The organism is Mucilaginibacter sp. P25 (assembly GCF_050859465.1).
Taxonomy (GTDB): domain Bacteria; phylum Bacteroidota; class Bacteroidia; order Sphingobacteriales; family Sphingobacteriaceae; genus Mucilaginibacter; species Mucilaginibacter gossypii.
Genome location: NZ_CP193937.1, coordinates 574,362 through 629,838, shown reverse-complemented (window position 1 = coordinate 629,838; position 55,477 = coordinate 574,362). Strand labels below are relative to the sequence as shown.

62 protein-coding genes and 1 tRNA gene (1 of these 63 running past the window's edge) are annotated in these 55,477 nt (G+C 42.4%); 38 read left to right on the top strand and 25 right to left on the bottom strand.

All coding sequences use genetic code 11. The features are described from left to right. From rplO to rplQ, 10 genes are all read left to right on the top strand, one after another. Positions 1 to 283, top strand: the 3' portion of a protein-coding gene (gene rplO, locus ACRQ5D_RS03265; protein ID WP_090529235.1) for a 50S ribosomal protein L15. 164 nt of this gene lie to the left of the window's left edge; only the last 283 of its 447 coding nucleotides appear in the window; its start codon lies off the left edge, out of view; the stop codon is at positions 281 to 283. A gap of 5 nt (positions 284 to 288) precedes the next feature. After that, positions 289 to 1,632: a preprotein translocase subunit SecY gene (secY, locus tag ACRQ5D_RS03260; protein ID WP_090529231.1), complete on the top strand. Its 1,344-nt coding sequence runs from the start codon at positions 289 to 291 to the stop codon at positions 1,630 to 1,632. Positions 1,633 to 1,638: 6 nt separating this feature from the next. After that, the gene (map, locus tag ACRQ5D_RS03255) at positions 1,639 to 2,430 is read left to right on the top strand and encodes a type I methionyl aminopeptidase (protein WP_091165403.1); all 792 of its coding nucleotides are present in this window, start codon (positions 1,639 to 1,641) and stop codon (positions 2,428 to 2,430) included. Positions 2,431 to 2,494: 64 nt separating this feature from the next. Then, on the top strand, positions 2,495 to 2,713 hold the full coding sequence (gene infA / locus ACRQ5D_RS03250) for a translation initiation factor IF-1 (protein WP_022833270.1): 219 nt from the start codon (positions 2,495 to 2,497) through the stop codon (positions 2,711 to 2,713). 4 nt (positions 2,714 to 2,717) lie between these two features. Continuing rightward, positions 2,718 to 2,834 carry a type B 50S ribosomal protein L36 gene (gene ykgO / locus ACRQ5D_RS03245; protein ID WP_022833269.1) on the top strand — a complete coding sequence of 39 codons (117 nt, stop codon included), beginning with the start codon at positions 2,718 to 2,720 and terminating at the stop codon, positions 2,832 to 2,834. A gap of 90 nt (positions 2,835 to 2,924) precedes the next feature. Continuing rightward, entirely contained in the window at positions 2,925 to 3,302 is a 378-nt protein-coding gene (gene rpsM, locus ACRQ5D_RS03240) for a 30S ribosomal protein S13 (RefSeq protein ID WP_090529226.1), read from the top strand. Between the two features lie 142 nt (positions 3,303 to 3,444). Further along, positions 3,445 to 3,837 (top strand): 30S ribosomal protein S11, encoded by a 393-nt coding sequence (gene rpsK, locus ACRQ5D_RS03235; RefSeq protein ID WP_432328446.1) that lies wholly within the window; start codon positions 3,445 to 3,447, stop codon positions 3,835 to 3,837. A gap of 63 nt (positions 3,838 to 3,900) precedes the next feature. Next, positions 3,901 to 4,509, top strand: a complete 609-nt coding sequence (rpsD, locus tag ACRQ5D_RS03230; RefSeq protein WP_090529221.1) for a 30S ribosomal protein S4 — start codon at positions 3,901 to 3,903, stop codon at positions 4,507 to 4,509. A gap of 178 nt (positions 4,510 to 4,687) precedes the next feature. Beyond that, positions 4,688 to 5,680 carry a DNA-directed RNA polymerase subunit alpha gene (locus ACRQ5D_RS03225; protein WP_090529218.1) on the top strand — a complete coding sequence of 331 codons (993 nt, stop codon included), beginning with the start codon at positions 4,688 to 4,690 and terminating at the stop codon, positions 5,678 to 5,680. A 156-nt stretch (positions 5,681 to 5,836) separates the two neighbouring features. Next, the gene (gene rplQ / locus ACRQ5D_RS03220) at positions 5,837 to 6,388 is read left to right on the top strand and encodes a 50S ribosomal protein L17 (RefSeq protein ID WP_091165413.1); all 552 of its coding nucleotides are present in this window, start codon (positions 5,837 to 5,839) and stop codon (positions 6,386 to 6,388) included. A gap of 111 nt (positions 6,389 to 6,499) precedes the next feature. Here the strand turns inward: rplQ and ACRQ5D_RS03215 are convergent, their stop codons facing one another. The 5 genes from ACRQ5D_RS03215 to ACRQ5D_RS03195 all read right to left on the bottom strand — a co-directional run bounded on the left by ACRQ5D_RS03215 (position 6,500) and on the right by ACRQ5D_RS03195 (position 8,173). Beyond that, positions 6,500 to 6,994: a GNAT family N-acetyltransferase gene (locus tag ACRQ5D_RS03215; RefSeq protein WP_176844425.1), complete on the bottom strand. Its 495-nt coding sequence runs from the start codon at positions 6,992 to 6,994 to the stop codon at positions 6,500 to 6,502. Positions 6,995 to 7,212: 218 nt separating this feature from the next. Beyond that, a complete protein-coding gene (locus tag ACRQ5D_RS03210) occupies positions 7,213 to 7,362 on the bottom strand; it encodes a hypothetical protein (RefSeq protein WP_176844426.1) in 150 nt (49 codons plus the stop codon). Positions 7,363 to 7,383: 21 nt separating this feature from the next. Then, positions 7,384 to 7,551 (bottom strand): Txe/YoeB family addiction module toxin, encoded by a 168-nt coding sequence (locus tag ACRQ5D_RS03205; RefSeq protein WP_091166931.1) that lies wholly within the window; start codon positions 7,549 to 7,551, stop codon positions 7,384 to 7,386. A gap of 28 nt (positions 7,552 to 7,579) precedes the next feature. Beyond that, positions 7,580 to 7,786, bottom strand: a complete 207-nt coding sequence (locus tag ACRQ5D_RS03200) for a DUF2683 family protein (RefSeq protein ID WP_091165417.1) — start codon at positions 7,784 to 7,786, stop codon at positions 7,580 to 7,582. 96 nt (positions 7,787 to 7,882) lie between these two features. Beyond that, positions 7,883 to 8,173, bottom strand: coding sequence for a hypothetical protein (locus ACRQ5D_RS03195; protein ID WP_091165420.1), 291 nt, complete (start codon positions 8,171 to 8,173; stop codon positions 7,883 to 7,885). Between the two features lie 261 nt (positions 8,174 to 8,434). Here ACRQ5D_RS03195 and dnaK point away from each other — a divergent pair, with 261 nt between their 5' ends. The 5 genes from dnaK (at position 8,435) to ACRQ5D_RS03170 (ending at position 15,347) form a co-directional block, all read left to right on the top strand. Continuing rightward, the gene (dnaK, locus tag ACRQ5D_RS03190) at positions 8,435 to 10,336 is read left to right on the top strand and encodes a molecular chaperone DnaK (protein ID WP_091165423.1); all 1,902 of its coding nucleotides are present in this window, start codon (positions 8,435 to 8,437) and stop codon (positions 10,334 to 10,336) included. 432 nt (positions 10,337 to 10,768) lie between these two features. Beyond that, a complete protein-coding gene (leuS, locus tag ACRQ5D_RS03185; protein ID WP_091165427.1) occupies positions 10,769 to 13,573 on the top strand; it encodes a leucine--tRNA ligase in 2,805 nt (934 codons plus the stop codon). A 319-nt stretch (positions 13,574 to 13,892) separates the two neighbouring features. Then, the gene (locus ACRQ5D_RS03180) at positions 13,893 to 14,216 is read left to right on the top strand and encodes a hypothetical protein (protein ID WP_432328445.1); all 324 of its coding nucleotides are present in this window, start codon (positions 13,893 to 13,895) and stop codon (positions 14,214 to 14,216) included. Beyond that, positions 14,171 to 14,383, top strand: coding sequence for a hypothetical protein (locus tag ACRQ5D_RS03175; protein ID WP_432328444.1), 213 nt, complete (start codon positions 14,171 to 14,173; stop codon positions 14,381 to 14,383). Before ACRQ5D_RS03180 ends, ACRQ5D_RS03175 begins: the two co-directional genes overlap by 46 nt. A gap of 31 nt (positions 14,384 to 14,414) precedes the next feature. After that, a complete protein-coding gene (locus ACRQ5D_RS03170; protein WP_091165434.1) occupies positions 14,415 to 15,347 on the top strand; it encodes a bestrophin family protein in 933 nt (310 codons plus the stop codon). 42 nt (positions 15,348 to 15,389) lie between these two features. Here the strand turns inward: ACRQ5D_RS03170 and ACRQ5D_RS03165 are convergent, their stop codons facing one another. Then, positions 15,390 to 15,593 (bottom strand): DNA-directed RNA polymerase subunit alpha C-terminal domain-containing protein, encoded by a 204-nt coding sequence (locus ACRQ5D_RS03165; RefSeq protein WP_091165437.1) that lies wholly within the window; start codon positions 15,591 to 15,593, stop codon positions 15,390 to 15,392. Between the two features lie 269 nt (positions 15,594 to 15,862). On the opposite strand from ACRQ5D_RS03165, the gene ACRQ5D_RS03160 reads away from it, so the two are divergent. Then, positions 15,863 to 16,435 carry an REP-associated tyrosine transposase gene (locus ACRQ5D_RS03160; RefSeq protein ID WP_091165443.1) on the top strand — a complete coding sequence of 191 codons (573 nt, stop codon included), beginning with the start codon at positions 15,863 to 15,865 and terminating at the stop codon, positions 16,433 to 16,435. A 186-nt stretch (positions 16,436 to 16,621) separates the two neighbouring features. Here the strand turns inward: ACRQ5D_RS03160 and ACRQ5D_RS03155 are convergent, their stop codons facing one another. The 3 genes from ACRQ5D_RS03155 to ACRQ5D_RS03145 form a co-directional block, all read right to left on the bottom strand. Further along, positions 16,622 to 17,575: an acetyl-CoA carboxylase carboxyltransferase subunit alpha gene (locus ACRQ5D_RS03155; RefSeq protein ID WP_090529188.1), complete on the bottom strand. Its 954-nt coding sequence runs from the start codon at positions 17,573 to 17,575 to the stop codon at positions 16,622 to 16,624. A gap of 47 nt (positions 17,576 to 17,622) precedes the next feature. Next, the gene (locus ACRQ5D_RS03150; RefSeq protein WP_091165448.1) at positions 17,623 to 18,126 is read right to left on the bottom strand and encodes a hypothetical protein; all 504 of its coding nucleotides are present in this window, start codon (positions 18,124 to 18,126) and stop codon (positions 17,623 to 17,625) included. Positions 18,127 to 18,445: 319 nt separating this feature from the next. Next, positions 18,446 to 20,029: a discoidin domain-containing protein gene (locus tag ACRQ5D_RS03145; protein WP_432328443.1), complete on the bottom strand. Its 1,584-nt coding sequence runs from the start codon at positions 20,027 to 20,029 to the stop codon at positions 18,446 to 18,448. 356 nt (positions 20,030 to 20,385) lie between these two features. On the opposite strand from ACRQ5D_RS03145, the gene ACRQ5D_RS03140 reads away from it, so the two are divergent. Further along, the gene (locus ACRQ5D_RS03140; protein ID WP_432328441.1) at positions 20,386 to 22,272 is read left to right on the top strand and encodes a beta-galactosidase; all 1,887 of its coding nucleotides are present in this window, start codon (positions 20,386 to 20,388) and stop codon (positions 22,270 to 22,272) included. Between the two features lie 193 nt (positions 22,273 to 22,465). Here ACRQ5D_RS03140 and ACRQ5D_RS03135 read toward each other — a convergent pair whose 3' ends face one another. From ACRQ5D_RS03135 to ACRQ5D_RS03115, 5 genes are all read right to left on the bottom strand, one after another. Further along, complete coding sequence (locus ACRQ5D_RS03135) at positions 22,466 to 22,837, bottom strand: hypothetical protein (RefSeq protein ID WP_091165454.1); 372 nt, start codon at positions 22,835 to 22,837, stop codon at positions 22,466 to 22,468. 204 nt (positions 22,838 to 23,041) lie between these two features. Next, on the bottom strand, positions 23,042 to 23,551 hold the full coding sequence (locus ACRQ5D_RS03130) for a sensor histidine kinase (protein WP_431199077.1): 510 nt from the start codon (positions 23,549 to 23,551) through the stop codon (positions 23,042 to 23,044). 38 nt (positions 23,552 to 23,589) lie between these two features. After that, positions 23,590 to 24,408, bottom strand: a complete 819-nt coding sequence (locus tag ACRQ5D_RS03125; protein WP_431199076.1) for a HAMP domain-containing protein — start codon at positions 24,406 to 24,408, stop codon at positions 23,590 to 23,592. Then, positions 24,409 to 24,606, bottom strand: coding sequence for a helix-turn-helix domain-containing protein (locus ACRQ5D_RS03120; RefSeq protein ID WP_432329697.1), 198 nt, complete (start codon positions 24,604 to 24,606; stop codon positions 24,409 to 24,411). 55 nt (positions 24,607 to 24,661) lie between these two features. Next, the gene (locus ACRQ5D_RS03115; protein ID WP_432328440.1) at positions 24,662 to 25,093 is read right to left on the bottom strand and encodes a response regulator transcription factor; all 432 of its coding nucleotides are present in this window, start codon (positions 25,091 to 25,093) and stop codon (positions 24,662 to 24,664) included. 376 nt (positions 25,094 to 25,469) lie between these two features. Here ACRQ5D_RS03115 and ACRQ5D_RS03110 point away from each other — a divergent pair, with 376 nt between their 5' ends. From ACRQ5D_RS03110 to ACRQ5D_RS03100, 3 genes are all read left to right on the top strand, one after another. Beyond that, entirely contained in the window at positions 25,470 to 26,321 is an 852-nt protein-coding gene (locus ACRQ5D_RS03110) for a hypothetical protein (RefSeq protein WP_432328439.1), read from the top strand. 304 nt (positions 26,322 to 26,625) lie between these two features. Then, positions 26,626 to 27,147 (top strand): hypothetical protein, encoded by a 522-nt coding sequence (locus ACRQ5D_RS03105; RefSeq protein WP_432328438.1) that lies wholly within the window; start codon positions 26,626 to 26,628, stop codon positions 27,145 to 27,147. Continuing rightward, positions 27,105 to 27,557: a hypothetical protein gene (locus tag ACRQ5D_RS03100; protein WP_432328437.1), complete on the top strand. Its 453-nt coding sequence runs from the start codon at positions 27,105 to 27,107 to the stop codon at positions 27,555 to 27,557. The genes ACRQ5D_RS03105 and ACRQ5D_RS03100 overlap by 43 nt, the downstream gene beginning before the upstream one ends. Before the next feature lie 100 nt (positions 27,558 to 27,657). On the opposite strand, the gene ACRQ5D_RS03095 is transcribed toward ACRQ5D_RS03100, so the two are convergent. After that, entirely contained in the window at positions 27,658 to 30,795 is a 3,138-nt protein-coding gene (locus ACRQ5D_RS03095) for a glycosyltransferase family 117 protein (RefSeq protein ID WP_091165476.1), read from the bottom strand. 213 nt (positions 30,796 to 31,008) lie between these two features. Here ACRQ5D_RS03095 and ACRQ5D_RS03090 point away from each other — a divergent pair. From ACRQ5D_RS03090 to ACRQ5D_RS03035, 12 genes are all read left to right on the top strand, one after another. Further along, positions 31,009 to 31,079 (top strand) — tRNA-Gln (locus tag ACRQ5D_RS03090). A gap of 153 nt (positions 31,080 to 31,232) precedes the next feature. Then, positions 31,233 to 32,177: a ribose-phosphate pyrophosphokinase gene (locus ACRQ5D_RS03085; protein WP_091166935.1), complete on the top strand. Its 945-nt coding sequence runs from the start codon at positions 31,233 to 31,235 to the stop codon at positions 32,175 to 32,177. A gap of 122 nt (positions 32,178 to 32,299) precedes the next feature. Beyond that, entirely contained in the window at positions 32,300 to 32,884 is a 585-nt protein-coding gene (locus ACRQ5D_RS03080; RefSeq protein WP_091165479.1) for a 50S ribosomal protein L25/general stress protein Ctc, read from the top strand. A gap of 149 nt (positions 32,885 to 33,033) precedes the next feature. After that, positions 33,034 to 33,594, top strand: a complete 561-nt coding sequence (gene pth / locus ACRQ5D_RS03075; RefSeq protein ID WP_091165482.1) for an aminoacyl-tRNA hydrolase — start codon at positions 33,034 to 33,036, stop codon at positions 33,592 to 33,594. Between the two features lie 104 nt (positions 33,595 to 33,698). Then, a complete protein-coding gene (locus tag ACRQ5D_RS03070) occupies positions 33,699 to 34,433 on the top strand; it encodes a carboxypeptidase-like regulatory domain-containing protein (RefSeq protein ID WP_431199073.1) in 735 nt (244 codons plus the stop codon). A gap of 110 nt (positions 34,434 to 34,543) precedes the next feature. After that, positions 34,544 to 36,136, top strand: coding sequence for an outer membrane beta-barrel family protein (locus ACRQ5D_RS03065; protein WP_431199072.1), 1,593 nt, complete (start codon positions 34,544 to 34,546; stop codon positions 36,134 to 36,136). 115 nt (positions 36,137 to 36,251) lie between these two features. Beyond that, positions 36,252 to 37,634 (top strand): carboxypeptidase-like regulatory domain-containing protein, encoded by a 1,383-nt coding sequence (locus ACRQ5D_RS03060; RefSeq protein WP_431199071.1) that lies wholly within the window; start codon positions 36,252 to 36,254, stop codon positions 37,632 to 37,634. Next, positions 37,631 to 38,737, top strand: coding sequence for an outer membrane beta-barrel family protein (locus ACRQ5D_RS03055; RefSeq protein WP_431199070.1), 1,107 nt, complete (start codon positions 37,631 to 37,633; stop codon positions 38,735 to 38,737). Before ACRQ5D_RS03060 ends, ACRQ5D_RS03055 begins: the two co-directional genes overlap by 4 nt. Before the next feature lie 132 nt (positions 38,738 to 38,869). Continuing rightward, on the top strand, positions 38,870 to 39,220 hold the full coding sequence (locus ACRQ5D_RS03050) for a Spx/MgsR family RNA polymerase-binding regulatory protein (protein ID WP_091165489.1): 351 nt from the start codon (positions 38,870 to 38,872) through the stop codon (positions 39,218 to 39,220). A gap of 225 nt (positions 39,221 to 39,445) precedes the next feature. Beyond that, positions 39,446 to 39,973, top strand: coding sequence for a transposase (locus ACRQ5D_RS03045; protein ID WP_091165493.1), 528 nt, complete (start codon positions 39,446 to 39,448; stop codon positions 39,971 to 39,973). Between the two features lie 213 nt (positions 39,974 to 40,186). Next, a complete protein-coding gene (locus ACRQ5D_RS03040) occupies positions 40,187 to 41,134 on the top strand; it encodes a hypothetical protein (RefSeq protein WP_431199068.1) in 948 nt (315 codons plus the stop codon). 77 nt (positions 41,135 to 41,211) lie between these two features. Then, positions 41,212 to 42,189 (top strand): M1 family aminopeptidase, encoded by a 978-nt coding sequence (locus tag ACRQ5D_RS03035; RefSeq protein ID WP_431199067.1) that lies wholly within the window; start codon positions 41,212 to 41,214, stop codon positions 42,187 to 42,189. Between the two features lie 141 nt (positions 42,190 to 42,330). On the opposite strand, the gene ACRQ5D_RS03030 is transcribed toward ACRQ5D_RS03035, so the two are convergent. After that, on the bottom strand, positions 42,331 to 43,464 hold the full coding sequence (locus ACRQ5D_RS03030) for an IPT/TIG domain-containing protein (RefSeq protein ID WP_431200938.1): 1,134 nt from the start codon (positions 43,462 to 43,464) through the stop codon (positions 42,331 to 42,333). A gap of 250 nt (positions 43,465 to 43,714) precedes the next feature. Here ACRQ5D_RS03030 and ACRQ5D_RS03025 point away from each other — a divergent pair, with 250 nt between their 5' ends. The 3 genes from ACRQ5D_RS03025 (at position 43,715) to ACRQ5D_RS03015 (ending at position 46,476) form a co-directional block, all read left to right on the top strand. Continuing rightward, positions 43,715 to 44,557: an oxidoreductase gene (locus tag ACRQ5D_RS03025; protein WP_091165501.1), complete on the top strand. Its 843-nt coding sequence runs from the start codon at positions 43,715 to 43,717 to the stop codon at positions 44,555 to 44,557. 179 nt (positions 44,558 to 44,736) lie between these two features. Then, on the top strand, positions 44,737 to 45,054 hold the full coding sequence (locus ACRQ5D_RS03020; RefSeq protein ID WP_091165504.1) for a hypothetical protein: 318 nt from the start codon (positions 44,737 to 44,739) through the stop codon (positions 45,052 to 45,054). A 12-nt stretch (positions 45,055 to 45,066) separates the two neighbouring features. Continuing rightward, entirely contained in the window at positions 45,067 to 46,476 is a 1,410-nt protein-coding gene (locus ACRQ5D_RS03015; protein WP_091165506.1) for an ATP-dependent DNA helicase, read from the top strand. Positions 46,477 to 46,604: 128 nt separating this feature from the next. Here the strand turns inward: ACRQ5D_RS03015 and ACRQ5D_RS03010 are convergent, their stop codons facing one another. From ACRQ5D_RS03010 to ACRQ5D_RS03000, 3 genes are read right to left on the bottom strand one after another with little or no spacing between them, the layout of a single operon-like run. Beyond that, entirely contained in the window at positions 46,605 to 47,405 is an 801-nt protein-coding gene (locus tag ACRQ5D_RS03010; RefSeq protein ID WP_432328436.1) for a LytR/AlgR family response regulator transcription factor, read from the bottom strand. Beyond that, positions 47,402 to 48,190, bottom strand: coding sequence for a sensor histidine kinase (locus tag ACRQ5D_RS03005; protein ID WP_432329696.1), 789 nt, complete (start codon positions 48,188 to 48,190; stop codon positions 47,402 to 47,404). The genes ACRQ5D_RS03010 and ACRQ5D_RS03005 overlap by 4 nt, the downstream gene beginning before the upstream one ends. An 8-nt stretch (positions 48,191 to 48,198) precedes the next feature. Then, a complete protein-coding gene (locus tag ACRQ5D_RS03000) occupies positions 48,199 to 48,516 on the bottom strand; it encodes a hypothetical protein (protein ID WP_432328435.1) in 318 nt (105 codons plus the stop codon). 237 nt (positions 48,517 to 48,753) lie between these two features. On the opposite strand from ACRQ5D_RS03000, the gene ACRQ5D_RS02995 reads away from it, so the two are divergent. Further along, complete coding sequence (locus ACRQ5D_RS02995; RefSeq protein ID WP_139159988.1) at positions 48,754 to 49,065, top strand: hypothetical protein; 312 nt, start codon at positions 48,754 to 48,756, stop codon at positions 49,063 to 49,065. A 418-nt stretch (positions 49,066 to 49,483) separates the two neighbouring features. Here ACRQ5D_RS02995 and ACRQ5D_RS02990 read toward each other — a convergent pair whose 3' ends face one another. The 4 genes from ACRQ5D_RS02990 to ACRQ5D_RS02975 all read right to left on the bottom strand — a co-directional run bounded on the left by ACRQ5D_RS02990 (position 49,484) and on the right by ACRQ5D_RS02975 (position 52,905). Further along, a complete protein-coding gene (locus tag ACRQ5D_RS02990; protein ID WP_431200937.1) occupies positions 49,484 to 50,365 on the bottom strand; it encodes an ABC transporter ATP-binding protein in 882 nt (293 codons plus the stop codon). A gap of 329 nt (positions 50,366 to 50,694) precedes the next feature. Further along, positions 50,695 to 51,525: an outer membrane beta-barrel protein gene (locus tag ACRQ5D_RS02985; protein WP_091165522.1), complete on the bottom strand. Its 831-nt coding sequence runs from the start codon at positions 51,523 to 51,525 to the stop codon at positions 50,695 to 50,697. A 32-nt stretch (positions 51,526 to 51,557) separates the two neighbouring features. Continuing rightward, positions 51,558 to 52,352, bottom strand: coding sequence for a hypothetical protein (locus tag ACRQ5D_RS02980; RefSeq protein ID WP_091165525.1), 795 nt, complete (start codon positions 52,350 to 52,352; stop codon positions 51,558 to 51,560). Next, positions 52,336 to 52,905, bottom strand: coding sequence for an RNA polymerase sigma factor (locus ACRQ5D_RS02975; protein ID WP_091166936.1), 570 nt, complete (start codon positions 52,903 to 52,905; stop codon positions 52,336 to 52,338). Before ACRQ5D_RS02975 ends, ACRQ5D_RS02980 begins: the two co-directional genes overlap by 17 nt. Before the next feature lie 80 nt (positions 52,906 to 52,985). Between ACRQ5D_RS02975 and ACRQ5D_RS02970 the strand changes: the two genes are divergently transcribed. Both ACRQ5D_RS02970 and vapC read left to right on the top strand, forming a co-directional pair. After that, positions 52,986 to 53,240 carry a type II toxin-antitoxin system VapB family antitoxin gene (locus ACRQ5D_RS02970; protein ID WP_208102359.1) on the top strand — a complete coding sequence of 85 codons (255 nt, stop codon included), beginning with the start codon at positions 52,986 to 52,988 and terminating at the stop codon, positions 53,238 to 53,240. Further along, positions 53,240 to 53,644: a type II toxin-antitoxin system VapC family toxin gene (gene vapC / locus ACRQ5D_RS02965; RefSeq protein ID WP_091165528.1), complete on the top strand. Its 405-nt coding sequence runs from the start codon at positions 53,240 to 53,242 to the stop codon at positions 53,642 to 53,644. Before ACRQ5D_RS02970 ends, vapC begins: the two co-directional genes overlap by 1 nt. Before the next feature lie 3 nt (positions 53,645 to 53,647). Here the strand turns inward: vapC and hemJ are convergent, their stop codons facing one another. Together hemJ and hemE are read right to left on the bottom strand one after the other, a co-directional pair. Further along, complete coding sequence (gene hemJ / locus ACRQ5D_RS02960) at positions 53,648 to 54,181, bottom strand: protoporphyrinogen oxidase HemJ (protein WP_091165531.1); 534 nt, start codon at positions 54,179 to 54,181, stop codon at positions 53,648 to 53,650. A 112-nt stretch (positions 54,182 to 54,293) separates the two neighbouring features. Further along, positions 54,294 to 55,319, bottom strand: a complete 1,026-nt coding sequence (gene hemE, locus ACRQ5D_RS02955; protein WP_091165534.1) for a uroporphyrinogen decarboxylase — start codon at positions 55,317 to 55,319, stop codon at positions 54,294 to 54,296. Positions 55,320 to 55,477: the final 158 nt, after the last annotated feature.

Below are 55,477 nucleotides of genomic sequence, written 5' to 3'. Positions count from 1 at the left end.
GCCTTTACAGCGCCGTGTGCCTAAAGTGGGCTTTAAAAACCCTAACCGTGTTGAGTACACAGGTGTAAACCTTGACGTACTTCAGGAATTAGTAACAAAGTTTTCGCTTACTGCTGTTGATTTTGATACTTTGAAAGAGCACGGTTTGGTATCACGTAACGACCTGGTTAAGATCCTGGGCCGTGGTGAGCTTACTGCCAAATTAGAAGTTAAAGCACATGCATTTACTGCTACAGCTCAAAAAGCTATTGAAGCTGCAGGTGGTACCATAGTTAAGTTATAATTTCGATGAAGAAATTTTTCACCACATTATCCAATATCTGGAAAATCGAAGATCTGAGAGTGCGTATTACTAACACACTCTTATTTCTTTTAATATATCGTGTAGGCTCATTCGTGGTTTTGCCGGGCGTTAACGCCGCGGTAGCATCAACCCAAAAAGCAGAAGGATTAGTAGGATTGCTGAATATGTTTGCAGGAGGATCGTTTTCACGTTCCTCTATTTTTGCGTTAGGTGTTATGCCTTACATTTCGGCTTCAATTGTGGTGCAACTGCTGGGTATTGCCGTTCCGTATTTTACCAAATTGCAAAAAGAAGGTGAAAGCGGTCGCAACAAGCTTAACCAATGGACCCGCTACCTGACAATAGGTATTACCTTTTTACAGGCTATAGGTTACCTTAAATCGCAGGTTGCTGCTGATGCAAGGACTATTGCCGATCCTTTTACCTTTATCTTCATTAACACTTTTGTGTTAACGGCAGGTACATTATTTGTAATGTGGTTAGGCGAAAAGATCACCGATAAAGGTATCGGTAACGGTATTTCACTTATTATCATGGTGGGTATCATTGCTCAGTTACCAATGGCGTTTACTACCGAGTTCGTTTCGCGTAATGGCGGTGCCGGTGGTTTAATTGCTTTCATTGTGGAGATCGTAGGTCTTATTGGTGTGGTAATGTTTACTATACTGATAGTACAGGGAACGCGTAAAATTTCGGTACAATACGCTAAACGTATTGTGGGTAACAAACAATATGGCGGTGTACGCCAGTACATACCTTTAAAGGTAAATGCTGCAGGTGTAATGCCAATCATATTTGCTCAGGCATTGATGTTTATCCCACAAACTGTATCGCAGTTTTTCCCTAACGTATCATCAAACGGTATATTGATAGCTTTAGCTAACTATAACTCATGGGAGCATAACCTGTTGTTTGGGATACTGATCATCCTGTTCACTTACTTCTATACTGCTATTACGGTTAACCCTAACCAAATGGCCGATGATATGAAGAAGAATGGTGGCTTTATCCCGGGCATTAAACCAGGCCGTACTACTGCTGAGTTTATTGATGGCGTAATTTCAAAGATCACTTTACCAGGATCAGTATTCCTGGCTATTATAGCAATCATCCCGGCATTGGCCAGTTTGGTTGGTGTATCTCCGGTATTCGCAAGGTTCTTCGGCGGTACATCGCTGATCATCCTGGTGGGTGTTGTTTTGGATACATTACAGCAAATAGAAAGTCACTTGTTGATGCGCCATTATGATGGTTTAATGAAAACCGGACGGATTAAGGGACGTACAGCTATGCCTGCCGCTGCCGGTACCAGTCCGACAGCGATTTAATTAGCAATGTCAAAAATCAATTATAAGTCTGTCGAAGAGATAGAACTCATAAGAGAAAGTTCTTTACTTGTTTCAAAAACACTCGGAGAGATAGCTAAGGTTATCGCTCCGGGTGTTAAAACAATTGAACTGGATAAGCTTGCCGAAACCTTTATACGGGACAACGGCGGTGTTCCTGCCTTTTTAAACTATCACGGATTTCCTTATTCACTGTGTATCTCCCTGAATGACCAGGTTGTACACGGCTTCCCCGGATCGCATGTTTTAACTGAGGGCGACCTGGTATCAGTTGATTGCGGCGTTGTTTTAAATAAATACTACGGCGACTCCGCTTATACCTTTGCCATTGGCGAGGTTAGCGATCAGGTTAAAAAGCTGATGCGTGTAACGCAGGAATGCTTAAAGCTGGGTGTTGAAAAAGCGGTTGTAGGGATGCGGGTAGGTGATATCGGATACGCGGTACAGGAGCATGCCGAAAAGAACGGCTTTGGTGTAGTAAAGGAACTTGTTGGCCATGGTGTAGGATTAAAGCTGCACGAAAAGCCCGAAGTACCTAACTATGGCAAACGCGGTGCTGGTATCAAACTGGAAGAAGGCATGGTGATAGCCATTGAGCCCATGATCAATGCCGGCCGTGCCGGTGTTAAGTTTTGGGATGATGGCTGGACAGTTTCAACATCTGACAAGAAACCTTCGGCACATTATGAGCATACAGTAGCGGTACGAAAAGGTACTCCGGACATTTTATCGACGTTTGATTACGTAGAAAATGTTTTAAAAGAAAAAAATAATAATTAAATAATTTTTTATTAATTTTGCATCCCGGTTTTAGGGCGGATAATTAAGTAATAATCAACAAAATATGGCTAAACAATCTTCGATTGAGCAAGACGGTACAATTAGAGAGGCATTGTCAAATGCAATGTTCAGAGTTGAACTTGAAAATGGTCATGAGATTATAGCGCACATATCGGGCAAAATGCGTATGCACTACATTAAAATTCTTCCTGGCGACAGGGTGAAGCTTGAAATGAGTCCATACGATTTAACAAAGGGTAGAATAACCTATAGATATAAATAAAAAGATGAAAGTTAGAGCATCCATCAAAAAGCGCAGCGCTGATTGCAAGATCATCCGCCGTAACGGGAAACTTTACGTTATTAACAAGAAGAACCCGAAGTTTAAACAACGCCAGGGCTAAGAACAATTACTGAATTGGAGAATGATTGAATTACTGATGATAGCGATTCGATAATTCAATAATTCGATAACTCAATAAATTACAAGAAATATGGCAAGGATATCAGGTATTGATTTACCAAAGAATAAAAGAGGAGAAATCGGACTTACTTACATTTTCGGTATTGGCCGCTCAACAGCTCAAAGAATTTTGACTGAGGCTGGTATTGATTTTAATATCAAAGTACAAGACTGGACCGATGAGCAATTATCTTCTATACGCGGAATTATTAACGACCAAATTAAGGTTGAAGGTGCATTACGTTCAGAAGTGCAGCTTAACATTAAGCGTTTGATGGATATTGGTTGTTACCGCGGTACACGTCACCGTAAAGGTTTACCATTACGTGGTCAGCGCACTAAAAACAACTCACGTACCCGTAAAGGTAAACGTAAAACAGTTGCTAACAAGAAAAAAGCTACTAAATAGTGATTGGTGCTTAGAGGTTAGAGATTGGTTAATTGCCGCTTGATAACCTTTAAATCATCAGGAATACCTCATTTTGACAGTATAATTAATGGGTCCGGATTATTCGTTAATTCAGTAATTCATTAATTCAAAAATTAAAAAAATGGCTAAAGCTAAAAAAGTAACCAAGAAACGCATTGTGATTGTTGAGCCGGTTGGCGAAGCACACATCAATGCTACTTTCAACAACATCATCATCACCCTTACCAACAAAACCGGCCAGGCAGTTTCATGGTCATCAGCTGGTAAAATGGGTTTCAAAGGTTCAAAAAAGAATACTCCTTACGCTGCCTCACAAGCTGCTGCCGATTGCGGTAAAGTTGCTTATGACTTAGGTTTACGTAAAGTTGAAGTATTTGTAAAAGGCCCAGGTGCCGGTCGTGAGTCAGCTATCCGTACTTTGCAAACTGCAGGTATCGAAGTAACTACGATTAAAGATATTACACCGCTTCCACACAACGGTTGCCGTCCTTCAAAAGAAGAAGAGTTTAATTAATATATTTTTTAAAGCTAAGATTCGGCAGCTGCAGGCTGCATGATACTTTAAGAACACACAAAAATGGCCAGATATACAGGACCAAAATCCAAAATTGCCCGTCGTTTCCGTGAGCCGATCTTCGGTCCGGACAAAGCGTTAGAACGTAAAAACTATCCTCCGGGCATGCACGGTGCTTCAAAACGTCGTGGAAAGCAATCAGAGTACTCTACTCAGTTGCAAGAGAAACAAAAAGTTAAATACACTTATGGTGTATTAGAGCGTCAGTTCGAAAACTTATTTCACCGTGCTTCTGCTAAAGAAGGTATCACAGGCGAAAACCTGTTGAAATTCCTGGAAGCTCGTTTAGATAACGCTGTTTTCCGTTTAGGTATTGCTCCTACACGTTCGGCAGCACGTCAATTGGTTAACCACAAACACATCACTGTTAACGGTGCTGTTGTGAACATCGCTTCATATGCATTGAAAGCTGGTGATGTGGTTGCAGTGCGTGAAAAATCTAAATCATTAGAGGCTATCACTACTTCAGTGGCCGGTAGAAGAATCAACAAATACAGCTGGTTAGAGTGGGATGCGAACAACCTTACAGGTAAATTCCTTAACTATCCTAACCGCGATGAGATCCCTGAAAACATCAAGGAAAACCTGATCGTCGAGTTGTACTCTAAATAAGATATGAGATATCAGATGTGAGATTTGAGAGTTTTTTCAAATCTCATTTCTGGTTTTCGTATATATGCAAATCACAAACAAAAGATTTGAATAAGCGTTTGAACAGCAGAGTAAATCTCACATCTCAAATCCCATATCTCAAATCAATTATCAAGTAAACAATAAATAAAGGATATAAATGGCAATTTTAGCATTTCAAAAACCAGACAAGGTTATCATGCAAAAAGCAAATGATTTTGATGGTACGTTTGAATTTCGTCCGTTAGAACCAGGTTTTGGTGTAACCATTGGTAATGCTCTGCGTCGTATCTTACTTTCATCACTTGAAGGTTATGCAATTACTTCTGTTCGTTTTTCGGGAGTAACTCATGAATTTTCAACCATCAAAGGTGTTGTTGAAGACGTAACCGAGATCATCCTGAACCTTAAACAAGTTCGTTTTAAGAAAACAGGTGAATCTGGCGACAGCGAGAAAATATTTGTTATTGTAAATGGCCAGGATGCATTTAAAGCAGGAGATATCACCAAATTCTCTAACAACTTTACTGTATTAAATCCTGATTTGGTACTTTGCAATATGGATCCGGCTGTAACGCTTGAAGTTGAGCTTACTGTAGGCAAGGGCCGTGGTTACGTACCAAGCGAGGAAAATAAAAATCCTGACGCTAACGTAGGTGTGATCGCTATCGACTCGATCTATACGCCGATCAAAAACGTAAAATATACCATCGAAAACTATCGTGTTGAGCAAAAAACCGACTATGAGAAATTAGTATTGGATATTGCTACCGATGGTTCGATCCACCCTGAAGATGCTTTGAAAGAAGCAGCGAAAATCCTGATCCAGCATTTTATGCTGTTCAGCGATGAAAACATGATGCTTGAAGCACAAGCTAAAGAAGAAACCAAAGAAGTGGATGAAGAGATACTGCATATGCGCAAGATCCTTAAAACCGAACTGGTTGATCTTGACCTTTCTGTACGTGCCCTTAACTGCCTTAAAGCTGCTGATATCCGCAGCCTTGCTGACCTGGTATCGTACGATGTTGCTGACATGTTAAAATTCAGGAACTTTGGTAAGAAATCGTTAACTGAAATCCAGGACCTGGTTAAATCAAAAGGTTTATCTTTTGGCATGAACCTGTCTAAATTTAAGTTAGACGAAGAATAAGAAAGAAGCAAGACGGTGAGAAGCAAGAATCAGGAATTTTATATCTTGACTCTTGATTTCTTGGCTCTTGATTCTTGTTGCAAACATTAAGCGAAAGCATAATTCCGAGGGCTTGAGCCTATCGCCCAACGGTATGCACGTGAAATATATAAAACAATGAGACACGGAAACAAAAACAATCACTTAGGCCGTACTACCAGCCACCGCAAAGCGATGCTGGCTAACATGGCATCTTCGCTTATTTTACACAAGCGTATCACTACAACATTAGCAAAAGCAAAAGTTTTACGCGGTTATGTTGAGCCACTTTTAACAAAATCAAAAAACGATACTACGCACTCACGTCGTACAGTATTCAGCTACCTGCAGGATAAAGACGCTACATCAATCGTTTTTCGCGAAATCGCTGAAAAAATTGCTAACCGTCCGGGTGGTTACACCCGTATCATCAAGTTAGAAAACCGTTTAGGCGATAACGCTGAAATGGCAATCATCGAGCTTGTTGATTACAACACTGTTTACGGTGCTGACGCTGCTGTTCCTGCTAAGAAATCAACCCGTCGTCGTGGTGGTTCTGGTGCAAAAGCTAAAACTGCTGCTCCTGTAGCTGCAGAAGAAGCTGTAGTAGTTGAAGACGTTAAAGAAGAGCCGGCTGCTGAGGCACCTGCACCTTCTGAAAACGAAGAGAACGCTGAAAAAGGCGAATAATTAATTATTCGGTTTAACAGATACTAAAACGGCACTGATCTATGATCGGTGCCGTTTTTTTATGTAATTGACTGCCGTTTTAGGTAAAATCATGGTGATTCCCTGATCTGTTTACTCGCGGTTCAGGCTATAAGTCAATAAGCATTCAACTTCATTCATTAAAGTGAAACCGCACTTTTCCAATATCCTTCGTGATGGCAGGTTATCTGCATAGGTGCGCACTATGATAGCTTTTACAAATTCATGTGTAAATGCCCATTGCGAAAGTAATTGTAAAGCTTCTGTAGCATAACCTTTGTTATGCTGGTTGGCGTCGATCATATAACCAATCTCCGCTTCGCCGGCATCATTAGGATAACCGGCAAAGCCAATGCCGCCAATGACGGTATTGGTGCTTTTAAGAACAATCTCCCAGCCGGTATACCATTGGTATTTATCAGGAAAGGCGAGCGTATTAGGTAGCCAGAAACTATCGAAGGCATCATCAATTTCTTTGATATATAACGGATCGATCAGCATAGCTGAAGGTGTTAAGCCTAATGATAGCTCCAGCAGCTTACGGTTTTGTTTAAGCAATAATAATTGCGCGTGTGTTAACGGTATCATCTTTAACCGTTGTGATTGGATAAAATACATTTAATGTTGGAATTAAATAACAATAAAAAACCAGTTCGCTTTTTTAAAGTGAAGGTACAGCCGGTATGCTATGGCTGTTTGTTAAGCAATTCCAGGCATTAGGATAAGCCTGTTTGGTTTGTTAGGTAACAGAGGCGTTTGTTTGATTAGGGTAAATGTAAGGGATTTAGTTGAAAATCCACGGCATTTTATAAAACCGAAAAGTGCGTTAGGGATAGTAGCGGATACCGGCCATAAGCGTAAGGCCTGCAGGCGTATGAGCGGATAGCCCGGCCGCAGGCAACGCCCATATCAGTTGGCAGTTTTGAGTAGGCAGTTTGCAGTTGATGATCACACATTATAGCAGCGTAATTAAATGATTAGGCGTAATGCCCTTTTAAGGAATAAATAATAATACTATTGTCTATCACTTCGTAGATGATGCGATGCTGGTTATCAATTCGCCTTGACCATTTACCCGAATATTCATGTTTTAATGGCTCCGGTTTGCCAATACCAATAAATGGTGATTCTTTTTTAAGAAAAATCTAATATCTTCTTTAGCAGTGTCGGTTATTACAAGTTCCATATATCGGCAGGTGTTATTTGTGTAGTTCTACCGGCCTTTAAATCATCTTCACTTTGCTTCATTTTATTTACAAAATCCTTATTATAGGCTTTTTCGCCTTTTTCGGTTTTGTAATCAACTTTAAGAGCTTTCATAATTGCTTTTAATGCAGCTAACTGCTCTTTATCCTTCGGCAGTACAATCAATGTCTCCATATACAAATTTACACTTTATTAAATACAAATTTTGAAAGTGATTGTTGAATAAAAAGTTAATTGATAAAATAAAACTTTGCTATGTAAACGCTATCCTCACTCATCAATATAAAACTTGATATCATTAAAGCGGCTGCGCCCTTCGCGTACAAAGTTGCCATCGATATTGTAGAGTACATCGCCAAAGAGACTACGGCCTTTCCTGATCAGGTTATCGTCAAGGTTACAAACCACATCGCCAAACATTCCCTGACCCTTTTTTACTATTTTGCCATCTATGGTATATAATATGTCGCCAAACCGGCCCTGACCTTTTCGCACATAGCTGCCATCGATGGTGTATAGTACGGTACCGAATTTATTATTACCCTCCCTGATGTATTTCATGATTGATACCTGTGAATTAAAGTTTCAAGTTAGTCGATATACTGCCAATTAGCAAACCACGCAATAACCTTTTGTCTTTTAACTTTCGCCTTTAACCTAAAACGGTCCTGCCAACCTGTCATCACAAAGTAAGCTATTCTGCCGCCTTGTTCATGAACTGACAATTACAGGCAATTTTTACTGCCATTGGCATATTGGCACAGGCATTGATAAACAGCAATGGTAAGTAAACAATAAATCAAAAAGAAAAAACAATCATATATGTCTAAAATAATTGGAATCGACTTAGGAACAACAAACTCCTGCGTTGCTGTAATGGAAGGTAACGAGCCTGTTGTTATAGCTAACAGCGAGGGTAAACGTACTACGCCGTCTGTAGTAGCTTTTATTGATAATGGCGAACGTAAAGTTGGTGATCCTGCAAAACGTCAGGCTATTACAAACCCTACAAAAACCATTTCGTCAATTAAACGCTTTATGGGTAACCAGTTTAACGAAGTTACAAGTGAAGCGGCACGTGTACCTTATAAAGTAGTTAAAGGCGACAATAACACTCCTCGTGTTGAAATTGGCGACCGTAAATATACCCCGCAAGAAATTTCTGCAATGATCCTTCAGAAAATGAAGAAAACTGCCGAAGATTTCTTAGGTACCGAAGTAACCGAAGCGGTTATTACCGTTCCTGCTTACTTTAACGACGCTCAGCGCCAGGCAACTAAAGAAGCCGGTGAAATTGCTGGTTTAAAAGTACGCCGTATCATTAACGAACCTACTGCTGCTGCATTAGCTTACGGTTTTGATAAAGCTCATAAAGATATGAAGATTGTTGTGTTTGACTGCGGTGGCGGTACTCATGACGTATCTGTATTGGAATTGGGCGACGGTGTATTTGAAGTGAAAGCTACCGATGGTGATACTCACTTAGGTGGTGACGACTTTGATCAGGTAATTATTGACTGGTTAGCCGACGAGTTTAAAAACGACGAAGGTTTAGACCTGCGTAAAGACCCAATGGCTTTACAACGTTTAAAAGAATCGGCTGAGAAAGCTAAAATTGAGTTATCAAGCTCTGCTCAAACTGAAGTTAACCTGCCATACATTACTGCAGTTGACGGTATGCCTAAGCACTTAGTTAAAACATTAACTCGTGCTAAATTTGAGCAATTAGCTGATAGCCTGATCAAACGTACTATTGAGCCTTGTAAATCAGCTTTGAAAAATGCCGGTTTAAGCACTTCTGATATCGACGAAGTGATTTTGGTAGGTGGTTCAACCCGTATCCCTGCTATCCAGGAAGCTGTACAAAAATTCTTTGGCAAAGCTCCTTCAAAAGGTGTTAACCCTGATGAAGTTGTTGCTATCGGTGCTGCTATCCAGGGTGGTGTATTAACCGGTGAGGTTAAGGATGTGTTATTGCTTGACGTTACCCCGCTTTCATTAGGTATCGAAACAATGGGTGGTGTAATGACTAAATTAATTGAGTCAAACACTACTATCCCTACTAAAAAATCTGAAACGTTCTCAACCGCCAGCGACAGCCAGCCTTCAGTTGAGATCCACATATTACAAGGTGAGCGCCCAATGGCTGCGGGTAACCGTACTATAGGTCGTTTCCACCTGGATGGCATTCCGCCAGCACCTCGTGGCGTACCACAAATCGAAGTTACTTTCGATATTGATGCTAATGGTATCCTGCACGTATCTGCAAAAGATAAAGCTACAGGTAAAGAGCAAAAAATCCGTATCGAAGCTTCTTCAGGTTTAACTGATGCCGAGATCAAAAAGATGAAGGACGAAGCTGAGGCTAATGCTGATGCTGACAAAAAGGCAAAAGAAGAAGTTGAAAAACTGAATGCTGCCGATGCCCTGATCTTCTCGACTGAAAAACAACTGAAAGAGTACGGCGATAAGATCCCTGCTGATAAAAAAGCTCCTATCGAAGCTGGCTTAGCTAAATTGAAAGAAGCTTATTCAGCTAAAAACTTTGACGCTATCGAAGCTGCACAAACCGAGCTTAACACTGCCTGGACTGCTGCATCTGAAGATATGTACAAAGCTTCTGCCGAAGGTGCTCAAGGTCAGCCAGGTGCCGGTGATAACGGTGCAGGCGCGCAAGACAACTCTGACACCGTTACAGATGTTGATTTTGAAGAAGTGAAATAATTAATTTTGTTTCGATAATAATTAAGTCCGGTTTGGTTAATTCCAGACCGGGCTTTTTTTGTGGGGAGATATTGCCTGGTTGCAGAGTAGGAGGGACCTGCGGGGCCATAACTGATCATAATGTAAAGCAACGTAAGGCCCAGCTGCGCTACGTATTTATAGCCCCGTAAATACCTAAGAGCACTACACTAAAATCTGTAAACTTTTTTAGGACGAGACATAAAGAGCGGTTTTAACTCCGGAGATTCATCCTGTTGAAATTTTAGATTGATTAATTTGTGCCTTAACCTAAATATGCAAAAGCTCCTGATGGGACGAACACCAAAGCAAATTGTTTAAAAAGACGCCATTAACCCTCAACTAATCCATTAATAACTACTAAACTAATAGGGAAATGCTTAATTTCGCAACCTCATAAGCGTAAAACATAAAATGGACTACCAATTTAAAGAGATAGAGCAAAAGTGGCAGCAGTTTTGGGCACAAAACCAAACCTTCAAAGCCGAAGACAAAAGCAGTAAGCCCAAATATTATGTGCTGGATATGTTCCCTTATCCGTCTGGGGCCGGCCTGCACGTTGGGCACCCGCTGGGCTATATCGCTTCTGATATTTTTGCACGCTACAAACGCTTAAAAGGCTTTAACGTATTGCACCCTATGGGCTATGATAGCTTTGGTCTGCCGGCCGAGCAATACGCCATACAAACCGGGCAGCACCCTGCTATAACTACCGAAGATAATATTGCTACATATCGCCGCCAGTTGGACCAGATCGGCTTTTCGTTCGACTGGAGCCGCGAGGTGCGTACCAGCTCTCCCGATTATTATAAATGGACCCAATGGATCTTCATGCAGTTGTTTAACAGCTGGTATAATAAAGATGCCGACAAAGCCCAGTCAATTGATCAGCTGGTTGCACATTTTGAAACAAAAGGTTCTGCCGGTATTAATGCCGTTTGTGATGATGAAATTTTAAGTTTTACTGCCGATGAGTGGAAAGCGTTCAGCAACCAGCAACAGCAGGACGAACTGTTAAAATACCGCCTTACCTACCTGCGCGAAAGTACCGTAAACTGGTGCCCTGCCCTTGGTACTGTATTGGCCAATGATGAGGTAAAAGACGGCTTTAGCGAGCGTGGCGGCTACCCCGTTGAACAAAAGAAAATGACCCAATGGAGCATGCGCATTACCGCATACGCCGAAAGGTTATTGCAAGGCCTTGATACTATCGACTGGCCAGAGCCTTTGAAAGAAATGCAAAGGAACTGGATTGGTAAAAGTACTGGTGCTTCAGTTAAATTCCCGATAGATAAATCAGGTCATAACGCTGCTCTGGGTACCGATTTTATCGAAGTGTTTACCACAAGGGTTGATACTATTTTCGGTGTCACCTTCTTGGTAATTGCTCCTGAGCATGAATTAGTTTCTGCATTAACTACACCTGAGCAAAAGGCAGAAATTGAAGCTTACATTACTCAAACCAAAAAGAAATCGGAGCTTGACAGGATGGCTGATGCCAAGACTGTATCAGGCGCATTTACCGGTAGCTATGTGCTTAACCCGCTGAACGGGCAGCAAATTCCAATCTGGATTGCTGATTATGTTTTGGCCGGATACGGAACAGGCGCGGTTATGGCCGTACCATCAGGCGATCAGCGCGATTACCTTTTCGCAAAGCATTTTAATTTGCCTGTAGTGCAGATTCTCGATATTCAAAACATTGAAACAGAAGCCGATCCAACCAAGGAAGGGACTTATATTAACTCTGATTTTATTAATGGCCTGGCTTACAAAGAAGCAACTGCCGCGGTGGTTGCCAAACTGGAAGAGATCAATGCCGGTAAAGCCAAAGTTAACTTCAGGATGCGCGATGCTATTTTCGGCCGCCAACGTTACTGGGGCGAGCCGGTGCCGGTTTACTTTAAAGAGGGTTTACCTCATTTAATTAATGAAAGCCACTTGCCATTACTATTGCCCGAAATTGATAAATATCTCCCTACCGAAACCGGCGAACCGCCGTTAGGACGTGCAGAGGATTGGAAATATGAAGGTGGTTTGCCTTACGAGCTAAGCACCATGCCGGGTTGGGCTGGCTCAAGCTGGTACTGGTACCGTTATATGGATGCCAAAAACGATAAGGAGTTCGCATCGCGCGAAGCTATTGAATACTGGAAAGACGTTGATTTGTACATCGGCGGCAGTGAACATGCAACCGGTCACCTGTTGTACAGCCGTTTCTGGAACAAGTTTTTGAAAGACCTTGACCTTGTTGTTGAGGAAGAACCCTTCAAAAAATTGATCAACCAGGGCATGATCCAGGGCCGCAGTAATTTTGTTTACAGGCTGATTGACGAGGAAGGCCGCGGAACAAATACTTTGGTATCGCACGGTTTAATTAAACAATACAAAACCTCGCCATTACATGTGGATGTAAACATTGTTGAGAACGAGATCCTGAACATCGAGAAATTCAAACAATGGCGACCAGAGTTTACTGACGCAGAATTTGTATTGGAAGGCGGCAAATACATCTGCGGTGTTGAAGTTGAAAAGATGTCGAAATCCAAGTTCAATGTGGTGAACCCGGATGATATCATCAGCCGTTTCGGTGCCGATACCTTACGGATGTATGAGATGTTCTTAGGCCCGCTGGAGCAGAGCAAACCGTGGAATACCAATGGTATTGAGGGTGTTTTCAAATTCCTGCGTAAATTCTGGAGGTTATTCCATAATGATGCCTGGGAGTTTGGCGTAAACAATGCCGCTCCGTCAAAAGCTGAGTTGAAATCATTGCATAAGATCATAAAAAAGGTTGAAGAAGATATCGAGCGTTTCTCGTTCAATACTTCGGTATCCAGCTTCATGATCGCTGTTAATGAATTAACCGATTTGAAATGCAACAACCGTGCGATATTGCAGGATATGGTGATCATCCTGTCGCCTTATGCGCCGCACATTTGCGAGGAGCTTTGGTCGTTATTGGGTAATGCTGATGGTACTTTATCATATGCACCATTCCCTAAATTTAATGCCGAGTATTTGGTTGAAGATGAGTTTGCTTACCCAATCTCAATCAACGGTAAAATGAAAATGAACCTAAGCATCTCGTTAAGCCTTGATGTTAAAGAAATAGAAGCCTTTGTTTTGGCTAATGCCGATGTACAAAAATACCTGGATGGTAAAACCCCTAAAAAACTGATTGTAGTAAAAGGCAGGATTGTGAATATGGTGGTTTAAACCCTCTCCACCCCTTAAGGGGGTACTTTTAGAAATCCCAACCCTGGTTTTGGAACGCAAGGCCAGGGCTTTTTTATTGCCTGAAATAAAGATGTCAAATCCGAAACACTTCGAAAGGCGGAAACGGGCGATGAAGGGGTAAGAAATGTTATCCGCCTTGTATAGCCTCTCTATCGCCCCAACGTACAAACATCCCGTGCTCCATCGATGACATCCTGAAAATTCTAATCACATTCTAATTTCTTTCTTAAACCGTTTTAATGCCTGGTACCGACTATTGTATCAACAAACAGTAGTAAACACAAAAAAAGGTATCATCATGAAAACATTAAACATTATCATCCCGTCTGATTTCACCTTATCATCATTAAACATTATACCTGTTTTAGCAGAGCGCTATCCGGATCAAAAGCTCAACATATCGTTCGTTCATTTCCTGCAATTGTCCGACTCTATATCCGATCTGTTATTATTATCCCGCAGGAGCAGGGAATACCAGCTCATCAGCGATGAATTTTACGCCGGTTGCACTATGCTGAAGAATGACTATGCAGACCAGATAGAAAACATCATCCCCGACTTTTTTATGGCAACACAGTGGCTGTATTTAAAAACTATCTGGAAGAAAAAGAGGCAGGCCTGATTGCCATGCCCGAAAGTCACAACTATGCAAGGTTAACACCAAACAGTTTTGACCCTACCATACTGATGCAACGGAGCGGGTATAAAATAATTACCCTTAAAGCTAAAGTTAAACAGCCTTTAACCATCGTCAATGCCGAAGCAGAGCATGAGCTGCTGGAGGTTTAATATTTACTAAAATCATTTAAAACAACTATCTATGTTACTAAAAGAAAATATCCCGGTAAAATATGTGGTGGGCAAAATAAAGCATGAATTGTTACTGGTTGCCGTGTATGCTGTAGCTATAGCTTTATTCCATCGCTTTTTGCCTGAGTACCGCATTTCAATCCCAATTGCTGTGCCAGCCATATTGGCTACAATCATATCCTTGTTGCTGGCATTTCGCTCAAACCAGGCCTACGATCGATGGTGGGAAGCCCGGAGCATTTGGGGAGCTATAGTGAACGATTCAAGATCGCTGGTTCGCGAGTTGATCACGTTTTTAGATGGCGATAACGCCGTATGTGAAGAAATAGAAGGTTTCAAAAAACGATTTGTTTACAGGCAGATAGCATGGTGCCATGGCTTAAGCCAATCATTACGTAAGCAAGATCCCTATGCTAAAAACGCCCACCTGCTGGTTGACGAAGAGGTGAAATTCACTCATCGTTTTACAAACATGCCCAACAGCTTGTTAAAACTGCACGGGCTTGACCTAAAACTGGCTTATAAAAATGGGTGGCTTAATGATTACCAGCAAGTGCAGATAGATGGCACGCTTAACCGCCTGTGCGATGCTATGGGCAAATGCGAGCGGATCAAGAACACGGTATTCCCGGTTACATACAGCTTATACATCCATTTTTGCCTGTACCTGTTTATCATATTGCTGCCATTTGGCCTCATCGAATTCTTCGGCATGTTTGAAGTACCGCTGATCATAGCTATAGCAGCAGCATTTTTACTGGTAGAGAAAATGGCCATCCACCTGCAGGACCCATTTGAGAACAAACCAACAGACACCCCAACAACTGCCATATCGCAAACTATTGAACGCGACTTAAAGCAGATGCTTAACGATAAACATGAGAGTGAAAAGGCGCCGGTGCAAACTGCCGCCGCTAAAGCAAACGTATATTATATACTGTAAGCTTTATACCCCTGTGCGGGAAGGCACAGGGGTTCACTTATTTTATTCCCTAAAGCCTAAACCTTTTTCTTTCATCTTCTCCTTCACTATCGGCACCGAACTTTTGCCTACACCGTGAAAATGCAAAAACTCTTTCTCGGTAAGTTTTGATAATTCAAGCAATGACGTGATACCGGCATTAGCCAGCGCTCGCCGTGCAGGATTACCCAGTTTACCAAAAGGACTATTTGATTCTTCAGTCTTCATAATGAATGCTTTAATTGATGATCAAATTTAACATCAAACTACCTTTTGCGTGCGGGGCATTTGCGACTATTGAGGGGGTGGGATTCTTGAGCTTATTCCTTGCGCTCGTTTGCAACTTTATAAAACAGAGAAAACATGTCATTGCGAGCGCAGCGCGGCAATCGCAGGGAAGCATAGCCGCACTCCTTGCGCTCGTTTGTAACGAGCGCTTAATATGGTTTTGCGATTGTATCGCACGATCACTAATTTAGTCTAAACCATTATTCACAATGTCAGATCAATACAGAGTAAGAAACCCAGAAGAAATACATTTCGTTACTTTTACTATTGTGGACTGGATTGATGTTTTTATCAGGCCATCCTACAAGCAATTTATTATCGATTCTCTTATTTACTGTCAAAAAAATAAAAGTTTAGAGATATACGCTTTCTGCCTGATGACAAACCACCTCCATCTATTGGTGTCGGCAAAGCATCCTGTAAGATTACCCGATATTATTCGGGATTTTAAAAAACATACCAACAAACAAATCATTAAACTAATAAAAGAAGAGAATGAAAGCCGGAGGGATTGGATGTTATATCGCTTTCAATATAATGCAAGGTTTGATGATCGAATACAAAATTATAAAGTTTGGCAGGATGGCTATCATTCAATTGAGTGCGACCGGGAAGACATACTTTTTCAGAAGTTGGATTATATTCACGACAATCCTGTACGGGCAGAAATAGTAAGCTATCCTGAACATTACATATATAGTTCGGCAGTGAACTATGCAGGAGAGCAGGGTTTGTTAGAAGTAACATTGTTGGAGAGAGGCTTTATGTCTATAAAATTTTAGTTTGCTTACGTTATAAACGTAAGCCCATATTAAGCGCTCGTTGCAAACGAGCGCAAGAAGTAGCACAAGATGGTGTAGTAACAAAACAAAAAGAGCCACCTCTACGGTAGCTCTTTTATTTCTTGTTTCTTGCGCTCGTTTATAACGAGCGCTTAATATGGTTTAGCGATTGCATCGCGATACTTTCTATTCATTAACCACACCCATTGAGCAGAATTTATCAATACGCTCGGCCACAAGCTCATCAATATTGCGCTCTTTAAGGGTTTTCAAGTCTTTTAATAATTGTTTTTTCAGAATACCGGCCATAGCAACCGGGTCTTGATGGGCACCGCCAAGGGGTTCTTTGATCACCCCGTCAATCAGCTTGTTCTTAAACATTTCTGTCGAGGTTAGTTTAAGTACTTCGGCAGCACGCTCTTTATTTTCCCAGGTTTTCCAGAGAATGGTTGAGCAGTTTTCGGGAGAGATCACTGAATACCATGAGTTGTCCAGCATCAGTACCCTATCGCCAATACCAATACCCAATGCGCCGCCCGATGCACCTTCGCCAATAATAACACAGATCACCGGCACTTTCAGCACTGCCATTTCGAGCAGGTTACGGGCAATGGCTTCACCTTGTCCGCGCTCTTCGGCCTCTAAACCCGGATAAGCTCCCGGAGTATCAATTAAAGTAACAACGGGCTTGTTGAATTTTTCGGCCATTTTCATTAGCCTTAAGGCTTTACGATAACCTTCCGGATTAGCCATACCGAAGTTACGGTACTGGCGCTCTTTAGTGTTACGGCCCTTTTGATGGCCGATAAACATTACTGTTTGGCCATTCAGCGTACCAAAACCACCAATTATTGCTTTATCATCACCTACGGTACGGTCGCCATGCAGTTCAATAAAATCATCACACATCAGCTCAATGTACTGCAAGGTGTAAGGCCTTTCGGGATGACGCGAAATTTGTACTTTTTGCCAGCCTGTGAGGTTGCTGTATATATCTTTTTTGGCTTCTTCCAGCTTTCCTTCCAGCTCGGCAACAGTTGCCGACATGTCGAGTTTGTTTTTTTCCTCAACCTGCTTTACCTTCTCTATTTGCTGCTGTAACTCAGCCAGTGGTTTTTCAAAATCAAACGTAATCTTCATACACTTTATTTGGAGGCGCTAAATTAAGCAAATCAAACGGGATATTTTCAATTATGAGCAGTGAGTGTTTCCAACTTCGTGATTTGCTGAGGGGCCAATGCATTGCCGGTGCTTAAACAGGCCTGCAAAATGGCATTCCTGAGCTCTCCGTAATACAAACCCGAGCGGTTGGCGTAAAAGATAACGCTGCCATTATCCGTCCCTTTTCTCATCAGTTTATCAAGTGTGGTTTCGTTGGTAACTATAAAATTGCCCATTTCTACCCGTTTGCGGTGCAGTTCGGCAGCAATGGCCGTAATTTTGGTCAGCTGAACAGGGCTCAGGCTTAGTTCTTTTTTAAACTTCAGCGCTGCATCGGGCATGGGATAATGATTAAGCCGGGCAACCTGTTCAATATCGTCAAACAAATACTCACCGGTAATCAGTTGGGTAAACTTTTTGTTGCTCAGGGTTTTTATGGGCGATTTTTTCAGCGTACTATCGGCTTGCTGGGCTTTGGCAGCAATGCTGAACATTAAGGTTATAAGGAGGGTGAGGATGGTTTTTAGCATAAGGGGGATTCAGTATCTTATGTTTAAATAAAATATTCATTGCCGTTGGTTTTAACCAACGGTAAAAGAGCTAAAAGTTCCTGGCTTTAGCCAAACTATGTAAGCGGATTTGGGCTGAAGCCCCTTTTCTGCTACCTATTACTATTACCCCGTTGGTTAAAACCAACGGCAATGAACTGTCTACCTGCAAACTGTATTTATCAAATTTAAAAATATTTTATGTAGAGGCACATAATTAAGTCTCCAGTAAGATAAAACGCATTGAATGAGTGTACGGGAGACGCAATTATGCGTACCTACATTAAAAGGAATATTAACACTACTCTACCTTTACAACTTTTGTCCGCGCCGAAATTCCGTTTTCATTAAACGCTTCTATTTGAAAATAGTATGGCAGGCTTTTATCCATCCCATTAAAATAGTATTCGTTACGGCCGTAAACAATCATGTTGTTGTACAATTTATCGGGTGCTATGCCGAAGTAAATGGTGTAGCCGGTGGCATTATCGTTTGGCTTCCATTTAAGCCAGGCATTGCGGCGTTCGCTGTCGCCACGCAGTATAATCAGGTTTTGAACGGTATCGGGTTTTGCACCTGCACCTTTACCAAACACCCTTAATCCAGATATTGCAAATTTGCCTGTAGGCATGTGCAGATTAACCATTTTTATGTAACGCGCTTTGACAGGGTTTTTAAGCTCGATATAATCGTGCGGCACATCTTTACGGTTTTTGCTTTTGTCGATAAGGGGCTGCCATGTTTTGCCGTTAACTGACGAATAAACGATATATTGGTGATACACACCTAATGATTTGCCCGTAAACATGGCATCCTGATCGGCATAGTTAATTTGGATGGCATTTACAGTGCTGATCCCGCCGAGATCAGTTTTAAGCCATTCGCCTTTATTGGCTGTTTTGGCGCTCCAATAAGTTTTAATGTCTTCATCAACAGCATTATTGGCAGTATAAGCGCCCAGGGTTGATGAAACCTCTACAGGTTTATTATAATTAAGGATCATCCAGCCGGTAAAATTACTTTTCAGATGGTCTTCGGGGCCGCTGGATAAATAGTGCGGATAATCGCCATAAGCGGTATTGCTGTACAGTACGCCATCCTTATCAAACCCGGCAGGCCAGAAGCCAATGCGGCGTTCAAAGTTGTTTTTCACCGAGATGCCCATCGTGCTGATATGCCAGTAATTGCCATATTTATCGGCCCAGGTAGCGCCATGCCCTGCACCTTTGGCAAAGCCTCCGGGCTTGTATGAAAAAGGGTTATGCTTTTGATAGGTGAAAGGCCCCAGCGGATGATCGCCCACAAAAACACCGTCGCCATAGCCACTTTGCTCGGTACCTGGTGCGCCAAACTGCAAATAGTATTTGCCTTTATACTTGTTCATCCACGAGCCTTCTATAAATGGCAGCAGAAACACATTATCGTTATGCTCGCCAAAACGTTCCCAGCCATGCTCTTCGGGATTAAGCTTAACCATTTCTTTTTTAGGTCCGATGGGTTCAAAGGTATGCCTCTCAATCTCCTGCCCGTAAAGCGGCAGTGTATTGCTGGAACCATGGTAAATATAAACCCGGCCGTCATCGTCAGCAAACATACCCGGGTCCCAGGCGCCAACTTTAAAATAGTCTTTAGCGGCTTTCCAATCATCATGCGTTGGGTTGGTGCTCATCCACAGGGTAAAATCCTTATTATAGGTCGATCCGATCACCAGCAGGGTATCGCCCAAAACCAGCGTGGCAGGAGCACAAAGTTCGTCTCCCTTTACTTCGTTATATGGGCGAACAAATTTGCGGTAAACAAAATTCCAGTTCAGCATGTCATCGCTCCACCAGTATCCGAATTGGTTGGTGGAGAACAAATAATACTTACCTTTAAACAACGTCATGGTCGGGTCGGCTGTGGCGCGGTGTTTACCCCAGCTCGCAAATGTTTCGAAGGGGTGTAACCATAATCGAGGTTAAGCGGGTTACAGTAGGTAAGGCGTCTTTGTTGCGCATGGGCGCTCATTGCGCAGCAACATATCAGGATGAGCAGATAACGGGTAACTGTTTTCATAAGGAAATACTAACAGGTTATAATGGTATTACAAGGTGGGGCTAATATCAGTTTTTAAATGGCAATAAAAGTTTTGTGTACTACTACATCTGTTTCACATCATAAAATATTTTGTTATTGTGTGTTAAAAACACAATTAATTCGTACTTTCATCAGCACAAGCCAGTTGTCCTAAATATCGCTTTTATGAACAAGAAATTCCTGCTGCTCTTCGTGATGCAATTACTTTTTATTGCATCTGCTTTCGCGCAATATCCTAAAATGGATAAGCTGCTTTACGGCGTAGCTTATTATGACGAGTACATGCCTTATGAAAGGCTGGATAAGGACGTGCAAATGATGAAAGCCTGCGGCATTAACGTGGTGCGCATTGCCGAATCGACCTGGAGCACGGAAGAACCACAGGATGGAGTTTTCGATTTTACTCATATTGACAGGGTATTGAACGCTATGCAAAAAGCGGGGATCCATGTTATTATAGGCACGCCCACCTATGCTGTGCCTACCTGGATGGTAAAAAAACATCCCGAGATATTGGCTATTACCCCATCGGGCCAAAACCAGTACGGGCCACGGCAAAACATGGATATCACTAATAAAGATTACCGTTTTTATGCCGAGCGTGTGATCCGTAAAATAATGGAGCATGTGAAAGATAACAAGGCCGTAATCGGTTACCAGGTAGATAACGAAACCAAATCGTACGGTACGGCGGGGCCAAACGTGCAGGCCCTTTTTGTTAACTACATGAAGGCTAAATATAAAACACTTGATAACATCAACCACATTTTCGGGCTCGATTACTGGAGCAACCGGATCAACAACTGGGACGACTTTCCGTCGATGGTTAATACCATTAATGGTAGCCTTTCATCAGAGTTTGCCAAATTTCAGCGGCAGCTGGTTACTGATTATTTAGCATGGCAGGCAGCTATAGTGCGCGAATACAAACGTCCCGATCAGTTCATCACCCAAAACTTCGACCTGGAATGGCACGGCTATTCATTCGGTATCCAACCCGATGTTGATCACTTTGCAGCAGCCAAAGCTTTAGACATTGCAGGTATCGACATTTATCACCCCAGCCAGGACAGGCTTACAGGTGTGGAGATCTCCTTTGGGGGCGATGTAGCCCGTTCCATGAAAGGCGGCAAAAACTACCTTACCATCGAAACAGAGGCGCAGGGCTTTCCGCAATGGGTACCGTATCCGGGGCAGCTGAGGCTGCAGGCCTTTAGTCATTTAGCGTCGGGGGCAAATATGGTGAGCTACTGGCCATGGCACTCTATCCATAACTCGGCCGAAACTTATTGGAAAGGTTTGCTGAGTCATGATTTTGAACCCAACCCGGTTTATGACGAGGCTAAAACCATCGGCAAAGATTTCGACAGGCTAAGCAGCAAGCTCATTAACCTGAAAAAGAAAAACGACGTAGCCATCCTGTTCAGCAACGAAGCCCTTACCGGCTTTAAAGCTTTTGGCTTTGGCTGGGGCGTGCGTACTGGCTATAATGATGTATTGCGCCAGTTTTACGATGGACTGTACCATATGAACGTAGGCTGTGATTTTGTTGACCCGACAAGTAAAAATATTGAAGATTATAAACTGCTGATAGTTCCCCTGCTATACGCGGCGCCGGATAGTTTGTTAAAGCGCTTAAACACTTATGTTAAAAACGGCGGGCACATCATTTATACCTTCAAAAGCGGTTTCGCCGACGAAAATGTGAAAGTACGCACCACCCATCAGCCGGGAATTATTGAAGAAGCCTGCGGAATTTACTACAGCCAGTTTACCGAACCCAGCAATGTATCATTAAAAGCCGATGACTGGAACCTGAAACCCGAAGATAAAAAGCTGAATACCTGGATGGAGCTCATTACCCCTACAACCGCTAAAGTATTAGCTTACTATGATCACCCGGTTTGGGGCAAGTACGCCGCCATTACCGAAAACACTTACGGCAAGGGCCTGGCAACATATATAGGCAGCTTAACCACCAGCGCCGTTACCGACAAATTATTGGCCGATGCCGTAAAAAAGTTGGCCTCTGGGGTGCCGATCAGCAGATAGCCTGGCCTGTTATCACCAAACAAGGTGTAAACCAGGGCGGCAAAACGGTTCATTATTATTTTAATTATTCGGCAAAAGAAACCAATCTGACTTATCCGTATAATAATGGCAAAGAGTTGTTATCAGGCGATAATGTCAGTAAAAACAGCAATTTAAAACTGGAGCCATGGGCGGTTAAGATCATTGAGGTTAATTAATTATGATTGGTCTTCTTGGTTCTCCGTAGAAGGATGAGCGCTATAAGACCGATAAAGCTGAATACCCCAAGGATCCAATACCCGCTTATCTGCGATGGGTTTACCGCTTTCTGATCGGTGCTTTGTTTTACACCGGCATCGCCGCTGGGCACGCTGGCTTTATCACTGTCCTGCAAAGTACCTGTTCCGGTACCGGATACTGTAGCCGCGCCCGGTGCACCCTGGCTCGACCCGTTCCCGGCGCCCGCCCCATTGGCCTTGGTAGTTGATGATGAAGTATCTTTGGATGATTGTGCCGGCAAAGGCGCTGTAGCGCCCAATGTTAATCCCAGTAACATGATGGCCAGTTTTATTTTAAAAGCTTTCATGGTGTTTAGTTTTGATAAAGGTTGATTAAAACAATAGCTGTGCCAGTGATGGATTAATGCTAATAAAATACAATGTTGAAATAAATGATAAACAAACGGTTGAGAGCTGGCGGGAAAAAGAAATCTCCTACACCATGCTTAATTCGCTTTGCAAAGCATATAAAACACACAATATCCTCACGGGTTCGTTCGTGGCAAAACGTATTATTGGGTATTATAAACCGGCAGCATTACCCTGATCTCGGTACCTTCGCCCTCTTTAGAAACGATACCGATATTGCCCTTATGCAGCCTTACAATGTTTAGTGCAAGAGGGAGGCCTACGCCGTGCCCCTCATATTTGCCGGTATTTGAAGCGCGGAAGAATGGCTCAAATATATGTTGGACATCACTTTCCGGAATACCTATCCCCTGGTCCTTTACACTAAAAATGACGCTGTGATTTTCGGCATATACTTTAAGAATTACCGGCTTGTTTTCGGAATATTTACAGGCGTTAAGGCCAATATTACTTATGGCCAGTTGGAGCAGGTTGATGTTGCCCTGTGTAACCAGGCTATCCACATCATCGGGTAGTGATGAAAAATCAATGCTGAGGTTATTTGTCGGGATAATATGATCAACAGCTTCTTTAACCATAAACGCCAGCTCATCGGCTCTAATTTGTTCCCAGTTTTGTTTTTTACCGTCGAACCCGCTTTGTGCCAGTCCCAATAAACTGGTAATAATATCCTGCAGGCTTTGTGTGCCGGTTAGGATCTCTTTGAGGTTTTTATGCAGATCGGCCCCCGGTTGATCCAGATTTTTGAGGGAAAGTTCGGCTTCGCCTTTAATGATGGCCAGGGGGTGCGTAACTCGTGCGACGCGTTGCTGATAAAATTGTTCTGGGTTTCAAAGGCTGTTTCCAGCCTGTCGAGCATGTTGTTGAAAGTTTGGGTAAGCTCGGCTATTTCGTCTTTCCCGTTGTAATCCTCCAAACGCAAATGCAGGTTGCTGGCGGTAATGGTATTTACCTTTTTTATGATGCTGCGTACCGGCTTAAAGGTATGGTATGAAAACCGGCGACCAATAATATACACAATCAATATCGAGATCAGGAAACTGACTATCAGCACCTGCTCAAGATCATTAAGTTCACTAAGGCCCGATGGATTGGTTGCCGAAACCACAATGATAGCATCCCCCTCGGGAAAGTGGAAGATATTGCCGGCGTAAAATACATTATCGGCTTTAAATCTTGATTTTCCGTTGGCGATGATGTTATTTATTAGTTGGCGCGGAACGCCTTTCACCGTTTTGCCTTTTGTGTAAATATCAGGTTTAATGATGTATTGCTTTTCGGCTATGAGGCGTTCCAGATAGCGCTGGCGTATTTCCCGGTACACGCCAAGGCTGTCGCGATCATTCAGGTGATGGATTTGGGAGGAGATGTTTACACGGGTCTCAAGCCGTTTATAAAAATCATCGAAGGTAAACTGGTGTACAAAATAGAAAATAGCGCTACTGAATATCAATATTACCGACACTGTTAGCACCAGGAACAGTAGCGCTACTTTTTTCTGGATGCTCATTTAAGCCGCGTTATTTTTTAAAATATAACCCATGCCAATAACTGTATGGATCAATTTGTTGTTAAAATCTTTATCCACCTTTTTGCGCAGGTAGTTAATGTATACATCAACCACGTTGGTGCCCATATTAAAATCAATGTTCCAAACGTGCTCTAATATCTCAATGCGACTGAGCATGTGGTTTTTATTTTTAGCCAGAAACTCCAGCAGGCGATATTCTGTAGCTGTCAGGTCGATGGTTTTATCACCGCGTTTAACTGATTTTTTCGTCGCCGTTAATTACGAGGTCGGCAATTTGGATTAGGTTTGGTGGCTGTACAAGATTGGTATTGCGGCGGGCCAGGGTGCGGATGCGGGCATTGAGTTCGGCAAGGCTAAAGGGTTTAACCATGTAATCATCAGCACCGCTGTCGAGACCTACAACTACGTTTTCGGTAGTACCGAGTGCGGTAAGCATTAATATGGCGGCATTCTGGTTGGCCTGCCGTAAGCGGCGACAAACCTCAATGCCATTAATACCGGGTAGCATGATGTCAAGAATGATCAATTGAAAATCCATTTTCATAGCCATATCCAACCCGGTTGTACCATCAAGGGCAACGCTTATTTCGTGGCCTTCGGCGGTAAGGTCGCGCTGGATAATGGATACCAGTTTGGGTTCATCTTCTATGAGCAGGATCTTCATTGTGGCAAATATATATTACGCTTAGTATAAACAATAAATAACCATGATGTTTTAGTTAAACTCCACAGGAATATCATTAAATTAAAGCGATATTAATTGTAAGCCCGGTTATGCCTATACCTTTCAACATCATTAGTAAAATAATCTGTTTTGCGCTTGTTTTTGGCTTGTTAGGATGTCATAATACAACTAAACCGGTAAACAAGCGTCCTTTAAAAAAGGCCATCAAAGCAAAAGAAAAAGCCATAAAGAAATTCAATATACCGAAGGGCAACTTATTGCTTTTTTTGATAGTGTTGGTAAGTTGCCGGCACAGCCGTTTGCTGATAAGGTAGCCTTTTATGCCGATTCTATTTTCAAAACGTTTACAAAACCTATGAACCGGCAGCTTTCTACGGCTGATTTTAAATCGTTGAAGCAAGCCATAACAGCCAAGAGAATAAGGGTAAATGCAGCGAAAAGAATATTCGGGGAATTTACAGTGGATAGTAATTGCAATTCAAACGGCTTATTTGATTCGGTTAAGCGAGGTTACGTTTATCTACAAGCCTATCATTTTATTCGTAATAAAAATAAGTTTGATGAGTTTGCAGTTGGCGTGGCGGATCGGGGGCACTGCGAGGGGGCTATGATTTATTATTTTAGAGGAAATAAGATCATAGCGAAACAAGATGGTTATTCGCGATTTGAAAGCGAACCGGAATATTTTACCAATGTAGATGGTGAAAATATTGTTTACAGGCAATATCAGTTTGCCGAAGGATCAGGCGTTGGATGGTTTAATTATTTTTTCTATAAATACGATGGTGATAAATTAATCCCGGTGTTAAATGAACTTGCCAATGGAAATGCCCAGGGGAGTTGGATAGGGCGTGTTATATGGTTAAATGCTACAGTGAAGCGAACAAATCCGTTAACGATAAAAGTGGTCTATTATAATCAATTTGTTAATAAAGATAAAATAGAATTTGGACCTAACGTTATCAACGATTCAACCATGGTTAGCTATAGGTGGGATGAAAAATCAAAAACACTTATCGGGCAATACCAAAAATCTAAAATTAGTAAAGCACAGATTTTATCATATTATCTGGAGGATAATGATCTATTGTTTATTAATGTTTTTAACAGACCACTGAAGGTTGCTTTAAATAACAAAGAAAACAGGTCGTTAATATTGAGTTATCTCCGGAACGTGAAAGTTTATCAGGACACTGTTGGCAGGTAGTTAATTTTTTTGTCACTGGTCGAAGTTTAGCGGCAGCCCTGATAAATAACCACGATGATTTTAGTTAAACTCCACAGAAATATCGTTAAATTAAAGCGATATTAATTGTAAGCCCGGTTATGCCTAATCCTTCCAAAATCATCTGCAACGCAGCTTGCCTTATACTTATTTTAGGCGTATTGGGCTGCCATCATGAAAGCAAGCCAATAAATAAAAAGCGTCTTAAAAAAGCGGTTAAGCCAAAAGCAAAAGAATATGTAGAGATCAAATATACAGAACCACAACTTGTTGCTTTTTTGACAGTGTGGGTAAGCTACCTGTGCAGCCACTTGCCTATAAAGCTGCTTTTGTTGCCGATTCTGTTTATAGAAATCTAATAAAACCTGCAAATTGGAAATTGCAGCCAGCAGATTTTGCGTTATTAAAGCGCGCTACACGCATGGAAATGATAGAAGTACATGCTGCAAGAAAAATATTTGGCGAATTAAAAACTGATAGTACCTGCACAGCCAAGGGCTTGCTTGATTCTGTTAAAAAAGGGAATGTTTATTTGCAATACTATCCGTTTGACCGGGATAAAAATAAGTTTGACGAGTTTGCAATTAGAATTGGCGATGTAAGACATTGTTCCGGCTCTGAGTTGTATTTTTTTAAAGGAGATAAAATTATTGCCAAACAAGATGGTTATGGCCGAGATGATGAAGATTTAGAATATTTTAAAAATACAGACGGCGAAGCTATCGTTTATCAATTATCTGAATTTGATAATGGTTCCGGTATTTGGTGGAACAATTACTTTTTTATAAGTATGATGATGATAAACTAATTCCGGTATTAAACGAACCTGAAAGTTGTAATGCCCAGGCATTTTGGGAATTTCGGATTTTGTGGCTCGAATCCAAAATTCAGCAAACCAATCCGCTGACTATAAAAATGGTTTATCACCAACAGTTTTATAATGACAATAACGATGTTTATTTTAATTATGGGCCAATATTTTTGAATGATTCAACCAGTATTGAATATAGATGGGACGAAAGCTCGAAAACGCTGCGCGGGCAATATCAGCAATCTAAGCTAAACAAAGCCCAAATACTGTCATACTACCTTACTGATAACGACTATCTTTTCATTAATTCACATTATAAATTGTTAAAGGTTGTATTAGCGGATGAAAAACAAAGGCCGTGGTTATTGGATTATTTAAACAAAGTCAAAAATTATTATGATCACTAAAACTGGTCGAAGTTTAGAGACAGCGCAACTTCGACCAGCTATTTACCAAAACAAAAAATGCCCGCTCAACAGCGGGCATTTACAAATATCAAGGGCCAACTTATTTCTTCCCCGTCACCCCAAATTTCTTTTCAAAGCCACTCAGCTGTGTGCTGAATTTATTGAATAGTTGCGGCTGCTTGTATTGCTTGCTAAACTCAACCAGGCCTCCTAAAATCTGCATTGAATATTGCAGGTCGCGGTTTTCGAGGTTGGTTTCACCTTTTTGGAATAGTGCGTAGCTGTAATCAAGCTGATTGCTTACATAGTCATCAACCAGGTTAGCCAGTTTGTTGCCTAACTGAATATCGTTTAAGCGGTAAGCGTTTTCTATCATATAATACTTACGTACCGCTATCTCTAATGAGTTAATAGTGGTTGGCATTACCTCGTCATACTTCTTAAGCACTTTGCGAGCCGAATCAGGCTTGCCTGCTTTGGCCAAATCATCGGCCAGGGTTGAGTAAAGCCGGGTGATGAGCGGGTAAAACATGGTCATTGATTCGTGATCAAGATAGCTGGCGTTTTTCATGTTGCCCCATTTGTATTTGGTCATCATGTTTTCATACATCTTACCGGTGTTGCTGGCCTCAAGCGGCCCAACGGCTGTATCCGGTTTTAATGGCAGTAAACGGTAAGCGAAGCCTTCGTTATACATATATTTATCCAGGCCGATCATATTACTGTTAGGTACGGTAACCGAAAAATAAATCGGTCGCTTCCAGTTGTTATGGCTCAGGATATCCATCATTGCCAGTACGTCCTTGGTAACGTAACGACCGTTAAATGTCCAGTCCATTTCAGGCGCTATTTTATCCTTATCGGCTGCTGGTACGGAGCCTGTTTTAATAACCTCATCAGCGTTAACCGTTAGTTTGAATTTATTGGTTGGCAGATAATTGGCAACATCGCCGTTATTATACTCAACCATGGCTTCCTTTTTATCGGAAGTCATAAAGTCAAAAACATCTTTTAATTCGGTAGCGCCCGGAATTTTCTGATCGCTAAAATAGATCACATCACGTACGCCTGGTTTAAATTTATCGTTTGTCATGCTGATCGGCAGTGGCTCCGACTCATTCATTTTGTTTTTCATACCGCGGATGTACCAGTCGGTACCCAGCAAGCTCAGGTTCACGATACGCACATCGGGGCGTACATTTTCCACCTCCTGTATATACCAAAGCGGGTAAGTATCATTATCGCCATAGGTAAACAAAATAGCATTTGGCGCACATGAGTTCAGGTAGTTATAAGCCATATCATGCGGGGTGAGCTTGGTTGAGCGGTCATGATCGTCCCATTCCTGGTTGGCCATTAGTAAAGGTGCAGCAGCAAGGCAAACTACTGTAGAAATGATTGCACTCACTCTTGCATTAAGCTTTTTGCTCAGCACATCGGCAATACCAATTACGCCAAGGCCTATCCATATTGCAAAAGCATAGAAAGAACCGGCATATGCATAGTCACGTTCGCGGGGCTGCAGCGGATCCTGGTTAAGGTAAAGCACGATGGCCAAACCGGTGCAAACAAACAGGATGGCAACAACACCGGCTTCGCGCTGATTGCGTGCAAAGTGAAACACCGCACCAAATAGACCTATGATAAGTGGTAAAAAGAACAGGCGGTTATAGCTTTTGCTTTGGGTAACCGAATAGGGCAGGGGCTTATTAAAATTCCATCCGCTAATCCATTCGCCGTCGGCGCCTGAATTTAAGCTTTGACCATCGAGGTCATTGGCGCGGCCTGCAAAGTTCCACAGGAAATAGCGGGTATACATTTGGTTGATCTGCCATTTGGCAAAAAAACTGATGTTTGAGCCAAAGGTTGGGTGTTCGCTTTCACCGAGACCAGTCCACTCACGGTAAAACTCCGGATGGCCGGGCTTATCGCTAAACATCCGCGGAAATATGGTATTACGGTCATAAACGGTATTCAATTTTTTACCGGCAACTTCGTATTTGGTTGCTCCGCGGCGGTAAATATTAGCGCCTTCGGTTTGAGCCGTAGCTTCCGAATCAAAAAACTGCCCGTATAATAACGGGGTATCGCCGTACTGATCGCGGTTAAGGTAGCTGTTTAAGGCAAAGGCATTTTCAGGGTCGCTATTATTCAGGTTAGGGTTAGCCTTTGCACGTACCACAATCATTACAAATGAGCTGTAGCCAAACAGGATAAACAGCAGGCAGATCAAAAAGCTGTTGAGCGCGAAGCGTTTTTCGCGGATCTTTACTACATACTCTAACAAGGCTAAAACTGCTCCGCTTACTATCAGGCCAATAATGCCACCGCTTATGCCTAATATCAATACAAAGCATACGGCCGCTAAAATAATGGCAGGTTTAACAGGATTTATAGTATAGTAAATGCCTGCAACAATGGTAATAATGAGCAGTACAAAAAACACTACTGCCCCGCTGCCAAAACCCATGCCCAGGGTGTTTACAAAAAGCAGGTCGGAAAAAGCCGCGCCTTTTACGGTGTATTGTATCACTCCCCAAAGTACAAAGGCCAGGGCCACCACGCTTGCCAAAAAGGTAAGCAATGTTCCCTTTGTAGTAACATTTTTTACCCTGCGGAAATAGATCACCAAACCGATAGCCGGGATCACCAGTAAGTTTAATAAGTGAATACCGATGGAAAGGCCCATTACATAGGCGATAAAAACTATCCATCTGTCGGCATGAGGCTCATCGGCGTGAGCGTCCCACTTTAATATCGCCCAAAATACTACAGCGGTACAAAGTGATGATTGTGCGTAAACTTCCGATTCAACCGCCGAAAACCAAAAGGTATCCGACCATGCATAGGCTAATGCGCCTACAAGGCCCGAACCTATGATCAGGATGAGATTGGTAACATTAAGCTGTTCCTGTGTTTTAACCAACAGTTTTTTGGCAAGGGCGGTAATGGTCCAAAACAGGAACATGATGGTAGCGCCGCTGGCCAGGGCCGATGCCATATTGGCCCAATAAGCAACTTTGGTATTATCGCCCATGGATAGCAGGGTAAATACCTTGCCAATGATGGTAAACAGGGGCGCGCCGGGCTGGTGGGCTACCTGTAAGCGATAGATACAGGCTATAAATTCGCCGCAATCCCAAAAGCTTGATGATGGCTCAAGGGTTAAAATGTAAGTTACCGTGGCAATGATAAAGGCCACCCAGCCAAATATATTGTTGAGTTTTTTGTAATTCATGTTCGGATGCTATCTAAAAAACAGGTTTAAAGCAGCCGAAAATAATAAAACTATTGGGATGTTGCCATTAAAAGAGGCGTTTTGAGGCGCATTTGTATTTTATTTTACTGTGTTTGAGTTGATAATAAACTTTTTTAAAATTCTATTTTGAGAATCAAATATTCGCGCTATATTTGCATTCCTTTTCGGGGAGTAAAACAAACCAAAGGAGATTGCCTGATAGTATAATGGTAGTACGACGGTTTTTGGTACCGTTTGTCTAGGTTCGAATCCTGGTCGGGCAACAATAAAATTCGGATTTCGGATTTTCAATTTCGGATTTATTCTGATTGGAAAACTTGAAATCCGAATTGTGTTTTATGACGGTTGTATTTGTAAAAGATCAACGGTGGAAGACAGGTAAATCCGAAATCGAACATCCCAAATCCAAAATCAAAATGCCCTTACAATTTAACCCGGTTAAATTATTTTCAGGATCAGGTTCGCAGGAGCTTGCGCATCTTATAGCTGATGCTTATGGTCGTGAGTTAGGTGAAGTTGTGATATCGCGTTTTAGCGATGGCGAATACCAGCCGCATTTTAACGAATCTGTAAGGGGATGTGATGTTTTCCTGATCCAGTCAACTCACCAGCCAACCGATAATTTAATGGAGTTACTCATGATGATTGATGCCGCCCGCCGTGCATCAGCCCACTATGTAAACGCCGTTATACCTTACTTTGGTTTGGCCCGTCAGGACAGGAAAGATAAGCCCCGTGTTGCCATTGGTGCAAAGCTGGTAGCTAACCTGTTGGTTGCAGCCGGTATTAACCGCATCATGACCATGGATTTGCACGCAGCGCAGATCCAGGGATTTTTTGACGTGCCGGTTGATCACCTGGATGCTTCTATCATTTTTGTACCTTATATTAAAAGCCTTGGTTTAGGTCACCTTACTATTGCATCGCCTGATATGGGCGGTTCATACAGGGCTCGGAGCTTTGCCAAGTTCTTTAATGCCGAAGTGGTAATTTGCGATAAACGACGTAAACGCGCTAACGAAATTGAAGCCATGACGCTGATAGGTGATGTTACCGATCAGGACATAGTACTGATTGATGACATTTGCGATACCGCAGGTACGTTAGCGAAAGCAGCCGGATTGATCATGGAGCGTGGTGCACGCAGCGTACGCGCGGTTTGTACACATCCGGTATTATCAGGTAAGGCTTATGAAACTATCGAAAACTCGGCATTAACCGAACTGATAGTTACAGATACAATCCCGCTTAAACAAAGCAGCCCTAAAATAAGGGTGCTTTCAACCGCCGAGCTGTTTGCAAAAGCGATAAGCAACGTAAACGAACACGGTTCGATAAGTACCTTGTTTAAGGTGGATTAGTTTTAAGTCCATAGTCAGTGGTCGATAGTCCATGGCTGTGGTTGATTGGTTAGAATAAAAATAAATCCATGGTCTATTGACTATCGACCATGGGCTACAAATAAATAAACAAATAAATAAAAATGAAATCAATTGCTATTAGCGGTTCTCTAAGAGAGAACGTAGGGAAAAGAGACGCAAAAGAGCTGCGTTACAATGGCCAGGTGCCTGCAGTTCTTTATGGTGGTGCTACCCAGACCCACTTTTCTGTGTCCGCAGCTGATTTGAGAGCCGTAGTTTACACTCCGGTTGTTCATTTCATCGATCTGGAAATCGCCGGTGTTAAATCACAAGCTATCATCAAAGACATCCAGTTCCACCCACTAACTGAAAAAATCACTCACATTGACTTTTTATTGTTAGATGAGAAAAAACCTATCACCATCGAGATCCCAGTTAAATTAACCGGTACTTCTCCAGGTGTTAAAGTAGGTGGTAAACTGGTTCAAAAATTAAGGAAACTGCGTATCAAAGCGCTTCCTAAAGATCATCTTGATGCTATTGAAGTAAGCATCGAATCTCTTGAAGTTGGTAAATCAGTAAAAGTATCTGATATTAAATTAGATAACTTAGTGATCACCAACGCTAAAGAAGATACCATTGTTTCTGTAACTACCTCACGTGCATTACGTCAGGCAGAGCAGGAAGCAGCTCAAGGTAAAAAATAAGCTCCCTAACCCCCTGAAGGGGGAGCAGGAGTTGAATTTAAAAACAGCGATAGAGTAATTTCTATCGCTGTTTTTGTTTGAGCAATAAATAATATCTTCGCATTAAAATTTAAGCTAATCAAAAATTCCCCCTTTAGGGGGCCAGGGGCATGAAATATTTAATTGTAGGTTTAGGGAATATTGGTCCGGAGTATGTAGATACCCGGCATAATATCGGTTTTATGGTGTTGGATGAACTGGCCAGGCAAGAGGGAGCGAGGTTTCAAAACTCGCGGCTTGCTTATTATACCGAGGTATCGTTCAAAAGCCGTACGCTTTGCCTCATTAAACCTACTACCTATATGAACCTGAGCGGAAAAGCCCTGAGCTACTGGATGAAAGACCTGAAAATTCCGGTGGGGAATGTTTTAGTTATCGTGGATGACCTTGCCTTGCCGCTGGGTACCTTACGCTTAAAACCCAAAGGCAGCGCCGCCGGGCATAACGGCCTTAAAAATATTGAAGAGGTGCTTGGCAACAATAACTACGCACGCCTGCGTTTTGGCATTGGTGATAATTACCCCAAAGGCCGGCAGGTTGATTTTGTGCTGAGCCCGTTTGATAAAGACGAACAGCCCGAACTGCCTGCATTGATCGATCGTTCGATAGAAATGGTGAAGAGTTTTGCAACTATTGGAACCGAACTTACCATGACTCGTTATAATAAGTAACAACGTCGTTACAAACTAATATTTTAGTTAAAATTCCGTTCAAATCGTAATTCGCGTTGTAACGCGCGGGTGTGTACTTACGTCTTGTAAACCTAAATAACCTTATGAAACAAATCCTGCTAACGGTACTTTGCTGTTGCTTATCTATACTCTTATTCGCTCAAACAAAAACTTCCGTTGCTCCGGCAGTTCCTAATATTATTGTAAAAGGCATCATCATTGATTCGGCTGTAAATAAACCCATGGGGTATGTTACCGTTGCGCTCCAGGATGCCGCAACCAAAGCCCCGGTAAAAAGTACGCTTGCTAAAGACGATGGCAGTTTTGAACTAAAAGCGCCAGAAGGTAAAACTTACCAGTTAGTTGCTGTTTTTATTGGTTACGCCACCAAAACTATCCCGGTAAAACTTACAAATAATACATTTAATGCAGGCCGGATCCTGCTTTCGGCATCGAGCAAACAATTGAAAGAAGTTACCGTTACCGCCGTTAGGCCGGTAATGAAACAGGAGGTGGACCGCCTGAGTTATGATGTAACTGCCGACCCGGAAAGTAAGTCTATCACCGCGCTGGATATGATCCGTAAAGTACCTTTGTTATCTGTTGATGGCAACGACGCTATCAAGCTACGGGGTAATGATAATTACAAGATCCTGATAAATGGAAAAGAATCGGCCATGATGGCCAAGAACCCATCGGACGTGTTGAAATCTATGCCCGCTGCCAATATTGAAAAGATAGAAGTAATCACTACGCCGCCCGCAAAATATGATGCCGAAGGCCTTGCGGGGATCATCAATATCATCACCAAAAAAATGCGGACCAGGGCTATAACGTAAGTATCAATACGGGCTATAACAATGTTTTTGGCGAACGTGCAAACGTAAACGTAACTGTTAAACAAGGTAAATTCGGTTTCGCGGGTTACGCAGGCTACAACCACAGGCCCGTGCAAACTTCATCGTTTGAAAATATTACCAATTTTTATCATCCTAAATCGTCCCTTAACCAAACCGGGACAAGGGGCAATGGGGCTAACAATGTGTACGCCAGCGGTGAGCTGAGCTATGAGGTAGATACCCTGAACCTCATTACAGGTATGTATGATTTTTATAACGGTAAAGGTAAGCAGCAAAATAACCAGGTAACCAGTATTAGCGATAGTGTTGATGCTGTTACCCAGTTTTATCGCTTATTTAATTCGGGTAATAGTACATTTCATGGTGCAGACGCAGGCCTGAACTATCAGTTGGGATTTAAAAATCATAAAGATCAGTTGCTAACGGTATCATATAAATACAACAATAACAACAATGATCAAAATAACAATGCAACATCGGGTGCCGATAAAATTGGCGTTCCGCCTCCGGCAGATTATAAGCAGTACAATAATTCCGGTTCAAAGCAGCACGCTTTTCAGTTAGATTATATTCAGCCGGCAAAAATACTGACACTTGAAGCAGGCGGTAAAGGTATTCTGAGAAACAATTACAGTAATTTCCATACGGATACACTAACGCAGCCAGGTGTTTATCAAACTAATGACAGTCAAACTAACGATTTTACTTACAAGCAGAACGTTTACAGCTTGTATAACTCCTATTCGGTAAAGCTTGCCAAATGGGCCTTTAAGGGAGGCCTGCGTTTAGAACATACAACTGTTAATGCCGATTTTTCAACCACTAACAGCACCGTTCACCAGGATTATAACAATCTTATACCATCGGTATCTATCCAAAAAAGTTTAAAAAGCAGCAGCCTTACTTTAGGGTTCACCCAGCGCATCCAACGCCCGGGTATCTACCAGTTAAACCCATTTACTGATCGTACCAACCCGCAATATGTTAACATGGGTAACCCTAATTTGAAGGCCGCGGTTACCAATAACTTCGAGCTGGGGTATAGTAATTTTGCCAAAGGATCTATCAACCTGAGCACCAATTACTCGTTTGCCAATAATACAGTACAAAACCTGGCGCGGGTTGATTCGGCCGGGGTAACTACCAATACTTATGACAATGTGGGCTCTAACAAAAACTGGGGCTTTGATGCCAATATCAACTATCCTATCACCCCAAAACTAAATGTAAATGTCAATGCCGAACTTTTATTTGTTTGGCTTAAGGGCTACTATAACGGTTCGCTTTATAAAAACAGCGGTAACCAGGGACACATTTTTACTTATACCAGCTACAAATTTGACGGCGGCTATCGCGCCGGCTTAAACATTGGGTATGACAGCCGTTACGTATTGCTGCAGGGGAAGGATAATTATTATTTCTTCAGCTCTATCAGCGGTACTAAAACCATGTTTAAAGAAAAGGCCACGCTATCAGTAAACATTAATAATCCTTTCAAAAAATTCAACAAACTCGACTTCTACACCAAAACGCCCGACTTTGATACTTACACCGCTAACAACAACTTTTACCGCACCATTAACGTGAGCCTGAGCTACAAATTCGGCAGGCTTAACAGCAGCATAAAGAAAAATCAACGTGGTATTAACAATGATGACACCAGCAGCGGAAGCCGCAATTAACAACTTTAGTAACTAACCCGTTACCTGGCAGTGGCAAACGTTAAAAAGTGTTAAACGCATATTTTTTGGTGTCACGCCCGGGTATCTTAAACGTCTTATGACCAAAATCGCAATTATGAAACAATTTCTACTAACAGTGCTATGCTGTTTTGTCACGGGCATGGCTATGGCCCAGGCTGCCGCACCGGTCTCTGTTCAAAATATAACCGTTAAAGGTACTGTCATCGATTCGGCAACCAACAAACCATTGGGGTATGGTACGGTGGCACTGCAGGATGCCGCTACCAAAACCCCGGTAAAAAGTACGCTTGCCAAAGATGACGGGAGCTTTGAACTGAAAGCCCCCGAAGGTAAAACCTATCAGTTAGTAGTAGCTTCTGTTGGATATGCAACCAAAGTACTCCCGGTGAAAATAACCGATAAAACGTTTGATGCGGGGCGGATCCTGGTAGCAGCATCAAGTAAACAGCTGAACGAGGTAACCATTACCGCTGTAAAGCCGGTAATGAAACAGGAGGTTGACCGCCTCAGTTATGATGTTACTGCCGATCCCGAAAGCAAAGCGGTATCTGCATTGGACATGATGCGTAAAGTGCCGCTTTTAGCTGTGGACGGCGATGATAACATCAAGTTAAAAGGCAGCGGTAAATATAAGATCCTGATCAACGGAAAAGAATCGGCGCTGATGGCCAAAAACCCATCTGACGTGTTAAAGGCGATGCCGGCCACCAACATCGAAAAGATTGAGGTGATCACTACGCCGCCTGCAAAATACGATGCCGAGGGTTTGGCAGGTATAATTAACATCATCACTAAAAAGAACGCGGATCAGGGCTATAATGGCAGTGTCAACATGCGCTATAACAGTGTTTGGGGGCCGGGGTATAACCTGAACATGACAGCCAAGCAAGGTAAGTTCGGAGTTTCGGGTTATGCAGGTTTTGGTAACCAGAAGCGTAATACCAATACTTTTACTACTACCCAAACGCAGTTTGAGCCAAACTCAAAAATAGTAAGGTCAAACATATTACAGGATGGTACCAACTCATTTGGCGGTAAGTATCGCTATGCCAACGCCGAAATGAGCTACGAGATAGATACCCTGAACCTGCTCACTGGCTCATTTGAAGTTTTCCATGGCGAGTTTGATCAGGATGGTACGCAGCGTTCGGCACAAACCAATGAGGCCGGTGCACTTACACAAGGTTACAATCTATCGAGCAATGGTTATAATCATGACCAGGGACTTGATGCATCTATCAACTACCAGTTAGGTTTTAAAGGGCACAAAGATGAACTGCTTACCTTATCGTACAAATACAGCTATGGTCCAAGCAAAAACTTTACTGATAACCAATTTTCGGACAGGGTTAACTATTATAATTCCTTACAGCCAGATTTTAGACAGTATAATAACGCAGGTAACCGCGAGCATACCTTCCAGTTAGATTATGCTTATCCGTTAAAAAAATCAGCATTGAGGCTGGTGGTAAAGTGATCCTGCGTAATAACTTTAGTGATTACAGGCGCGAGGACAAAGACTCAACCAGTTCGGTATATAATGTAAACACAGGGCAAACCGGTGAATTTGATTACCATCAGGATGTTTATAGTGCTTATAACTCATACCAGTTAAAGTTTGATAAATGGACAGGTAAGGCTGGTTTACGTTTGGAGCATACCCAGGTAAATGCCGTGTTTACAGGTACGCCGCTTGATAAAAGCTATAATAACTTTATTCCATCGGTATCTGTTCAGCGCTCTATGAAAAGCAGCAGCATCAGTTTGGGCTTTACCCAGCGCATTCAAAGGCCGGGTATTTACCAGTTAAATCCATTTATTGATAAATCGAACCCTAAATTCATCAGCACCGGTAATCCCGATCTGAAGCCGGAGTTGAACAATACTTTTGAGTTGAACTATAGTAATTTCTCAAAAGGATCAATCAATGTTGGTTTGAGCTATGCGTTCTCCAACAATGCTATCCAAAACGTAACCAGCCTGATTCAAAACAACATGGGCGATCATATTGATACCGTTACGTTTACTACGTACCAAAATTTAGGCAGCAACCGATCACTTGGCTTAAACTTGAATACCAATTACTCAATCACTAAAAAGTTTACGGTTAATATCAACGGGCAAATTTCGCACGTGTGGTTAAAGGGAACTTATAACGGCCAGTTTTATAAAAATGACGGTTACACCGGCAACGCTTTTGCCAATATTGGCTACAAATTTGATGGCGGCTATCGCATTGGCCTCGATGCCGGTTTCTTTAGCGGGGATGTTACCTTACAAGGCAAGTCAAGCAATTTTATTTTTAACTCCTACGTACTATCTAAAGAGTTCCTGAACAAAAAGCTGACCATATCGGCAGTAGCCAACAACCCGTACAGTAAATACCGTACATTCAGATCGACCACACATACAGTTGATTTCGACCAGGAATCATTGTACCATAACCGCTACAGGAATTTTGCTGTGAGGTTAAACTTTAAGTTTGGTAAACTGAATGGCGATATCAAAAAGAACCAGCGTGGCATTAATAACGATGATACCAAAGGCGGGGGCAAAAGCAATGGCGGCGGCAATGGTTAATTGCTAATAGATATTTGTTAGGAGAGGCGCGTAATGGCGCCTCTTTTTGTTTTTTATCGCCATATCATAAAACAACAGGCGAGTTGAAATAGTCCCTGCTCATGATATATCGAAATCCGTAAATTTACCCCCATGAAAGTTTACGGAATAACCAATTGCAATACAGTAAAAAAAGCCCTCGACTGGCTTAAAGAAAATAAGGTAGCTTACGATTTCCAGGATTTCAAAAAGTTGGGTGTAAGCGCCGAAAAATTGCAGGAATGGGATACCAAAGCAGGTTACGAAAAGTTTTTGAACAAACAAGGCCTCACATGGAAACAACTTGAGCCTGCTGTTAAGGAAAGCATCAAAACCAACGCCGACGCGCTGCAATTATTACAGCAAAAAACCAGTATGATCAAACGCCCGGTAATTGAGGATAATGGTTTCCTTTTCTTCGGTTTTGATGAGAAGGTTTATGCAGATCATTTTTTGGGGAAGTAAGGATTTGGTGAACCGTATTTCGTGCCGTTGTTAGATAAACAACGGCGCGGAAATAATTATGTCATTGCCCGCCGTTGTTGGTGTTGTCACCAACAACTCTACGCCGCGTATTATCTTATGCTGTGATCGTTACGCATAAAATGATTTTTTAGTTCCTAATGATTAAATATTATTGGCAATAGCATCAATAAATAAAGTGAGCCGATTTTATTTATTTTAGCATATATGGCTGAAATTAACTTTGACTATCATCCACAATTTTTCACAGCAACAATTTTAGAATGGAAGCCATTGCTAACAGAAGATATTTATAAAGATATAATTATAAAAAGTCTGTTGTTTCTAAAAAACGAAGGAAGTATAGTTGTTTATGGGTTCGTGATAATGCCTAATCACATTCATTTGATATGGCAGATACAAGACGGACATACACGGGATTTGGTTCAAATGCGTTTCTTGAAATTTACGGCGCAGCAGATGAAATTCAGCTTATTGGATAGTAATGATGATAGATTATCCCTACTTATGGTTAATGCCAAGGATCGGAAATATCAATTTTGGGAGCGAAATTCCTTAAGTATTGATTTGTGGACCCCGGACGTTTTTATGCAAAAGTTGGACTATATCCACAATAATCCATTGCAGGAAAAATGGAAATTGGTTCAATATCCGGAAGATTATAAATATTCATCTGCCAGGTTTTATGAAACGGGGATAGACGAGTTCGGTTTAATTACACATCATGCAGGGTGAATAGTTGTTGGTGACAACACCAACAACGGCGTGGTATCTAACGCGTCCCTAATTTTTTAGCAATTGTTGGTGTTGTCACCAACAATAACCAATTCACCTGATAAGCAGCCTTTAAGCACGAAATCAATTCCTTAATTAAATCGGTAACAATCGTTTTACCAATCTTTTGCATCTCCCTAATTTGTAGTATACTTGTTCCTTTACGCAATTTATTTGACTGAACATGAAACTAAAACTGATGGCAGGTTGCAGCCTTGCCTTTATGTTGGCCGCAAGCGTGAGTTACGCCCAGCAGCCAGCGCCTACCACCACAACACCCCCGCCGGTTCTGTTTACGATTATCACGAAACTTTTGGTCCCGGTTTTTATACTAAAAATGGTACCGAGTTCCGCGCAGCGAGTGGCGAGCCAGGATATAAATACTGGCAAAACCGTGCAGACTACCAGCTGGCTGCCAAACTGAATGATCAAACCAACGAAATTACCGGCTCGGAAGTTTTAACGTATACCAATAACAGTCCGCAAACATTGGGCTTTATGTGGATGCAGTTGGATCAGAATCTGTTTAAGCTCGATTCAAGAGGTACAGCCATCGTTCCCCCGGCAGGTAGCCGTAACTGGGGCCGCGGCGAGGCGTTTGATGCCGGTTATAAAATTAAATCGGTAAAAGTTGCTGGTTTGAAAGGCGAATATGTCGACGTTAAATTCCTGATCACCGATACCAGGATGCAGGTTTTCCTTCCAAAAGAAATTGCCGCGAACGGCGGACAGGCTAAACTGAAAATTGAATACTCATTTGTGTCGCCAAATTATGGGTCGGACCGTATGGGCTACCTGCAAACCAAAAATGGTAAAGTTTATACTATTGCACAATGGTACCCGCGCGTATGTGTGTATGACGACGTAATGGGCTGGAACACCCTGCCGTATAGCGGCCCGGGTGAGTTTTACCTGGAATACGGTGATTTTGACCTGAACATCACTGCACCTGCCAACCATATTGTTGTAGCATCCGGCGAATTATTAAACCCGCAGGAAGTATATACCCCTGAGCAATTGAAACGCTGGGCAGCTGCCGAAAAAGCGAAAGCACTGTCATCATCCGCTCGGCTGCTGAAGTTACCGATCCAAAATCGCGCCCTGCCGGTAAAACCCAGTTAACCTGGCACTTTAAAATCAAGAATGCCCGTGATGCTTCATGGGCTTCATCTGCAGCATTTATTATCGATGCTGCCAAAATGGACCTGCCAAGCGGTAAAAAATCAACTGCTATATCTGCCTACCCGGTTGAAAGCGACGGCAACGATGCCTGGGGCCGTTCAACAGAGTACGTTAAAAAATCTATTGAGTATAACTCATCAAAATGGTTCGAGTTCCCTTATCCTGCTGCTACTGCGGTTGCAGGTATAGTGGGTGGTATGGAATATCCAGGCATTGTTTTCTGCGGAGCGAAAGCTAAAAAGGCAAGTCTTTGGGGTGTAAACGATCATGAATTTGGTCATACCTGGTTCCCGATGATCGTAGGCTCAAACGAGCGCATGTACGGCTGGATGGACGAGGGTTTTAATACGTTCATCAATACGCTTTCTACCGCTAACTTTAACAATGGCGAGTACAAAAACACAAGGGTGCCGGATATGCATACTATCGGTGCTTTCTTTACCAGGCCCGATCTTGAGCCTGTTATGAGCCAGCCGGCTAACTTAAAAGAGAGAAACACTGGTACCCTGCTTTACTCAAAGCCAAGCGCCGGTTTAGTATTGCTGCGCGAGCAGATCTTAGGCCCGGAGCGTTTTGATTTCGCCTTTAAAACCTACATTAACCGCTGGGCATTTAAACACCCAACTCCCGACGACTTTTTCCGCACGATGGAAAATGCAAGCGGCGAAAACCTGCAATGGTTTTGGAGAGGCTGGTTCCTGAACGACTGGCGTTTGGATGTTGCTGTAAGCGATGTAAAATATGTTGATAACGATCCAACCAAAGGCTCGCTGATCACTTTAGATAACCTGGGTAAAATGGCAATGCCGGTTATCCTGGAAGTTAAAACCAAAGGTGGTAAAGTTGACCGCGTAAAACTGCCGGTTGAAATTTGGGAGCGTTATGCGTCATGGACATTTAAATATCCATCAACCGAAGAAATTGAATCGGTTACTTACGATCCTGATAAAGTATTACCGGATTACAATCCTGAAAATAACGTTTGGAAAAAATAGCCTCTCTGGATCTCCCCCTAAAAGGGGAAACAAAAAAACCGGCGATGAGCGTTAGTTCATCGCCGGTTTTCGTTTGATTATCTTTAATTCCAGACTTTACGAAACCTTATAGAAGCTTAAAGGCTGCAATACAAAACTTGTTTATTGCAATGATATCTTCAGGATTTTATTATTCCTTGTATCGGCTATAAAAATATTGCCGCTTTTATCAACTACATGGCCTTCGGCATCAGCCAAGCCGCCGGCCACTAAGTTAGTAACGTTATCCTTGTTAACTTTTATCAACGAGGAGTTTGCGCTAACGTATAAATTACCCGCGGCGTCTAAACTTATCGCGTCAATACCGTCAAAAGTGGTGTTACGTACACCGGTTATTGCAACCGTTGTAACTACAGCAGCGGGAGTTATTTTCCGGATGCGTTGATTTAACAGGTCGGCAACAAAAACATTCCCGTTTTTATCTGTAGCCACACTTACCGGCAAATTGAAACTTGCCGCTGTTCCAGTACCATCTGTTAGTGCTGATATCGAGTTTCCGGCAAAAGTGCTTACCATACCGGTATTATCAATTTTCCTGATCACATTATTTTGCGGGTCGGCAACATAAAAATTGCCCAAGCCGTCTATACTGATCCCTGTGGGGTTTTTAAAAGCAGCCAATGTAAGCGAGCCATTTGTAAGGCCATAAGCACCGCTGCCGGCAAAAGTACTTACCGAGGCTGTAGGAGTAATTTTTCGTATTACGTGGTTTAATTCATCGGCAACATAAATGTTCCCGGCATTATCTATGGTTAATGCATCCGGGTGATTAAAGCAAGCTATTGCACCAATGCCGTTTACCAGCCCCGCAGTACCGCTTCCTGCAAAAGTGCTTACCGTTCCGGTGGTGCTTATTTTCCTGATCTTATTGTTTTTTGAATCGGCAACATATAAATTGCCATCATTGTCAATCACTATGCCAATTGGTCCATTAAAACTTGCCAAGGCACCATCTGCATCATTTGCTCCCGCTGTACCGCTGCCTGCAATTGTAGTTGTTACCGGTGTTAACAAATAGGTAAAAGAGGGGCCTACGATGGTTTTGCCATTTACAGTAACTTTTATAATTCCGCTTCCTGCTCCTACAGGTACAGTTGCGGTAAGTTTAGTTGCTGTCGCCGTTTTTACAATACCCTCTTTATCGTTAAAAAACACCTTGTCATCAGTTAAGGTTGTGCTGAAGCCGGTACCCGTAATTTCGACAAGGGTATTAAACGGGCCTTCATTTACATTGATGGAACTTACTGTTAACGCAGGGGGATCTGTTTTAGGGGGGTGGGATCTCCGCCGCTTTTAGAACACGAAGCCAAAATACATGTACTAAATAGAAAAGCAATTGAGAGAATTAATTTAGGGTTCAGGTGTAGCATTTTTATTAATTTGACACAAAAATAACTAATAATTGCCAGCTTATGCAACAATGAAGTTCAACTGACAAACAATTGAATACTACACCGTTATTTTACAATATCAAACACAAACTATCATGAAAAATAAAGTATGGTTGATAACTGGTTGCTCAACCGGTTTTGGCAGGGAATTGGCAAAGCTTGTTTTGCAATTAGGTTATAGAGCCGGTGTTGCAGCGCGCAATACAGATGACATAAAAGATATCGTTGACGGTTATCCTGAAACAGCAATAGCTCTGAAGCTTGATGTCACAAAAGCGGATGATATCAAAGCGGGTGTTGATACTATAACACAAAAATTCGGCACTGTTGACGTATTGGTTAACAATGCAGGCATCGGCTATTTTGGCGCTATCGAGGAGAGTGAAGAGGAGGAAGTAAGGCGTATGTTCGAGATTAACTTCTTCGGTCTTGCCAACATGACCAAAGCTGTTTTGCCAATTATGCGTGCGCAGAAAAGCGGCCATGTGGTTAATATCGCCTCTATAGGCGGATTAGTGGCTTTTCCCGCAGTAGGTTTCTATAATGCAACCAAATTTGCTGTCGACGGTTATTCCGAAGCGCTATCTAAAGAAACCAAACATCTTGGTATTAAAGTTACGGTGATTGCACCGAGTGGTTTCCGTACCGACTGGGCCGGCCGTTCGGCTAATAACAGTAAGATCGTTATTGACGACTATAAAGAAACAGCAGGTACAAACAAAAATAATATCCGCGGCTACAGCGGCAAGCAGCCGGGAGATCCGGAACGTGCTGCCAAAGCTATTGTTGACGCTGTAGAAGCAGAAAACCCGCCCTTGCGTTTATTATTAGGTAAAGCAGCATTGAAAGGGGCGCGCAATAAGCTGCAGGAGTTACAAAAGGATTTTGATACCTGGGAGGCGACTACCGTAGGCGCCGATTTTCCGGAGGGGGAGTAATCGCAGTCAAAGGAAATGTCATTTCGACGAGGTACGAGGAGAAATCCTGTACACCTGTTATGGCGGACATGCAAGTTCGCTAAACCGGCGTATAAGATTTCTCCCTGTAGTCGAAATGACATCACTATTTAAAAATCTTCTTCGTTTTCGTAAATTGCATCCACAATAAACGGAAGCCTATGGGACAGATTGTAATTGTTGCCTATAAACCCAAACCGGGCAAACAGGAGGCATTGAAGCAACTCTTGAAAACACATGTACCCCGCCTCAAACAGGAGGGGCTGGTAACCGACCGTGAATCAATCATCATGGAAGCTGCCGATGGCACCATCATTGAAGTTTTTGAATGGCTGAGTGCGGAGGCTATTGCAAATGCCCATCATAATAAAGCAGTGCAGCAAATGTGGGGAGAATATGCTGAAGTTTGTGATTACGTTCCACTAAATACGTTGAAGGAAGCCGGTGATTTGTTTGCCGGTTTTGTGCCTGTTAATTAAAGAATAGTCTCTGTGCCGGTTACTTTAAATACAGATCAAAAAGCTGCTTTCAAGGCAATTCAGAAGTTTCTTGACCATCCTGCAGCAGATGTTTTTGTACTGAAGGGTTACGCAGGTACCGGTAAAACCTTTTTGATGCAGCACATTGCTCAATGGCTTAAAGAAAAGGAAAGGAAGTTTTGTATGCTGGCAGCTACGGGAAGGGCGGCTACTGTTTTAAGAGGCAAAACGGGGTTCTCCGCTTCAACAGTTCATGGCGAGTTATATAATTTTGATAAGATAGACGGTCTTGACGAGGAAACATTGGCCGAAAGCTCAGCATCGGGCATGGCCGGACAAATGACCATGCAGTTTACAACCCGTTCTGCAGACGCCGAAACCACCATTTATATTGTTGATGAAGCTTCGATGCTTTCGGGCACGCTTACCGAGGGCAATGGCTTTGCCGTTTTTGGTTCGGGGATCCTGCTTTATGATTTTTTTCAGGTGGCTAATAAAAGCAAGATTATTTTTGTGGGCGATCCCTGCCAGTTGCCACCCGTAGGGCAAAGCTTTAGTCCGGCGCTTGATACCGACTGGCTGGCCAAACAGCAACGTTTCCCGGTATCGGTTAAGCTCTCAAAAATAGAGCGCAATAAAGATGATAATGATATTTTGGTTTTGGCGGCGGCTATCCGCACCATGAGCGAAAGCCGGGAGCGCATCAAATTTCCGAAGATTCCGGCATCAAACCTTAATAACGTAAAGCTTCACGCTACAGATGATATAATGTTTAACCTTTATGCAGCTAATTATAAGGCCGCAGGCCCCAATAGTTGTTTGGCCATAGCACGCAGTAATAAAAAAGTTCAAATGATAAACCGGGACATGCGCCGCGAACTTTTTGGTTCGGGATACGTGCCCCTGCAGGTGGGCGATGTGCTGCTGGTAACACAAAATAATTATTCGGTACCGCTCACCAACGGCGATTTTGTAATTGTGAATGAACTTGAAGAAACCGAACAAAAGCTCGGGCTGAAATTTCAAAAAGTGTTGGTTACCGCGCTGGCTTCGGGGAAGGAGTTTAAGATGCTGATTTCTTTAGATACGCTTGAAAGTTTAAAGGGAAATCTCACTAACGATCAATCCAAAGCGCTCATTATCGATTTTAATGACCAGATGAAGGCAAAAGGCTTCCATCAAAAAAGTGAACAGTATAGGGAGGCGATGCGCGAAGACCCTTATCTCAACTGTCTTAAAGTTTCGTACGGTTATGCTGTAACCTGTCATAAAGCCCAAGGAGGCGAGTGGAACAATGTTTACCTGTTTTTGGATAAGAGCATGTATGGTTCGCCATACTACGAACTTTGCAAATGGTGGTACACCGCCGTTACCCGCGCAAAAGATGAATTGAATTTGGTAAATGATTGGTGGGTTGCGTAGGAATAGCTGTTAAAAAGGAATAAGAAAAAGCATGGGATTGGTGCGATTTAATCTTGCGCTCGTTTGCAACGAACGCTTAATGTGGCTTGGCGATTGCATCGCCTTTGCGTTATAAACGCAAACCCAGGTTACGCACTCGTTACAAACGAGCGCGAGCTGAAAAAAGCGAACATTTGTAACCTTCTAAGGTTTTTATCCCCCATCTGCAACCGCTCATTCTTCAACTTCTTCTGCACATCCTGTTTATAATTACGGCCGATAGGTAACTCATGCCCGGCTACATCCATGCTGTAGGCATAGAAAGAATCTATTTTGTTCAACGAAACTATAAACGACCGGTGGATCCGTACAAACCTGCTCTCGGGCAGCATTTCTTCAAGCAGGCTGATCTTTTGCCGGGTAATGTGCACATGGTTATTTACAGCTACTACCTTAACATAGTCGCGCAGGCTTTCTATCCATAAAATATCATTGATGTTAACCTTGATGGTTTTACGGTCTACTTTTAAATAGATGAAGGTATGCGTATCACTTACAGGTTCTTCATGGGCAATCATAGGTTTGCCTTTGTGCTCGTTAAGCTGATAGATCTTATCAACAGCCCGCAAAAAGCGCTCAAAAGAAATTGGCTTTAACAGGTAGTCAACCGCATTGAGCTCAAAACCATCAAGGGCGTATTCGCTGTAGGCGGTGGTGAAAATTACTTTAGGCGGGTTCTTGAGGCTTTTCAGCAGGTCGGTACCTTTTATTCCCGGCATCTGAATATCCAGGAACATCAAATCGATAGGTTTTTGTTGCAAGAGGCGAAATGCTTCAATACCATCATTGCAGGTAGTGGTGACCTCCATCTCGCTGAAGCGCGCAAGATAGTTTTTCAATACCTCAATGGCATGCGGCTCATCGTCTACTATAAGTGTGCGGATTTTCATGCGGTGACCATTTGTTGTACAGCAGCGTGTTTTATGATTTTCAGGTCGAGGTCAAGCGCCACAAAAAAAGTATCTTCTTCGTTCACGATCTTCAGCCGTGAGGTATGAGGATACAGCAGGTTGAGCCTTTTGGTCACGTTCTTTAGCCCGATATGTCCCGGCGTATGGGCTTCTTCAACAGAGCGTTCGGGTTTGCCGTTGGCTACTTTTAACTTGAAGTGGTTTAGTGTAACACTAATATCAATATTGATCCAGGTAGCGCCCACCTGCTCGCTGGTGCCATGTTTAAAGGCATTTTCGATAAAAGGTAAAATGAGCAGCGGGGCTATAGTTTTATCTTTCAAATTACCGGTAATGGTAAAGTTAATGTCGATGCGGTCTTCATAGCGAAGTTTTTCGAGCTTTACATATTGCTGCATCATAAATACTTCCTTCTCCAAAAGCACTTCGTTATCTGAGCATTCATAAAGCATATAGCGCAGCAGGTCCGACAGGCCAATAATAGCCTGCGGCGATTTTGGCGAGTTGTTGAGGCTTAATGAATAAAGGTTATTAAGGGTATTAAATAAAAAATGCGGATGTACCTGGGCTTTCAACGCGTTGAGTTCGGCTTCTAATGCTGCCTGCTTGCGCTCATACCACATTTTAAAAAGTTTAATAGCAAGTACAAACCCAGTAAACAGGTTAGTCCCTTTAAATGAATTTACCAGGCTTTGCCCATCTGTTAACTGCTCAAAAAACGGACTTTGGGTGGAGGCAATATAACCGGCATCTGTTACGTGCATCACCCTGATCAGGTAGGGCGCAACAAAAGGATTCCGATGGTACGGCTGATAAACATACATGCAAAAACAAGCGGTACCAGCATCATGAAAAACATCACATATCGCTTTTCAAAAACGTATTTGGGCACCAGCCAGTAGGCAATGGCATAGTAATACGCAATTTGTATGGGCATGTACAAAAGGTTATTGCGTAAGGATACCCAAAAATTGGTCTGGAACGAATAAAGCGTCGTGATAAAAAACGATACAAATACCCAAAATATCACGTGCTGCCAAAAGCGCGGCAGCTTTATATTATTGAGCAGGAGATCGAAACCGGTATTCATATAGCTAATTTACTGTAAAACAGTTTAATTGGGCGGCTTTTAGGATAAAAGTGCGACAAACTGCAATCATTTGATGACGAGACTACCTGGAGTAAGGCTGCTTCGGTGCATTTTTCAGGTCGGATCTTTATTTGTCGTATTAAAATGCGGTTAATCGTAACTGGCGGGTTGTGTGCCTACGCTATTTTCATGCCATTTTATGGGTCCTTAATTTTAGTTTATATTAAAAATAACACCATGAAAAAGTTAATTATCACAGTTTGTATCCTGGCATTTGCAGCAGCTGCGGTGCAGGCTCAAAATAAAATAACAAACGTACGCGGTTTTTGGGTAGTTGAACACAATATTAATTTGCCCCGCGTGCAAACCATTAAGTTTTATAACGATAACAATAAGCTGATATACGAAGAAACAGTTTATAGTAAGCTCAACATTAAAAAGAAAAAGACCCGCCTGGCGCTTGACCAGGTCCTTGACAGGTTGAACGAGCGCACCGCCTATGTTGAAAGTAAAAACCTGGTAATGCTGAGCCTTGATTTAAGGCATTAAGACCTTTTTTAAATATACGTTTAAAAAACCGGTAGCCAGCGCGAGGTATGGCTCCGGTTTATTTTTTGAATCCTTTTTTCTTAAATCTAACCGTCTTGTGTCTTCAGTTCCCCGTCAGCAGGTAAGCTTCGGGCGAAACCGGGCAGAACAATGCCGGCCTGTGCTGCTGTAGGGGCATAGCAAGTTTTTGCAGAAACGGGGACAACGAGCGAGCGAAGCAGGGCAAAATAATTGCAGCCCGTGGTTATGCCCGGTTTGCAGGGCAAAGGCCTTGAGCGCAAAGAAGCCTATCTGCTGACTTGATTTTTGGTTCTTTTTATCAAGAAAAAGAACAAAGCCAACCCGCGGCGAATGAGCGGGCCGATATCAGTTAACTACAACTAAATATCTTGCTTGCCTTGTAAGCCTAATCGTAGGATTAATACTCCAAATACTTCTCTACCCTTACCGCTACCAAATCTCCCTCGGCATACTTTCCGGTTTCCTCGCTCAAAACCCGTAGGGTAATATCTTCATGCCTAATGATCAGATCCTCATAAAAACCTTTAAACAACACCTGCTTAACAACCCAGCTTTTGGTTGCCGCTATCAATTTAATTTTGATTTGCTCAGGATAAACAACCGCATATTCTTTGGTTATGTCAATGCCGCAAAAACGGGCTTCATGAGCGGTTAGTACGTTGCAATTGGTGAGCAATTGGGCCGTATAAAGAGATTTGGGATGTTTGTATAGAGCCTTGGGATTGCCATGCTCAACAATTTCTCCTTTGTTTATAACAATGAGCTCATCTGCCATCGATAGTACTTCGGCCGGGTCATGGGATACCATGATCACAGTTAATCCAATTTCTTTAACTATCTGCCTGATATCATGCTGTAAACCTTCTCTGAATGAAGTGTCAACCTGGTTAAAAGGCTCATCGAGCAGTAGTACCTGAGGATGGGTAATGATGGCCCTTGCAATGGCTACGCGTTGCTTTTCGCCGCCGCTCAGGTCGGCCACCCGCTTATCGGCCATGGCAAACATGTTGAGCTGTTTAAGCACCCTTTCAGTTTTCTCCTGTTTGGCTTTGAGATCTGTTGCCGGCAGCATAGCAGCCACGTTATCCCAAACTTTGGCAAACAGGTTAAGATCATCGGTATGCTGGGTTACCATTTTCATGGCATCATGACCGGGGATCAGCTTTTCTTCAGGGCCCCAAATGCGTTCACCTTTAAAGTAAACGGTGCCTTCATCGGGTGAGAGCAATCCATATAACAAGCGTAGTAAAGTGCTTTTACCGCTGCCACTTTCGCCAATAATGGCGGTGATTTTGCCCGGCTCAATAATGAGCCCGGTTTTTTTACACCGGCCTGCTGTTTTCCCGGGTATATTTTACTTATGGCAACTGCCTGCAAAAAAGGAATCTCTGACATCAGGGGCAAAGATAAACCGTTGATGGTTATGATTACGTTGATTACGTTGATTTCTTTTCTGGGATTACATTGATTGCTTTTATGATTACACCTATTTTATTGATTACACCGATCGTTTTCGAGATGGGAGCTTGCTGAAGATTATCAAATCATTTTAATCATTCACAACCAAAAATAATCAGCGAAATCAACGCAATCACCTTAAATCAGCGGTCAGAAGCCAAAAGTCAATCCAAACGAGAAGTTTCTCAAGCCTTTTTGATCCGGGCTGTTTTCAAACATATCGTTGAAGTAATACTTGGCATAAAGACCCATGATGCCGTATCCCATGCGTACAAACACGCCTTTGCGCAGTTTGGCAAAATGATAGTCGTCGTTAAATTTTTGCTTGCCATTTTCCTCACTGATTTGTTTTACGCGGCCGTTAAGCAAGATGCCAATCTCCGGACCGGCAACTAACCTGAAATAATTCCCCCGGTCATCTTCATGGCTGCGGTAATAGAACGATAGCGGTATGCGAAGGTAGGTTGATGAAAAACGGTTTTTGCTGAAGTGGATACTGTCCTGAACGTAGGTGAGCACCGGCGCGTTACGCTGTATGGTGATATCATTACGTAAGCGGATATGGGTCCAGTCGAAACCGCCGGATACATAGATTTTGAAAGCACTGTTAAAGCGATAACCAAATTGCAGTACGTCAAAGCCAAAGTTGCTTGTTTTCCACTGGCGGTAGCTTAAAAATTTGTTTTTGTCGGATAAAGTAAAGCTCCCGTTGTCAATCAGCGTAGCAAAACCAAGGTCGATCCTCGAAAAGGTTACCCCGAATGAAAAGCCCGGCGCTTTGTGTGCGTGATAGGTGGTATCAGGCTCATCATTATTAATGTTAACCTGGGTTACGTCATCGCCAAAGCCAAGTTTTACTTTAACATGCTTTTTATGTGTAGTGGTATCGGTGGTGTTTTGTGCAGAATCGGCAGGTGTGCTTTGAGCAAAACCAAAGCTTGCGGCAAGGCATATTGTGATGGTAAAAATAAGGCGTTTCATATGTTGTGGTATGTCTATAGTTCGCTAAGATATTATTTGTCTTTCTCTTTTTTTACTTTAATAAAGCCCAGGTTCAGGCCTGTAATAGTGGCATCGTCTTCATCGGTATTACTGAATTCAATTACTTTGTCTTTACGTTTATCAACAGCGGCTATCACAACGTTAAAAACATCGCCAAGGCTGCGGATGCGGTGCCTTTTTACAGATTTTGCTGTAGCAGGAACGGCATGCGGCGGTACCTGGGCTATCAATATCGGCTGTGTGTTGTCGCTGGCAATGATGGTTGATTTCGGGCTGATCCTGGCTGCTGTATCCGGGGCTGCGGCGTTAACAACAGGATAATCTGCGGCAGGGGCATTTGCTAATAATGGTTCATCTGTATGGGCGGTTACAGGTGAGGGGATAGGATTTACCGGCTGTGATACAGATGGTGTCAAATTGCTTTTTATTTTGGTTTTATTAAGTTGCGCTATAGTATTAACAGGTGCTATAACCGGATTTGCGGGTACTTTGTTTTGCGCCGGGGTTGGAGGTACCACAGGCTCAACTGTAACTGCAACGGATTGTTTTACCGGTTGATGGGTTTTAACTATTTCTGTTGGATGGTCATTATGTTTAACTCTTTGTTTAGGGATAAACAGGATACCTGCGGTGATCACTAATATAACACCTGCTGCTGCGCTTAGCAAAGGCAATAATATTCCTTTACGCCTGCCGGCGTTTAATTCGGCGTTGATGCCCTGCCATACATGGGCCGACGGTTGTATTTCCAGGTCATCAAGCTTTTGTTGAAACAGCCTGTCCAGTTCCTTATCCTGCATATCCATAACTTTTGCCCTCTATTTTAGCAATTTGTTCTTTCAATATTGTACGAGCCCTTGACAGCTGTGATTTAGAGGCACCCTCGGTAATGCCTACAATCTCCGCTATCTCTTTGTGCGAATAGCCTTCCAGCGCGTAAAGGTTAAATACTATCCGGTATCCTGGTGCCAGCTGCTGTATCATGCCCATCAGCACCTTTGCATCCAGGTTGGCCGCTGCTATTGGATTAACCGATGGCTCATGCCCTGCCTCGTCAATATCAATTATCTGCATCATTTTATGATGTTTGCGATAGTATTCAATTGAACTGTGAACCATGATGCGCCTAACCCAGCCCTCAAATGAACCATCGCCCCGGTAATCATCCATTTTGTGGAAAACCCTTATAAAGCCATTCTGCAACATATCTTCGGCCTCCATGCGGTCGGTGGCATAGCGCATACACACCCCCAGCATTTTTGAGGCAAACTGTTTGTAAAGCAGTTCCTGCGCCTTCCGCTCGCCGGCCCGGCAGCGGTCTATCAGTTGGTGAATGGTATATTTAGGTTCCAAAAACATCATTTATAAGTAAGATGGAAGAGTGATGCAAATGGTTGCATGGTGATGGAAATATTTTGGTAATTAGTTTTAACGCAAGAATGAGGTATAAAGAGAATGTAAGAATAGATATTTTATTTGATGGTTTTTGTGTATATTTATTAAAATTTATGTGTATGAGAACGAATGTAGATATTAATGATGAGCTAATCGCTAAAGCTCAGAAATTGGGTAATATAAAAACAAAGAAAGCAGTAATTGAAGAAGCTTTGAAGTTATATGTTACAATTGAAAATCAAAAGAAGCTTGCTGAATTATGGGGGAAGGTTGAACTCGATGATAAGGCTTTTGAATAATGGATATTATTTTGGTAGATACATCCGTATGGGTCAATTTTTTCAAAGGAATTGAAACAGATTCAAGTAAATTTTTAAGGAATAATTTGGCAAATATGGTAGTGGCAACTTGTCCTACAATAATGCAAGAGATTTTACAAGGTGTAGTCTCAGAAGCCGAAGTAAAGAAGATTAAATCTTATTTTGATAGTATGACTAAACTAAAAGGAGATCCTTATGTAGCCGCTACTGAAGCCGCAAGCTTATACCGTGATTTAAGAAAAAGAGGCATTACTGTACGTAAACCAAACGATTGTCTCATTGCTGTTTACGCTATAAAAAATAAAGTAATCCTTTTAAATGACGATAGGGATTTTTATTTCATCGCAGCACATTCATCTTTAAAAGTAATGAACTTCACTTAAGAGTTACTTCTTCTCCCTATATCTTTTATAAATCTTAACCGCTATCATCAGTATTACAGCCAACGATACCAGGCCAACAACACCAAAGATCCAATTCAAAGCGCTCTTAAGCACCACAAGGAAAACAATGGCGAACAGAAAAATGGTAGCAACTTCATTCCACAAGCGGAGCTGAATGGATGTCCATTTGAATACGCCGTTACGCATCTGTTTTATTTTATTTTGGCAGATGAAATGATAGATCACTAAAGCCACAACAAAGGTCAGTTTGATATGCATCCATCCAAATTGAAGCCAAATTGGCTTGAGGATAAGCATCGTTGTGCCAGCTGCTATAGTAAGGTACATTGAGGGGATAGTTATGATATTCCATAACTTGCGTTCAATGATTTCGAATTGTTTAGACAATATAGTACGATCCGGCTCGGGCTTATCCTGGGCTTCGGTATGATAAATAAATAAACGTACGCTATAAAATAACCCCGCCATCCAGCAGACCACAAAAATGATATGTATAGCTTTTATGTAATCGTACATGTCAATTAATACATGTCATTGCGAGGAACGAAGCAATCGCGAACTTTACAGAGCGACTTGCATAGTTCGGGATTGCCACGTTATCGCTCGCAATGACATGTTGGCTTTATTCTTAATTTCTGTATTCTTTTATCACTTCTACCGCGTACTTCACGTTGTCAAACGGGATATCAGGCATAATGCCGTGACCCAGGTTAAAAATGAAGCCGTTTTCGCCTTTCATTCGGTCGAACAGGCGGTAGATGCGTTCTTTAATTACTTTTTTATCGGCATAAAGGATATGCGGATCAAGGTTACCCTGTACCGCAATACCTGCCGGTAAACGTTTTTTGATATCTAACAGATCGACATTCCAATCGATAGAAATTACATCTGGCTTAGCCTCTGCCATTAGCGGTGCAAAAACCGAGCTGCCTTTACAGAAAGAAATCACCGGGATATCTTTACGGTTTAGTTTGCTGATGATCTCCGCAATATAACGGTGACTAAATTCTTTATAATCATCCCATGCCAAAGCTTGCGCCCAACTGTCAAAGATCTGTACAGCATTTACGCCCGCAGCAATCTGCATGTTCAGATAATCTGCTGTGACAGTGGCAATTTTTGATAACAGTTGATGGGCCATTTCGGGCTCATTGTGCAGCATCAGTTTGGTGCGTTTAAAATCTTTTGAAGATCCGCCTTCAACAAGGTAGCTCATTACGGTAAATGGCGCACCGGCAAAACCGATAAGCGGAATACGGCCGCCAAGGCGCTGTTGAATCACCTTAATAGCATCTGCAACATATTGCAGCTTATCAATAACATCAGTTTGCAGGTTATCGATATCGGCTTGTGTACGTACAGGGTTGGCAAACAGCGGACCAACACCTGCGTTGAAACTTAGGTCGCCGCCCATGGCTTCACCCGTTACCAGGATATCTGAAAACAAAATCGCACCGTCAATTCCTAACAGATCAACCGGTAGCATGGTAACATCGGCGGCTATCTCCGGTGTTTTGCACATTTCAAGGAACGAGTATTTGTTTTTAATGTCCCAATACTCTTTCATAAAGCGGCCTGCCTGCCTCATCATCCAAACTGGTGGGCGTTCTGTTTGCTCCGAAAATGCCGCTTTTATTAATAACGAATCTCTCATATTTTATGTTAGAAGCAAGAAATCAAGAGTCAAGATGCAAGAAACCAAGAGTCAAGATGCAAGAAAAAAGAATCAAGAAGAGAACCGTTCTCTTTTTTCTTATCTTCTCGCCTGATAGCTCTTTTCGTTTTGCCTCCTTACTCTTTCCTCTTTCCTCC

What these genes read in the sequence shown, in the direction of transcription:
- secY (WP_090529231.1), top strand. Translation starts at nt 289, where the DNA reads ATGAAGAAATTTTTCACCACATTATCCAATATCTGGAAAATCGAAGAT.
- map (WP_091165403.1), top strand. Translation starts at nt 1,639, where the DNA reads ATGTCAAAAATCAATTATAAGTCTGTCGAAGAGATAGAACTCATAAGA.
- infA (WP_022833270.1), top strand. Translation starts at nt 2,495, where the DNA reads ATGGCTAAACAATCTTCGATTGAGCAAGACGGTACAATTAGAGAGGCA.
- ykgO (WP_022833269.1), top strand. Translation starts at nt 2,718, where the DNA reads ATGAAAGTTAGAGCATCCATCAAAAAGCGCAGCGCTGATTGCAAGATC.
- rpsM (WP_090529226.1), top strand. Translation starts at nt 2,925, where the DNA reads ATGGCAAGGATATCAGGTATTGATTTACCAAAGAATAAAAGAGGAGAA.
- rpsK (WP_432328446.1), top strand. Translation starts at nt 3,445, where the DNA reads ATGGCTAAAGCTAAAAAAGTAACCAAGAAACGCATTGTGATTGTTGAG.
- rpsD (WP_090529221.1), top strand. Translation starts at nt 3,901, where the DNA reads ATGGCCAGATATACAGGACCAAAATCCAAAATTGCCCGTCGTTTCCGT.
- ACRQ5D_RS03225 (WP_090529218.1), top strand. Translation starts at nt 4,688, where the DNA reads ATGGCAATTTTAGCATTTCAAAAACCAGACAAGGTTATCATGCAAAAA.
- rplQ (WP_091165413.1), top strand. Translation starts at nt 5,837, where the DNA reads ATGAGACACGGAAACAAAAACAATCACTTAGGCCGTACTACCAGCCAC.
- ACRQ5D_RS03215 (WP_176844425.1), bottom strand. Translation starts at nt 6,994, where the DNA reads ATGATACCGTTAACACACGCGCAATTATTATTGCTTAAACAAAACCGT.
- ACRQ5D_RS03210 (WP_176844426.1), bottom strand. Translation starts at nt 7,362, where the DNA reads ATGTGTGATCATCAACTGCAAACTGCCTACTCAAAACTGCCAACTGAT.
- ACRQ5D_RS03200 (WP_091165417.1), bottom strand. Translation starts at nt 7,786, where the DNA reads ATGGAGACATTGATTGTACTGCCGAAGGATAAAGAGCAGTTAGCTGCA.
- ACRQ5D_RS03195 (WP_091165420.1), bottom strand. Translation starts at nt 8,173, where the DNA reads ATGAAATACATCAGGGAGGGTAATAATAAATTCGGTACCGTACTATAC.
- dnaK (WP_091165423.1), top strand. Translation starts at nt 8,435, where the DNA reads ATGTCTAAAATAATTGGAATCGACTTAGGAACAACAAACTCCTGCGTT.
- leuS (WP_091165427.1), top strand. Translation starts at nt 10,769, where the DNA reads ATGGACTACCAATTTAAAGAGATAGAGCAAAAGTGGCAGCAGTTTTGG.
- ACRQ5D_RS03180 (WP_432328445.1), top strand. Translation starts at nt 13,893, where the DNA reads ATGAAAACATTAAACATTATCATCCCGTCTGATTTCACCTTATCATCA.
- ACRQ5D_RS03170 (WP_091165434.1), top strand. Translation starts at nt 14,415, where the DNA reads ATGTTACTAAAAGAAAATATCCCGGTAAAATATGTGGTGGGCAAAATA.
- ACRQ5D_RS03165 (WP_091165437.1), bottom strand. Translation starts at nt 15,593, where the DNA reads ATGAAGACTGAAGAATCAAATAGTCCTTTTGGTAAACTGGGTAATCCT.
- ACRQ5D_RS03160 (WP_091165443.1), top strand. Translation starts at nt 15,863, where the DNA reads ATGTCAGATCAATACAGAGTAAGAAACCCAGAAGAAATACATTTCGTT.
- ACRQ5D_RS03155 (WP_090529188.1), bottom strand. Translation starts at nt 17,575, where the DNA reads ATGAAGATTACGTTTGATTTTGAAAAACCACTGGCTGAGTTACAGCAG.
- ACRQ5D_RS03150 (WP_091165448.1), bottom strand. Translation starts at nt 18,126, where the DNA reads ATGCTAAAAACCATCCTCACCCTCCTTATAACCTTAATGTTCAGCATT.
- ACRQ5D_RS03145 (WP_432328443.1), bottom strand. Translation starts at nt 20,029, where the DNA reads ATGACGTTGTTTAAAGGTAAGTATTATTTGTTCTCCACCAACCAATTC.
- ACRQ5D_RS03140 (WP_432328441.1), top strand. Translation starts at nt 20,386, where the DNA reads ATGAACAAGAAATTCCTGCTGCTCTTCGTGATGCAATTACTTTTTATT.
- ACRQ5D_RS03135 (WP_091165454.1), bottom strand. Translation starts at nt 22,837, where the DNA reads ATGAAAGCTTTTAAAATAAAACTGGCCATCATGTTACTGGGATTAACA.
- ACRQ5D_RS03125 (WP_431199076.1), bottom strand. Translation starts at nt 24,408, where the DNA reads ATGAGCATCCAGAAAAAAGTAGCGCTACTGTTCCTGGTGCTAACAGTG.
- ACRQ5D_RS03115 (WP_432328440.1), bottom strand. Translation starts at nt 25,093, where the DNA reads ATGAAGATCCTGCTCATAGAAGATGAACCCAAACTGGTATCCATTATC.
- ACRQ5D_RS03110 (WP_432328439.1), top strand. Translation starts at nt 25,470, where the DNA reads ATGAACCGGCAGCTTTCTACGGCTGATTTTAAATCGTTGAAGCAAGCC.
- ACRQ5D_RS03095 (WP_091165476.1), bottom strand. Translation starts at nt 30,795, where the DNA reads ATGAATTACAAAAAACTCAACAATATATTTGGCTGGGTGGCCTTTATC.
- ACRQ5D_RS03085 (WP_091166935.1), top strand. Translation starts at nt 31,233, where the DNA reads ATGCCCTTACAATTTAACCCGGTTAAATTATTTTCAGGATCAGGTTCG.
- ACRQ5D_RS03080 (WP_091165479.1), top strand. Translation starts at nt 32,300, where the DNA reads ATGAAATCAATTGCTATTAGCGGTTCTCTAAGAGAGAACGTAGGGAAA.
- pth (WP_091165482.1), top strand. Translation starts at nt 33,034, where the DNA reads ATGAAATATTTAATTGTAGGTTTAGGGAATATTGGTCCGGAGTATGTA.
- ACRQ5D_RS03070 (WP_431199073.1), top strand. Translation starts at nt 33,699, where the DNA reads ATGAAACAAATCCTGCTAACGGTACTTTGCTGTTGCTTATCTATACTC.
- ACRQ5D_RS03060 (WP_431199071.1), top strand. Translation starts at nt 36,252, where the DNA reads ATGAAACAATTTCTACTAACAGTGCTATGCTGTTTTGTCACGGGCATG.
- ACRQ5D_RS03050 (WP_091165489.1), top strand. Translation starts at nt 38,870, where the DNA reads ATGAAAGTTTACGGAATAACCAATTGCAATACAGTAAAAAAAGCCCTC.
- ACRQ5D_RS03045 (WP_091165493.1), top strand. Translation starts at nt 39,446, where the DNA reads ATGGCTGAAATTAACTTTGACTATCATCCACAATTTTTCACAGCAACA.
- ACRQ5D_RS03035 (WP_431199067.1), top strand. Translation starts at nt 41,212, where the DNA reads ATGGACCTGCCAAGCGGTAAAAAATCAACTGCTATATCTGCCTACCCG.
- ACRQ5D_RS03025 (WP_091165501.1), top strand. Translation starts at nt 43,715, where the DNA reads ATGAAAAATAAAGTATGGTTGATAACTGGTTGCTCAACCGGTTTTGGC.
- ACRQ5D_RS03020 (WP_091165504.1), top strand. Translation starts at nt 44,737, where the DNA reads ATGGGACAGATTGTAATTGTTGCCTATAAACCCAAACCGGGCAAACAG.
- ACRQ5D_RS03010 (WP_432328436.1), bottom strand. Translation starts at nt 47,405, where the DNA reads ATGAAAATCCGCACACTTATAGTAGACGATGAGCCGCATGCCATTGAG.
- ACRQ5D_RS03005 (WP_432329696.1), bottom strand. Translation starts at nt 48,190, where the DNA reads ATGCACGTAACAGATGCCGGTTATATTGCCTCCACCCAAAGTCCGTTT.
- ACRQ5D_RS03000 (WP_432328435.1), bottom strand. Translation starts at nt 48,516, where the DNA reads ATGAATACCGGTTTCGATCTCCTGCTCAATAATATAAAGCTGCCGCGC.
- ACRQ5D_RS02995 (WP_139159988.1), top strand. Translation starts at nt 48,754, where the DNA reads ATGAAAAAGTTAATTATCACAGTTTGTATCCTGGCATTTGCAGCAGCT.
- ACRQ5D_RS02985 (WP_091165522.1), bottom strand. Translation starts at nt 51,525, where the DNA reads ATGAAACGCCTTATTTTTACCATCACAATATGCCTTGCCGCAAGCTTT.
- ACRQ5D_RS02980 (WP_091165525.1), bottom strand. Translation starts at nt 52,352, where the DNA reads ATGGATATGCAGGATAAGGAACTGGACAGGCTGTTTCAACAAAAGCTT.
- ACRQ5D_RS02975 (WP_091166936.1), bottom strand. Translation starts at nt 52,905, where the DNA reads ATGTTTTTGGAACCTAAATATACCATTCACCAACTGATAGACCGCTGC.
- ACRQ5D_RS02970 (WP_208102359.1), top strand. Translation starts at nt 52,986, where the DNA reads ATGAGGTATAAAGAGAATGTAAGAATAGATATTTTATTTGATGGTTTT.
- vapC (WP_091165528.1), top strand. Translation starts at nt 53,240, where the DNA reads ATGGATATTATTTTGGTAGATACATCCGTATGGGTCAATTTTTTCAAA.
- hemJ (WP_091165531.1), bottom strand. Translation starts at nt 54,181, where the DNA reads ATGTACGATTACATAAAAGCTATACATATCATTTTTGTGGTCTGCTGG.
- hemE (WP_091165534.1), bottom strand. Translation starts at nt 55,319, where the DNA reads ATGAGAGATTCGTTATTAATAAAAGCGGCATTTTCGGAGCAAACAGAA.